The organism is Paenirhodobacter sp. YD-8 (assembly GCF_056590935.1).
On record NZ_CM152649.1, the window covers coordinates 2,874,398 to 2,930,000 of the forward strand.

Below are 55,603 nucleotides of genomic sequence, written 5' to 3' on the forward strand. Positions count from 1 at the left end.
GCGCCCCCCTGCCCCGCACCATGGCCGAGCTTTACGCCGGCACCCCCGAGGAGGGGCAGCGCGACTACCTCAACCTTGCCCATGCGCCGGCGCTGTTCCAGGGCGGCGACACCTTCTATGTGCCGATCTCGGGCGGGGCGGGCTATGGCGACGTGCTGCAGCGCGACCCCGAGGCGGTGGCGCGCGACGTGGCGATGGGGCGCTGTGCCGCCTCCGCGGCGCGGGACATCTACGCCGTCGCGATCAATCCCCGCACCGGACTGGCCGATCCGGCCGAGACCGACGCCCTGCGCGCGACCCGGCGCAAGGCCCGGCTCGCCCGCGCCAAACCCTATGACGCCTTCGTCGCCGAATGGGCGCAGCAATCGCCGCCCGAAGCGGTGCTGCGCTACTACGGCCCCTGGCAGGACGCGGCCGCCTGAGCGGGCGGGGAAAGGAAGACACGCGATGACGACCCCGACCACCATCCACGGCCTGCTGTCCCGGCAGGCCGCCCGATACGGGCAACGCCGGTTCCTGACCTTCGGCGAGACCGAGCTCAGCTTTGCCGGGATGGAGGCTCTCTCCTGCCGAGCGGCGGCGGGCCTTGCCGGCCTCGGCGTCGGCAAGGGCGACGCCGTCGCCCTGATGCTCGACAATTGCGTCGAATACCTGGCGCTGTGGTTCGGCCTGTCGCGTCTCGGCGCGGTGGAAGTGCCGCTGAACACGGCCCATCGCGGCGCGGTTCTCGCGCATATGCTGCGGCTGTCGAAGGCCCGGGTCGTCATCCTCGACCCCGGCTACCTGCCGGCGCTCGACGCGGTGCGGGGGGAAATCCCCTGGCCGCTGACGGTGGTGACGCGCGGCACGGCGCCTGCGGGATGCCTGCCGCTCGAACGGCTGATGGCAAGCGAGACGCCCCCGCCCGAGGTGACGGTCTCGGCCGGCGATCCCTATGCGATCATGTTCACCTCGGGCACCACCGGCCTGTCGAAGGGCGCGCTGATGCCGCAAGGCTATGCGATCGCCGCCGCAAGCCAGGTCTGCGCCGCCACCGGCTATGGCGAGGACGACTGCCTCTACAACGCCCTGCCGCTGTTTCACGGCAATGCGCAGATCCTGTCGGCCCTGCCCGCGCTGATGGCCGGCGCGCGCACCGTGCTGGTGCCGAAATTCTCCGCCAGCCGCTTCTGGGAGGATCTGCGCAGCCAGGGCTGCACCGCCTTCAACTACATCGGCACCATCCTCTCGGTGCTGATGAAGGCCCCCGAAAGCCCCGCGGACCGCGCCCACAGCCTGCGGGTGATGATGGGCGCCGGCGCCGGCAAGGGCCTGTTCGAGGCCTTCGAGGCGCGCTTCGGCGTCACCCTGATCGAGGGCTATGGCATGAGCGAGATCGGCGTGCCGATCATGGCCGATCCCGCCCGCGCCCGTCCCGGCTCCTGCGGCCGGCAGACCCCGCATTACGAGTTGATGCTGATCGACGCGGCGGGCGAACCGATCACCACTCCCGACACCCCCGGCCAGCTTCTGGTGCGGCCGAAGGCGCCGCATGGCATGATGATCGAATATGTCGGCATGCCGGAAAAGACCGTCGAGGCCTTCCGCGACCTGTGGTTCCACACCGGCGATCTGTTGCAGGTGGATGCCGAGGGCTTCTGGTATTTCCTCGACCGCGACAAGGATGCCCTGCGCCGGCGCGGCGAGAACATCTCGTCCTTCGAGGTCGAAAGGATCCTGAACGCCGAGGCGAGCGTGCGCGAATGCGCGGTGATCCCGGTGCCCTCCGAGCTGGGCGAGGACGAGGTGATGGCCTGCGTCGTGGCGGCCGAGGGCGCGCCGCGCGACCCGGCCGCACTGCGCGCCGCCTGTGCGGGCAAGATGGCCGAGTTCATGCTGCCGCGCTTCATCCGCTATGTGCCGGATCTGCCCAAGACCGCCACCGCCCGGGTCGAGAAGCACCGGCTGAAGGCCGAGGGCGTCACCCCCGACACCTGGGATTACGAGGCGGGCGGGAAGGCGGCGCGGGCATGACCGGCGTCCCCGCTCCCGAACTCCCGCCCGAGCTGGCCGCGCAATTCGCGCTGGCCGCGGATGGCACCGTGCTGCTGCGGGCGTCGCGGCCGGCGCAGGGCGACGCGGTGATCTTTCCGCCGCGGCTCTATGCCGGCGACGGTCTCGACACGACGACCGAAGTGCTGATCCCGGGCGACGGCCGGGTGAATTGCCTGACGCGGGTGCGGGTGCGCCCGCCCTATGGGCTGCCGCCGGGCTATGTCATCGGCTTCGTCGACCTCGAGGCCGCGCCGCTGCGCCTGTTCGGCCTGTTCGCGCCCGAGGATGCCGACAGCCTGGTCCCGGGCAGCCGGGTGCGGCTGAGCCTGATGCCGCTTGGCACCGACAATGACGCAACCCCCTGCCTGCGCCCGGTCTTCGTGCCCGCCGCAGAGCCCCTGACGGAGACCCGGCCATGACCCAGCCCTGGATTGCAGGTTGCGGCCTGACCGCCTTCGGCCGGCACGAGGACACCAGCCTCGAGGCCCTGGCCGCGCGCGCCGCGCGCGAGGCGCTGCTGCAGGCCGGGCTGCCCCCGCGCCGCATCGGCATGGCCGTCTTCGCCAATGCGCTGGCGGCACGGCTGTCGGGCAGCCTGACCATGGGGCAGGACGTGCTGGCCCATGTCGGCATCGCTGGCTGCGCGGTGATGAATGTGGAAAACGCCTGCACCTCGGGTTCGACCGCGGTGCATATCGCCGCGCTGGCGATCCGCGCCGGCGAGGTGGATGCCGCGCTGGTGGTCGGGGCGGAGAAGATGTTCCACCCCGCGCTCGGGCTGATCGATTCCGGCAAGACGCTCGCCGACACGCTGCTCGGCCGGGTCACGCCGGCGGGATTTGCGCTGCGGGCAAGCCGCCACATGGCGCGCTTCGGCACCACCGCCGACCAGCTTGCGGCGGTGTCGGTGAAGAACCGGCGCGCGGCGGCGGGCAATCCACTCGCGATGATGCGCACGCCGCTGACGCTGGCCGAGGTGCTGGCCGCGCCGCTGGTCGTCGACCCGCTGACGCGGCTGCAATGCTCGCCCGTCGCCGATGGCGCGGCGGCCCTCGTGCTGGTCAGCGAGCGGCTGGCGCGGCAGTGCGGCGCGCGGGCCCGGCTGCGCGCCACCGTGCTGACCAGCGGGTCCTATGACCCGATGGCGGAGCTGTCGGAATGGGAGACCGACAGCCGCACCGCCCGCCTCGCCTGGGAGCGCGCGGAGGCGGGCGTCGAGGAGATCTCGGTCGTCGAATGCCATGACGCCTTCTCGATCGCGGAGATCCTGCATTACGAGGGGCTCGGCCTGTGCCCCGTCGGCGAGGGCGGACGCTATGCCGAACGGCTGCTCGCGGGCGACAGCGCCTGCGTGCCGGTGAACCCCTCGGGCGGGCTCCTGTCGCGCGGCCATCCGGTCGCCGCGACCGGCATCGCCCAGATCATCGAAGTCACGCGCCATCTGCACCGGCAGGGCGCGCCGGGCCGCCTTGGCCTTGCCCATTGCATGGGCGGCGACAAGGAGGCCGACACCAAATCCTGCACCATCGCGATCGTCGAAAGCGCCTGAGTGCAGGGCAATTTCCAGGGAGGAGACCACGGAAATGACGGACAGACAGAGACTTGACGGCAAGGTCGCGCTGATCACCGGCGCGGGCGGGGCGATCGGCGGCGCGGCGGCGCGGCTGATGGCGGCGCGCGGCGCGCGGATCGTCGGGGTGGACCGCGACCCGGCGGCGCTCGACCGGCTGGCGGAGGCAATCCCCGGCTGCATCACCACCACCGCCGACGTCTCGCGCGAGGAAGATGTCGCCGCCTATGTGAAGACGGCGGTGGAGGCCGCGGGCCGCATCGACATCTTCTTCAACAATGCCGGGATCGAGGGGCAGTTCCACCCGATCGGCGCCTATCCGACCGAGGATTTCCGCCGTGTCATCGACATCAACCTGATCGGCGCCTTCCTTGGCTACAAGCATGTGGTGCCGGTGATGCTGGCGGGGGGCGGCGGCTCGATCATCGTCACCTCCTCGGTGGGCGGGCTGGTCGGCACGCCGCTGATCCCGGCCTATACCGCCAGCAAGCATGCGGTGATCGGGCTGATGCGCACCGTCGCCGCCGAGGTCGGCGCGGCGGGAGTGCGCTCGAACTCGGTGCATCCGGGGCCGATCGAGTCGCGGATGATGGCCGATGTCGAAAAGGGCATGGGCGCCGCGATCCCCGGCGGCGCGGTGCGCGAGATCATGACGCAGATGGTGCCGATGCGCCGCTATGGCACCCCTGAGGAGGTGGCCGAACTGGTGGCCTTCCTCGGCTCCGATGCGGCGAGCTTCATCAACGGCGCCACGATGACGGTGGATGGCGGCTTCACCGCCGTCTGACCCGCCCCCTCCCCCTCGCCACGACCACAGATCCGCCCACCGGACGGGCGGAGAACGGCACGGCCCTGCGCCATGCCGGGCGGGGGGGCATGTCCGGCCCACAGACAGAGGAGGAGACAGAATGGAACGGACCCGCTTGCATCTCGTGGCCGCGATGACGGCAGTTGCGCTTTCCGCCGGGACGGCCCAGGCGATCGACGTGGCCCCCGGCGATTACACCCTGCTGCCCGCAGACACCCGCGTGCTGCTGCAGTATTTCCAGTATTCCACCACCGACAGCCTGCATTTCGACGGCGTCGGCAAGGTCCCCGGCTCCGGCATCGACGCCGTCACCGGCGTGTCGCGCGTGCTCTATTACGGCGATGCGGACGGGCTGCGCTACGGGCTTCAGGCCTATCTGCCCTTCGGCAGCTTCACCGAAGCCAAGATCGGCGGCAGCCCCGTGCCCGAGGCCAATGGCCTTGGCGACCTGACGGTCGGCGCGACGGTCTGGCTGGCCGCGCCCGAAAACCCGGCACAGGGCACCACCTTTGCCCTCACCGCCTTCCTGACCGCGCCCACCGGCACTTACGACCCGGCCGGCGTCAGCATCGGCAGCGGCACCTGGACGCTGACGCCCCAGGTCGCGCTGATCCAGGGCTTTGGCAACGGCTGGTTCTTCGACGGCGTCGCCGATGTCGCGCTCAGCCGCGACCATGACGAGAACGGCGCGAAGATCAGCCATGACCCGAGCTGGCAGCTGCAGGCCTACCTGCGCTACCAGCCGACGCCGACGCGCTCGATCTCCGTCGGCTATTCCGGCAAGTCGGGGGGCGAGACCTATGTGAACGGCGCCTATAGCGGCACCAGGACGCGGGTGGACACGCTGCGACTCTTCGCCAACCAGTTCGTCTCGCCCACGGTGCAGGTGCAGGGCATGATCTCGAAGGATTTCAATGCCAAGGGCGGGGCGGACAATCTGGTGACCCAGATCCGCCTGCTGAAGATGTTCTGAGCCCCCCCGCGCCCCGGAAGACCGCCCGTGTGAGCACGGGCGGTCTTTTCGTCAGGCCCGGTCGCGGGTCTCGAACATCGGACCACCGCGCCAGCGCGGATAGCCGTAGCCGTGGATCTCGACGAGGTCGATATCGCCCGGCGCGCGGGCGATGCCCTCGTTCAGGATCGCGCGGCCCTCCGCGGCCATCTCGCCCACCAGATGCTGCGCGATCGCCTCGGGCGCCATGGCGGTGGCCGGCGCCAGCTGCGACGACAGCAGCTCGGCAACCGCCGGCGAGGGCTGCGGCCGGCGCTCGCCCGGCGCATAGTCATACCAGCCGCCGCCGGTCTTCTGCCCCTTGCGCCCTGCCCGCACCAGCACGTCGCCCAGCGTCTCGGGCACCGCCTGCCCGGCCTGCCGCGCGCCTTCGCGTTGCAGGAAGGCGATGTCGAGCCCGCCCAGATCCTGCGCCTCGAACGGGCCCATGGCAAAGCCGTGGGCGCGCATCGCCGCATCGACGGCCGCGATCGCCACGCCCTGGCGCACCAGCCCCTCCGCCGCGGCGCGATAGCGTTTCAGGATGCGGTTGCCGATGAAGCCCTCGCAGATCCCGGCCTCGACCGGGATCTTGCCCAGCAGCCGCGCCAGCGCAAAGCCGGTGGCCAGCACCGCGGGCGCGGTGTCCGGCACCGGCACGATCTCGAGCAGCTTCATCACATTGGCCGGGCTGAAGAAATGCAGCCCGAGGAAGCGGTGCGGGTTGGGCACGCCGGCGGCGATCAGCCGCGGATCGAGATACGAGGTATTGGTCGCCAGCACCGCATCGGCGCGGCACACCCGGCCAAGCTCGGCAAAGACCGCGCGCTTGACGCCGATCTCCTCGAAGACTGCCTCGATCACCAGATCGACCCCGGCGAGCGCGGCATATTCGGTGGTGCCGGTCACCCCCGCCAGCCGCGCGGCGGCCTGCTCGGGGGTCAGCTTGCCGCGCTTGACCGCGCCGTCGAAGATCGCCTGCAGATTGGCGATGCCGCGCGCGACGGCCTCGGCGTCGCGCTCGATCAGCACGACGGGCAGGCCGGCATCGCGCAGCGCCGCGGCGATCCCCGCTCCCATCGTGCCGCCGCCGACGACCCCGGCACTGCGCAGCGGCAGCGGCTCGTGGCCGGCCAGATGCCGCGGCCGCGGCGCGGTGCGCTCGGCGAAGAACACATGGCGCAGCGCCGCGGCCTGCTCGCTGCCGCGCAGCTCGAGGAAGGTGGCGCGCTCGAAGTCCATCGCCTCGGCGAAGGGCGCCTCGACCGCCCGGCGCAGGCATGATAGCGCGCGCAGCGGCGCGCCCGCCCCCTTCGCCGCTTTCGCGACCTCGGCCTCGCGGGCGGTCCAGAACCCCGCCTCGGGCGCCGCGATGGCGCGCCGCGAGATCGGCGGCGGCAGCGGACGGGTCAGTGCCTGCCGTGCGAAGGCGCACGCGGCCCCGGCCAGATCGCCCGTCACCACGGCATCGACGAGGCCGAGCGCCTGCGCCCGCGCGGCCTTCACCGGCCTGCCGGTGGTGACCAGCTCCACCGCCGCCGCGACGCCCGCCAGCCGCGGGCTGCGCACGGTGCCGCCTGCGCCCGGCACGATGCCGAGCGTCACCTCGGGCAGGCCGACCGAGGCGCTGCCGAGCGCGACGCGGAAACGGCAGCCCATGGCGATCTCGAAGCCGCCGCCAAGGGCCGAGCCGTGGATCGCCGCGATCCAAGGTTTCGCCGCGCCCTCGATCCGCGCCACCAGATCGGGCAGATGCGGCGCCACCGGTGGCGTGCCGAATTCGGCGACATCGGCGCCGGCGATGAAGGTGCGCCCGGCACAGAGCAGCACCACGGCCTGCACCTCGGGATCGGCGTCGCAGGTGGCGACGGCCTCCCACAGCCGCTGGCGCAGCGCCTGTGACAGGGCGTTGACCGGCGGATTGTCGACGGTGACGGTGGCGATCGTGCCCGAACGGGCAATGCTCACGAGACTCATGGTTCAGATTCCCAGATAGGCTTCACGGATGCGCGGATCGGCGATCAGCTCTTCGGCGGCCCCCGACATAGTGATATGGCCGGTTTCCATCACATAGCCGCGGTCGGCGATCTTCAGCGCGCCGAAGGCGTTCTGTTCGACCAGAAGCGTGGTGACGCCGAGGTCGCGGATCCCCTTCACCACCTCGAAGATCTGCGCGACGATGATCGGCGCGAGCCCCATCGAGGGCTCGTCGAGCAGCAGGCAGGACGGCCGGCCCATCAGCGCCCGCGCCATCGCCAGCATCTGCTGCTGCCCGCCCGACAGGCCGCCCGCCGCGAGGTTGCGCTTTTCCTTCAGCACCGGGAACATCCGGAAGGCATCGTCCATGTCCTTCTCGACCCGGTCGTCGGCGAACAGGAAGGCGCCAAGGCGCAGGTTCTCCTCCACCGTCAGATTGGTGAAGATCTGCCGCCCCTCGGGCGATTGCGCAAGGCCCCGCGCCAGTCGCCGATAGGCCGGCACCGGCACCAGCGCCTCGCCGCGGAAGGTGATCGTGCCCGAGCTCACCGGCTGCACCCCCGACAGGCAGCGCAGCAGCGTCGTCTTGCCTGCGCCATTCGCGCCGACGACGGTGACGATCTCGCCCGATTGCACCTCGAGGTCGATGCCATGCAACACCTCGATGCGCCCGTAGCGCGAGCGCAGTCCCTCAACCGTGAGCATGGTCCTGCCCCTCCTCAACGCCCAGATAGGCGGCGATCACCGCCGGGTTGCGGCTGACCGTGGCCGGGTCGCCCTCGGCGATCTTCTCGCCATGGTCGAGCACCACGATGTGGTTAGAGATCCGCATCACCATCTTCATGTCATGCTCGACCAGCAGGATGGCGACGCCCGAGGCGGCCACCTCGGCGATCAGATGGTCGATCTCCTCGGTTTCGACGGCGTTGCAGCCGGCGGCGGGCTCGTCGAGCAGCAGCACCTTCGGCTCCAGCGCCAGCGCGCGGGCGATCTCCAGCCGCTTGAGGCTGCCATAGGAGAGATTGCCCGCCGCCCGTTCGGCGGCGCGTTCAAGCCCGACCCGCGCCAGCAGGGCGCGCGCCCCCTCCTCGGCCCGGCGGGCGCGCGCGCGCGCGCCGGGCAGGCCGAGCAGATCGGCCAGCACCGGGCCGCGCTCCTGCAGGTGATAGCCGGTCACCGCGTTCTCGAGCGCCGTCATCGACGGGAAGATCTGCAGGTTCTGGAAGGTGCGGCTCATGCCGCGACGGGCCAGAAGATGCGGCTCCATCCCGGTGACGTCCTCGCCCTCCAGCACGACGCGGCCGGCGCCGGGGCGATAGACGCCAGAGATCATGTTGAACAGCGTCGTCTTGCCCGCGCCATTGGGCCCGATGACCGACACGATCTCGCCCGGGCGGACCCGGAAGCTGACATCGTGCACCGCCTTCAGCCCGCCGAACGTGATGCCGAGCCCCTCGATCGAAAGCAGGTCGCTCATTCGTCTTTCCCCCGGAATTTCCTGAGGACCGAGGGCAGCAGCCCCTCGCGCAGGAAGATCATCACCAGCACCATGACCAGGCCCAGAACCATCTGTTCGTATTCGGCAAAGACCGTCAGCACCTGCGGCAGCAGCGTCAGGATGCCGGCGCCGAAGATCGCGCCCAGCACCGAGCCGACGCCGCCCAGAACCGCCATCGTCACCATCTCGATCGAGTGCATGAAGCCCGCGACATCGGGGGTGACGAACTTGTTCTGCAGCGCCAGCAGCGAGCCCGAGACCGAGGCATAGACCGCCGAGATCACGAAGGCCTGCAGCTTCAGCCGCGCCACGTCGATGCCGACCGTGCGCGCCGCCACCTCGGAGCCGTGCAGCGCGCGCAGGGCGCGGCCGGTGGGGCTCGCGTAGAGGTTCAGCGCCAGCCAGGCGCCGACCAGCAGAACGAGGCCGCAGAAGAAATACCAGAACTCGCCGTTGCTCAGCGTCAGCCCCCAGCCCTTCAGCAGGGCGCGCAGGCCGAGCTCGGGCACCGCCATGCCGTCCGGGCCGCCGGTCAGCTGGCGCTCGTTGTTCAGCACCATCGCGACGAGGATGCCGAGGCCCAGCGTCGCGACGCCGAGGTAATAGCCCTTCAGCCGCAGGATCGGCCGCCCGACGAGGAAGGCGAGGATCGCGGAGATCGCGGCACCGAGGATCACGGCCAGCGCCGGATGCAGGCCCCAGTGCACCGGTGCAAGCGCACAGGCATAGGCGCCGATCCCGGCGAAGCCGGCGTGGCCGAGACTGATCTGCCCGGCATAGCCGGTCAGGATCACCATGCCCGTCACGGCGATGCCGTTGACGAAGAGCAGCGCGCCGACCCGGTAGTAATAGCCCGAGGGGAAGAAGAACGGCGTCAGCGCGATCAGCGCCGCCAGCACCAGCAGGGTCGCGGTTTTCGGGGTCATCTTCATCGCGTCACACCCGATCCGTCGACGTGCGGCCGAACAGGCCCTGCGGCAGGAAGAACAGCACCGCGAGGATCACCACGAAGGCCGCCGCATCCTTGTATTGCGAGGACAGGTAGCCCGCCGTCAGCGCCTCGATCATGCCGATCGCGAAGCCGCCGACGAGCGCGCCCTTGGGATTGCCCATGCCGCCCAGCATCGCCCCGGCAAAGCCCTTGAGCGCGAAGCCGATGCCGACGCCATAGGAGGTCAGGGTGATCGGGGTCGCCAGCACGCCCGCCAGCGCCCCGATCGCGGCCGAGAGCGCAAAGGACAGCGTCATCACGAAAGTGGTATTGATCCCCACCAGCTGCGCCGCGAGCCGGTTGTTCGAGGTCGCGAGCACCGCGCGTCCGAGCAGGGTGCGGGTGAAGAACAGCCACAGCCCGACGAAGACGGCGATCGCCCCGCCGGTGACCCAGAGGCTTTGCGGCAGGATCGTCGCCCCGCCGACGCGGATCGGGGCATCGCCGGAAAAGGCCGGGAAGCTGTGGATCTGCTTGTCGAAGACCAGCTGCGCCGCGCCCTCGATGAAGATCGAGGCGCCGATGGTGATGATGATCAGCGACACCACCGGGGCGCCGCGCGCGGGCTCGATCATCAGCTTGTTCATCGCCACGCCCAGACAGGCCGTCGCGGCGATCGCGATCAGGGCGGCCAGCGGCAGCGGCAGGCCCGCGGCATGGGCGAACCAGGTGATCATGCCGCCGAGCATGACGAACTCGCCCTGGGCGAAGTTCACCACGTCCGAGGCGTTGTAGATGATCGTGAAACCGAGGGCGACCAGCGCATAGACCGCGCCGATGGTGACCCCCGAAAAGAGGAATTGCAGAAGTTCCGACATGGGCTCCCCCGGCGTCAGGCGGGCATTGAGGACATCGCCCCTGCCCGGTCGGGCGGGGCTGTGGTCGCCCCGGCCCCGTCCGCGCGCTGCGCGGGGGCCAGGGTCGGGCTCGGATGGACGGGGCGGATTACTCCACCAGCGTCCACTTGCCGCCGCGGATCTCCAGCATCCGGAATGCCGACAGGTCGAGGCCGAGGTGGTCGGTGCTCGAGAAGGTGTAGACCCCCGTCGTGCCCGCCAGCCCCGAGGTCGCCTCGATCGCGTCGCGGATCGCGGCGGGCTCGCTCGAGCCGGCGCGGGCGATGGCATCGGTCAGGATCAGGAAGGCGTCATGGGCATAGCCGCCGAAGGTGCCGACCGGCGTGCCGGTCTTCGCCTCGAAGGCGGCCTTGTAGGCGGTGACGACCGGCTTTTGCACGTCGTCCTCGGCCAGCAGATCGGCGACCAGCAGCGCGGTGCCGGGCAGGCGCACGCCCTCGGCCGCCTCGGCCCCGGCGAGCTGGATGAAGCCATCCGAGGCCACGCCATGCGACTGGTAGAACGGCAGACCGATATCGAGCTGCTTGTAGTTGCGCGTCACGATCGAGGGCCCCTGACCGAAGCCCGGGTTCAGCACCGCCTGCACCCCCGGCGCGTTCCTGATCTTGGTCAGCTGCGCCGTCATGTCGGCGTCCTTCGGGTCATAAGTCTCGTCGGCGACGATCTCGATGCCGTAATCGGCCACCACCGACTTGCACTGGGCCTGCATCGAGGCCCCGAAACCGTCGGTGCCCGAGATCATGCCGATCTTCGTGTAGCCCTGCGCCTTCATGTCCTCGAAGATCTTCTGGCAGGCCATGCGGTCGGTGTGCGGGGTCTTGAAGGTATAGGGCTTCACCGGATCGATGATGTCGATCGCACCGGCCAGCGAGATGAAGGGGATCTCGGCATCCTCGGCGATGGCGAGGATCGACATCGAGGTGCCGGTCGAGGTGCCGCCGATGATCGCCACCACCTCGTCGTCCTCGACGAGGCGGGTGGCGAAGGTGCGGGCCTTGTTCGGGTCGCCGCCGTCGTCATACATCACGAGCTTGACGTCTTCGCCGTTGATGCCGCCCGCCGCGTTCAGCGCCTCGACCAGCATTTCGAGCGTCTTCGCCTCGGGATCGCCGAGAAAGGCGGCGGGGCCGGTCGCCGAGATGCTGGCGCCGAGCCGGATCTCGGCCAGCGCGGCCGAGCTCAGGCCCATGGTCAGAAGGGCGGTGGTTGCGAGTATGGTCTTCATCTGGTCTCCTCCCTGAGAACTGGATGACGATGGGTCAGGTCGCGATCTGCCTTCGCCACATCACGCGGTGGAACCGCGGGGCAACGAAGGCGGTGTCGGTCAGGCAGGCATTGCCCGCCGGATTGGCGCCGGTGACGTGGAAGTCACTGAAGGCGGCCGACTGGTTGACGAAGATGTTGCCGGTCAGGTTGATCGAGAGATTGACCCCTGCCCCGGCAAATGCCCGAATGGCGCGGCCGATGCGGGCCTCGTCGGTGTCATAGAGCGCGGCGGTGATCGCGCCCTTGTCGCGGGCAAGCGCCGCGGCGCGGGAAATGCCCTCCTCGGCATCGCCACAGGCCACGACGAAGGCGACGGGGCCGAAGCACTCCTGCTCGGCGGCGGCCTCCCCTGCCGCCACCGCGAGCACCAGCGGCGAGGCCGTCCGGCCCGTGCCGAGCGCGGCGCTGTCGCGGATCACCCGCCCCGCGGTGCGGGCCGCCTGCAGCCGGTCCAGCGTCGCGGGATTGGCGAGCGCGCCCGCCACCCCCGCCGCGCGGGCCGGATCGGCAAGCAGCCGGTCGATGGCCTCGGCCAGCCCCTGCGCCACCGCGTCGAAGCTCTTGTGGCCCTGATCGGTCTCGATCCCGCTGCCGGGCACGAAGATCGTCTGCGGCGCACTGCACATCTGGCCGGAATAGAGCGCCAGCGAGAAGGCGAGGTTGTCGCACATGCCGGCGAAATCGGGGCTTGCGGCGATGGTGACGGTGTTCACCCCGGTTTCCTCGGTGAAGAGCCGGGCCTGGGTCGCATTGCGGCGCAGCCAGTCCCCGAAGGCCGACGAGCCGGTGAAATCGATCAGCCGCACCGCCGGATCGGTGGCCAGCCCCTGCGTCACCGGCGCCTCGGCCGTATCGGCGGCAAGCAGCACCGCATCGGCGGGCAGGCCCGCCTCGGCAAAGACCTCGCGCAGCACCCGCACGGTCAGCGCGAGCGGAAGGATCGCCGCCGGATGCGGCTTGACGATCACCGGATTGCCGGTCGCCAGGCTGGCGAAAAGCCCCGGATAGGCGTTCCAGGTCGGGAAGGTGTTGCAGCCGATCACCAGCGACAGCCCGGCCGGCACCAGCGTCCAGTGCTTTTCCAGCACCAGCGGCGCGGCCTTGCCCTGCGGCTTTTCCCAACGCGCCGCAGCGGCAAAGCGGGTCATCTCGTCCCAGGCCATCGCCACCGCCTCGAGGCCGCGATCCTGCGCATGCGGGCCGCCGGCCTGGAAGGCCATGGCAAAGGCCTGACCGGTGGTGTGCATCGTCGCCGTGCCGATCAGGAAGCTGATCCGGTTCAGCCGCTGCAACGCCTCGATCAGCGCCCCGACCCGCGCCTCGGGGCCGGCCGCCGCGAAAGCCGGCGCCGCAGCCTGCGCCGCCGCGATCAGCGTGGCGGGATCGGCGGCGGGATAGGTGATGCCGAGCGCCGGGCCGAAGGGCGAAAGCTCGGCCCCGACCTGCGCGGTCTCCGGATGCCCCGGCAGCACGAAGGGCTGACCGAGCAGCGCAGCAAAGCCCGCCTCGCCATCGGCGCGCGCGGTCTCGCCATAGATCTTGCCGCTCGGCGTCTCGGGGAACGGCGACCAGAAGCCACGCGACTTGAGCGCCTGCACGGCATCGTTCAGCAAGGCGCTGTGGCGGGCAAACAGATCGGTCATGATTCTCCTCCATCCGGGGGATCGGTCCCGGAACAAGTTTACAATTGACCGACCGGTCGGTTTATGCAACGAGTTTTCACGAGGGCCCGAGTTTTTTTCGGGCAAGGGAGGAAACAGACATGACCAGCACGCCAACCGTGCTGTCGGCCCTGGCCGATGGCGTCCTGACGCTGACACTCAACCGGCCAGACAAGCTGAACGCCTTCAACGAGGAGATGCACCTTGCGCTGCGCGCGGGCATCGAGCGTGCGCGCGATGACAGCGCGGTGCGGGCGGTGCTGCTGACCGGCGCCGGGCGCGGCTTCTGTGCCGGGCAGGATCTTGGCGACCGCGATCCGCGCAAGGGCGGCCCGGCCCCGGATCTGGGGCGGACGCTCGAGACCTTCTACAACCCCAATCTGCGGCTGCTGCGGGCGCTGGAAAAGCCGGTGGTCTGCGCGGTGAACGGGGTGGCGGCGGGGGCCGGTGCCAATATCGCCTTCGCCTGCGACATCGTTCTTGCGGCGAAATCGGCGCGCTTCATCCAGGCCTTCGCGAAGATCGGCCTGATCCCCGATGCCGGCGGCACCTTCAGCCTGACCCGGATCCTCGGCGAGCCGCGCGCCAAGGCGCTGGCCCTGACTGCCGAGCCGCTGGGCGCCGAGACGGCCGCCGACTGGGGGCTGATCTGGAAGGCGGTCGAGGACGACGCGCTGATCGACACGGCGCAGACCCTGGCGCGCAGCCTTGCCGCCGGGCCGACACTGGGCCTCGGGCTGACCAAGCGCCTGATCCAGGCCGCCGCCACCAACAGCCTCGACGCGCAGCTCGACATGGAGCGCGACTGCCAGCAGATCGCCGGCCGCAGCGCCGATTATGCCGAAGGCGTCACCGCCTTCCTCGAGAAGCGCAAACCGGAGTTCACGGGCCAATGAAGACCGTCGCGGAAATGACCCCGCAGGAGCTTGCCGAGGCCGCGGCCGCGGCGATGTGGAACGACGATTCGGCCAGCCAGCGGCTGAACATGACGCTCGAGCAGGTCGCACCGGGCGCCGCCCGGCTGTCGATGACTGTCACCGAGGCGATGTCGAACGGCCACGGCAATTGCCATGGCGGCTATATCTTCACCCTCGCCGACAGCACCTTCGCCTTCGCCTGCAACAGCTACAACCAGCGCGCCGTGGCGCAGCATTGCAGCGTGTCCTACCTGATCCCCGTGCATATCGGCGACCGGCTGACCGCGACCGCGCGCGAAGTCTCGCGCCACGGTCGCTCGGGGATCTACGACGTCCGCATCACCAACCAGGATGGCGCGCAGGTGGCCGAGTTCCGCGGCCATTCCCGCACCGTCAAGGGCACCCATCTGCCGGTCGATCCGTCGATCTGACCCGGCCCCGTCATTTCCAAGGGAGGAAGCCATGGAAGACCTGACCCCGAATCGCAAGGAGCTGGACCCGATCGAGATCGCCTCGCGCGACGAGATCGAGGCGCTGCAGTTCCACCGCATGAAGCGCTCGCTGCGCCATGCCTTCGAGAACTCGCCCTTCTACCGCAAGCGCTTCATCGAGCATGACGTGCATCCGGAAGACCTGAAGTCGCTGTCCGACATCGCGAAATTCCCCTTCACGGTGAAACAGGACCTGCGCGACACCTACCCCTTCGGCATGTTCGCCGTGCCGCAGTCGAAACTGGTGCGCATCCACGGCTCCTCGGGCACCACCGGCAAGCCGACCGTGGTCGGCTATACCGCCGCCGACATCGACCACTGGGCCAATCTGATCGCGCGCTCGATCCGCGCGGCGGGCGGGCGTCCGGGCGACATGCTGCACAATGCCTATGGCTACGGCCTGTTCACCGGCGGCATCGGCGCCCATTACGGGGCCGAACGGCTGGGCTGCACCGTGGTGCCGATCTCGGGCGGGATGACCGAGCGCCAAGTGACGCTGATCAACGACTTCAAGCCCTCGATCATCATGGTGACACCGAGCTACATGCTGTCGATCCTCGACGAGTTCCGCCGTCAGGGCCTCGACCCGCGCGCCTCCTCGCTGAAGGTCGGCATCTTCGGCGCCGAACCCTGGACCGATTCCATGCGCGCCGAGATCGAGCAGGCCTTCGACATGCACGCCGTCGACATCTACGGCCTGTCCGAGGTGATGGGCCCCGGCGTCGCGCAGGAATGCGTGGAAACCAAGGACGGGCTGCATGTCTGGGAAGACCACTTCTACCCCGAGATCATCGACCCGGTGACCGGCGCAGTGCTGCCCGACGGCCAGATGGGCGAGCTGGTCTTCACCACGCTGACCAAGGAAGGCCTGCCGATGGTGCGCTACCGCACCCGCGACCTGACGCGCCTGCTGCCCGGCACCGCGCGCTCGATGCGGCGGATCGAGAAGATCACCGGCCGCTCGGACGACATGATTATCCTGCGCGGCGTCAATGTCTTCCCGACCCAGATCGAGGAGCAGATCCTGAAGTGCCGGGGCCTCGCGCCGCATTTCCAGATCGAGCTGAGCCGCTCGGGCCGGATGGACAACATGACCGTGCACGTCGAATGCGCCACCGACATGACCGACGAGGCCGCCCGCGCCGCCTCGGCCAAGGAGCTGTCGCATCACATCAAGTCGGTCGTCGGCGTCACCACCCGGATCGAGGTGCGCGATCCGAACTCGATGGCCCGGTCGGACGGCAAGGCCAAGCGCGTCGTCGACAACCGCCCGAGCGCCTGACCGGCGGGGGCGCGGATGCCTGCGCCCCTCCCCGGCCAAAGAGTGACTGATCGGTCAATGAACCCGTGACAGGGCTTCTTGCCGGGTCTAAAGCGAAACCGGGGGGCCTTCCCCCGGTGTTTCAGGGGCGCAGACGGCCCCTGTCATGAGGAAAGTGACTGCCATGGCCCGGACCCGAGCCCAGGATTTCGAGGAAAAGCAGCGCAGCATCCTGGACAGTGCTGCGCAGGTCTTTGCCGAGCAGGGAATGGAAAAAGCCTCGATGGCGCAGGTCGCGGCGCATGCCCATGTGTCGAAGGCGCTGCTCTACCACTATTACCCGAGCAAGGATGCGCTGATCTTCGCGATCATCGTCACCCATCTCGAGGAGCTGGACAACGCCGTCGAGGAGGCCGACAATCCCGAACTCGCCCCGAACGCTCGCCTGCGCGAGCTGGTGGGTGCGGTGCTCGAGACCTATCGCGGCGCGGACAATCAGCACAAGGTGCAGCTGAACGCCTCCTCGGCGCTCTCCGAGGAGCAGAAGGCCGAGATCCTCGCCCTCGAACGCCAGATCGTGCGCCGCTTCGCGCTGGTGCTCGACATGATCAATCCCGGCCTCAACGACAAGGACCGCCCGCTGCTGACGCCGGTCACCATGTCGCTCTTCGGCATGATGAACTGGATGTACATGTGGTTCCGAGACGGCGGCCGGATCTCGCGCGAGGATTATGCCGATATCGCGACGACCCTGATCCTCGAAGGGGTCAAGGCCGTCCGCTGACCCCGCGCTCGCCCCCGCCCTCGCCGAACCCCGCACGCGCCAGAACCAGCGGGTCATAGGCCGGGGCCTCGGCGCGGCGGCGATCGGGCTCGGCATGCGCAAGCGGCTCGGCGGGCGCGATCTTCTGCGCCGCCTCGATCGCGAGGCGCTGATAGACCCCGGTGCCGCGCCGCTTCCAGCCGATCTCCTCGGGCGTCAGCTCCCGCACCACCTTGGCCGGCGAGCCGACCAGCAGCACGTTCGCGGGCACCTGCGCACCGGCCTTCACGAAGGCCATGGCGGCGACGATGGTGTTCTCGCCCACCACCGCCTCGTCCATCACCACGGCATTCATCCCCACCATCGCGTTGCGGCCGATGTGGCAGCCATGCAGCACCGCGCCATGGCCGATGTGGCCCTCGGTCTCGATCACCACATCCTTGCCGGGGAAGGAATGCACCACGCAGGTTTCCTGCACGTTGCAGCCCGGCTGCAGCACGATCCGGCCGAAATCGCCGCGCAGCACCGCGCAGGGGCCGACATAGGCCCCCGCCCCCACCAGAACGTCGCCGATCACCACCGCCTCGGGATGCACGAAGGCGCCCGGATCGATGACCGGCACGATCCCGTCATAGCTGTAGACCCGCGCCATCACGCCACCGCCTCCGGCGGCCAGTGCTTGGCCACCATGGTCAGAACGTCATATTGCGCGACGACCGCGCCGTCCTGATTGGTGACCTGGCAATCCCAGCGGACCTCGCCATGCTCGGCATTGGCACGCGGGTTGATCTCCTTGCAGGTCAGCCGCACCTGCAGCGTGTCGCCGAAATAGACCGGCGTCAGGAAGCGCAGGTTGTCCACCCCGTAATTGGCCAGAACCGGGCCCGGGCTGGGCTCGACGAAGAGCCCCGCGGCAAAGCTCGCGATCAGATAGCCATGCGCCACCCGGTCCTCGAAGAACGGGTTCGCCTTCGCCGCCGCGGCATCCATGTGGGCGTAGAAGGTGTCGCCGGTGAAGCGGGCGAAATGCTCGACATCCTCGAGCGTGACCGTGCGCGAAGCGGTGACGAGCTGGTCGCCGATCCGCAGCTCGGCCAGCGACTTGCGGAACGGGTGGACATCGTGCTGCGCCGCCGCCCCCTCGATCCAGCGCCCGGTGACCGCCGACAGCAGACGCGGGCAGCCCTGCACCGCGGTGCGCTGCATGTAGTGCTTGACGCCGCGGATGCCGCCCATCTCCTCGCCGCCGCCGGCGCGCCCGGGCCCGCCATGAACGAGCGGCGCAAGCGGCGAGCCGTGCCCGGTCGAGGTCTTGGCCGAGGCGCGGTTGCCGATCAGCACCCGGCCGTGGAAGGGCGCGGCGCCCAGAACGATCTCCTCGGCCACCGCCGGATCATCGGTGAAGACCGAGGTGACGAGCGAGCCCTTGCCCATCCGGCTCAGCTCCACCGCCTCCTCGGGCGTGTCATAGGGCATGACGGTCGACACCGGCCCGAAGGCCTCGACGTCATGCACCGCGGTCGCGGCGAAGGGCCGGTCGCAATACATCAGCACCGGGTTGAGGAAGGCCCCCCGCTCGGCATCGCCCGAGCTGACGCGGACCTCGTCGAGACTGCCCGCGACGATCTCGGCATCGGTCTGCAGGTCGCGGATGCGGGCCCGCACCTCGGCGCGCTGCTCGAGACTGGCAAGCGCCCCCATGCGGGTGGCGGCATCGCCCGGCAGACCGAGCGCGGTCTTGCCCAGCCGCTCGCCCAGCGCCTCGACCAGCGCCTGAACATGCGCGCGCGGCGCGATGACCCGGCGGATGGCGGTGCATTTCTGCCCCGCCTTCGCCGTCATCTCGCGCGTGACTTCCTTGACGAACAGATCGAATTCCGGCGTGCCCGGCCCGGCGTCCGGACCAAGGATCGAGGCGTTGAGGCTGTCGGCCTCCATGGTGAAGCGCACCGAATTGGCGATGACCGCCGGATGCGCCTTCAGCCGGCGCCCGGTCGAGGCCGACCCGGTGAAGGTGACCGCGTCCTGTCCGGTCACATGGTCGAGCAGATCGCCCACCGACCCCGAGATCAGCTGCAGCGCCCCCTCGGGCAGAAGGCCGGTCTCGATGATGCGGCGCACGCACAGCTCGGTCAGATAGGCGGTCTGGCTGGCCGGCTTCACCACGCAGGGCATCCCCGCAAGCAGGGTCGGCGCGATCTTCTCCAGCATCCCCCAGATCGGGAAGTTGAAGGCGTTGATATGCACCGCCACCCCCTGCAGCGGCGACAGGATGTGCTGGGCGACGAAGCTGCCATCCTTCGACAGCCCCTCGACCGCGCCATCCGTCAGCACGCGGGTGTTCGGCAATTCGCGACGGCCCTTCGAGGCGAAGGTCAGCATCGTGCCGATGCCGCCCTCGATGTCGATCCAGCCATCGGGCCGGGTGGCGCCGGTGTGCAGGCTCTCGGCATAGAATTCTTCCTTGCGCTCCATCAGCGCGAGGCCCAGCGCCTTGAGCATCCCGGCGCGGTCATGGAAGGACATCGCCCGCAGCCGGGGGCCGGCGACGCGGCGGCCGTGTTCGAGCACGGCGGCAAAGTCGATCCCCGAGGAATCGATGCGCGCCACCGGATCGCCGGTCGCGGCATCAAGCAACAGCTGCCCCTCTCCGGTGCCGGGGGTCCAGCTTCCGCAAACATAGCTTTCAAGACGGCGCGGCGCGACGGTCATGGCTTTTCCTTCATTTCCTGGGGTGCGGGGGCCTGTTGCCCCCGCAGATGTCTGTTCCGGCCTTACAGGCCCGAGGCGGCCAGATGCTCGGCCACCAGCGTCTTCCAGCGCGCCAGCAGCTCCTCGTTCGGGGCGTGGCGCAGGCCGAACTTGCGCAGCATCGGATAGCGTTCCGATCCCGCCACGCCGAAGGTCGCGGCAACGCGCGGCTGCCAGTAGGCCAGCGCGGCCTGCACCTGCGCCCTGCCCTCGTCACTCGCCACGAGCCGCTCGAGCCCCTCGAGGCCGAGTTCGGCGTGGCGCTGCTCGCGCGGGGCGATGGCGCGGAAGACCTCGGCGAGCGGGCCATAGGAGACCCGGGTCAGCTCGGTCATCTGCACGCCGGTGGCGAGGCCCTGCAGCACATTCATCACCACCGCATCGGCCCAGCCGGTGATCGGGTAGTGGAACACCGAAAGCCGCATGTCGCCCGCCTGCCGGCTGGTGCCCAGATCGGCATCGCGCGGCACCCGCGCCGACCAGTCATGCTGGCGCTGATAGCGCCCGGCATCGGTGCCGAAATCCGCCATCACCGTCAGCACGCGCTCGGCGTGATCGGCCTTTTCAAGAGTGATCCGGCTCGCGGCGATGCGCTCGCGGATGCCGGGGGCAAAATTGATCGCCCCCGCGAAGCCGGCCGAGGCGGCCAGCTCGCTGTCCACAAAGGACGACATCAGCCGCATCAGCTCGCCGCGATAGCGGGCAGGCACGTTGCCGGGGGCGGTCAGCACGCCGCCCTGCGCGAGATAGTCGTCGAGGTTCATCGTGTCGGACATCTCGGGCCTCATTCGTCATAGGTGACGACGACGCGCGCGCTCAGCGGCATCGCCTGGCAGGACAGGACATAGCCGGCGCGAACCTCGTAATCTTCGAGCGCGTGGTTGACGACCATCTCGACCTCGCCTTCCAGCACCTTGCAGCGACAGGTGGAACAGACCCCGGCCTTGCACGAATAGGGGGCGTCCATCTTCGCCTCGAGCGCCGCCTCGAGGATCGTCTGCCCCTGGCGCGCCATCTCGAAACTGCGGGTGGCGCCATCCAGCGTCACCGTCGCCTCGGTGCCGGTGCCCGGCGCCACCGCGGTTTTCGACACCGCGCGGGTGCGGGCGCGGCCGGGCTGGCCGCTGGCGAAGAGCTCGAAGCGGATCTGGCTGTCGGCAAGGCCGTGGTCGCGCAGCGCCGCGGCAATCGCCAGCATCATCGGTTCGGGACCGCAGATGAAGGCGGTATCCACCGCGCTCGCATCAAGCCAGTGCGCGAACAGCGCCTGCATCTTCGCGGCGTCGATGCGGCCGGTGAACAGGTCGATCTCCTGCCCTTCCTGTTCCAGCACGTGGATGACCGACAGCCGGCCGAGGTGGAGGTTCTTCAGATCCTCCAGCTCCTCGCGGAACATGATCGAGCTGATCTGGCGATTGGCATAGACGAGGGTGAACTTCGACTTCGGCTCGCGCGCCAGCACGGTCTTGATGATCGACAGCAGCGGCGTGATGCCCGAGCCGCCGGCAAAACCCAGATACTGCTTCTCGGCCTCGGGCTCGATCGGGGTGAAGAACTTGCCCATCGGCGGCATCGCGTCGATCTCGTCGCCGGGGGCGAGGTTCTCGTTCGCCCAGGTCGAGAAGGCGCCGCCATCGACGCGCTTGATGCCGACCTTCAGCACCCCCTCGCCCACGCCCGCGCAGATCGAGTAGCTGCGGCGCAGCTCCTCGCCGTCGAAGTCGCGGCGCAGCGTCAGATATTGTCCCTGGGTGAAATCGAACAGGGCGCGGTCCTCGTCCCTGGGGGCGAGGGTGACGACCACGGCGTCGCGGGTTTCGCGGCGCACGTCGGTCACGGTCAGCGGATGGAAGCGTGCCATGCGGGTTCGTTCCTGTGCAGCGGCATCCTCAGATGCACTTGAAATAGTCGAAGGGTTCCAGACAGTCCGTGCAGCGCCAGCTGGCCTTGCAGGGGGTCGAGCCGAACTGGCTGATCTTTTCGGTCCGGGTCGAGCCGCAGCGCGGGCAGGCGATCACCAGGTTCGAGGTGCCCGCCAGCCGCGAGATGCGCCCGGCCAGCCGTCCGTCGGCGGCGGTGCCGTCGACGGGCGGCGCGATGCCATAGGCGCGCAGCTTCTCGCGCGCCGCGGCGGTGATCCAGTCGCTGGTCCAGGGCGGCGACAGCTGCCGCTCCAGCCGCAGCTTGCCGATCCCGTGGCCGCGCAGCGCGGTCTCGATGTCGAGGTTGATGATGCTGGTCGCGGGGCAGCCCGAATAGGTCGGGGTCACCGTGACGACCAGCGTGTCACCCTCCCAGACCAGATCGCGGATGATGCCGAGATCGGTCAGCGAGATCACCGGGATCTCCGGGTCCGGCACCTGGGAAAGCCAGTGCCACACCTCGGAAAGATCGGGCTGAACTGCGGTCATGGCGTTACCAGACGGCGCCCGGATAGGCCCGTTGCAGGAATTGCATCTCGGCCAGGACGAAGCCCAGATGCTCGGTATGCACGCCCCGCTTGCCGCCCTTGTGACTGAACGCCTCGCCCGGATGGGCCAGCGTCGCCTCGGCCAGCACCTCGGACACCGTGCGCTCCCAGGCGGGGCGCAGGCTCGAGGGCAAGGGCGCGATGCCCGCCTGTGCCATCGCCGCGTCGACGGCATCGTCGAGGAACATCTCGCCGGTGTAGGGCCACTGCGATTTCAGCGCCTTTTCCATGCGCGCATGGCTTTCCGCGGTGCCGTCGCCAAGCCGCACCACCAGATCGGCCGAGCGCTCCAGATGATAGGCCACTTCCTTTTCCGCCTTGGCCGCGATCTCGGCCACGCGCGGATCGGCGGAGGATTTCAGCGCCCGCAACAGCTCGATGTGGAAGGCGTCGAACAGGAACTGCCGCATCAGGGTCTGGCCGAAATCGCCGTTCGGGCGCTCGACCAGCAGCAGGTTGCGGAACTCGACCGCATCGCGCAGATAGGCGAGCTGGTCGGCGGTGCGGCCCCGGCCCTCGACCTCGGCGGCAAGGCCCAGCCACAGCTGGCACTGGCCGATCAGGTCCAGCGCCTGGTTGGCCAGCGCGATGTCCTCTTCCAGCACCGGGGCATGGCCGCACCATTCCGAGACGCGGTGCCCGAGGATCAGCGCATTGTCGCCAATCCGTTGCAGCCATTCGACAAAGGCTGCCTGATCGACTGCACCGGCCATCACATGTGCCCCACTTCTTCGGGAATGTCGAAGAAGGTCGGGTGGCGATAGACCTTGGCATTCGACGGCTCGAACAGCGGCCCCTTCTCGGACGGGCTCGAGGCGGTGATCGCATTCGACGGCACCACCCAGATCGACACGCCTTCATTGCGGCGGGTGTAGACGTCGCGCGCGTTGCGGATCGCCATCTCGGCATCCGGCGCGTGCAGCGACCCGACGTGGCGGTGGTTCAGGCCGTGCTGGCCGCGGATGAAGATTTCCCACAGGGGCCATTGGCTGGACATGTCTTGCTTCCTCCCGAAGCTGGATAGGGAAAGAGGCGGGCGTCACCGCCCGCGATCGGTTACTCGGCGGCCACGCGGGCGGCGCGGCGGCGGGCCTCGGCCTTTTCGGCATGGGCCATCAGCCCGTCGCGGAACCAGGCGCCGTCCTCCCAGGCCTTGACCCGGGCGCCAAGCCGCTCCTCGTTGCACGGACCGTTGCCGGCGATCACCGCGAAGAACTCGGACCAGTCGGGTTCGCTGAAATCCCAGCCGCCCTTCTCCTCGTTCCAGGCGAGGTTCTCGTCCGGGATCGACAGGCCGAGGTATTTCGCCTGCGGCACGGTCTGATCGACGAATTTCTGCCGCAGCTCGTCATTGGTGTTGATCTTGATCTTCCAGGCCATCGACTGCGCCGAATGGACGCTGTCCTTGTCCGAGGGGCCGAACATCATCAACGCCGGATACCAGAAGCGGTTGAGCGCATCCTGCGCCATCGCCTTCTGCTCGGGCGTGCCCGCGGCCATCTTCATCATGATGTCGTAGCCCTGCCGCTGGTGGAAGCTCTCCTCCTTGCAGATGCGGATCATCGCGCGGCTGTAGGGGCCATAGGAGGTGCGCTGCAGCGGCACCTGGTTCATGATCGCCGCGCCGTCGACCAGCCAGCCGACCGCGCCGATGTCGGCCCAGTTCAGCGTCGGATAGTTGAAGATCGACGAATATTTCATGTTGCCGCTGTGCAGCTTCTCGAGCAGCTCGTCGCGGCTCACGCCGAGCGTCTCGGCGGCGCTGTAGAGATAGAGGCCGTGGCCCGCCTCGTCCTGCACCTTGGCAAGCAGGATCGCCTTGCGCTCGAGCGTGGGCGCACGGGTGATCCAGTTGCCCTCGGGCAACTGGCCGACGATCTCGCTGTGGGCGTGCTGGCCGATCTGGCGGATCAGCGTCTTGCGATAGCCCTCGGGCATCCATTCCTTCGGCTCGATCTTCTCGCCGCGGTCGATGCGCTCCTGGAAGGCGATCTCTTCCGGGGTCATTTCCTCGCGGGGCTTGGCCCCTTCGGATTTCACAAGCTGTGCATACATGGCTGGCTTCTCCTCCCTCAGACGCGTTCGATGATGATGGCGATGCCCTGGCCGACGCCGATGCACATGGTGCACAGCGCATAGCGCCCGCCGGTGCGGTGGAGCTGATACATCGCGGTGGTGACGAGCCGGGCCCCCGACATGCCGAGCGGATGGCCCAGCGCGATCGCCCCGCCATTGGGGTTCACCTGCGGCGCATCGTCGGGCAGGCCGAGATCGCGCAGCGTGGCCAGCGCCTGGCTGGCAAAGGCCTCGTTCAGCTCGATCACGTCCATCTGCCCGATGCTCAGCCCGGCGCGGGCCAGAACCTTCTTCGCGGCAGGCGCCGGACCGATCCCCATGATCCGGGGTTCGACCCCGGCGGCGGCCATCGCCACGATCCGGGCCCGGGGCGTCAGGCCCTGGGCGCGCGCGGCCTGTTCCGACAGGATCGCCAGCGCCGCCGCCCCGTCATTGACGCCCGAGGCATTGCCGGCCGTCACCGACAGATCCGGCCCGTTCACGCCGCGCAGCTTCGCCAGCATCTCGACCGTGGTGCCCGGGCGCGGATGCTCGTCGGTGTCGAAGACGATCGGCGCGCCCTTCTTTTGCGAGATCGTCACCGGGACGATCTCCTCGGCGAAGATCCCGGCCGCCTGCGCCGCCGCCCAGCGTTCCTGCGAGCGCGCCGCGAAAGCGTCCTGATCTTCGCGCGAGATGCCGAAATCGGCGGCGACGTTGTCGGCGGTCTGCGGCATGCTGTCGACGCCGAACCGCGCCTGCATCTTCGGGTTCACGAAGCGCCAGCCGATGGTGGTGTCATAGACCGCATTCGTGCGCGAGAAGGCGCTTTCGGCCTTGGGCATCACGAAGGGGGCGCGCGACATGCTCTCGACCCCGCCCGCGATGACGAAGTCGCAGTCGCCCGCCTTGATCGCGCGGGCCGCCATGCCGACCGCATCCATCCCCGAGCCGCACAGACGGTTCACCGTGGTGCCCGGCACGCCGACCGGCATGCCCGCGAGCAGCACCGCCATGCGGCCGACGTTGCGGTTGTCCTCGCCCGCCTGATTGGCGCAGCCATAGATCAGGTCGTCGACCGCCAACCAGTCCACCTGCGGGTTGCGCGCCATCAGCGCAGCCAGCGGCAGCGCCGCAAGATCATCGGCGCGAACCTGCGCCAGCGCCCCGCCATAACGACCGATCGGCGTGCGCACAGCATCGCAGATGAAGGCGTCCAACATGCCTCGCTCCTTCGCATTTCCCGGAAAGGCCGACGATTCTCCCAAATTCGCCGACCGCACGGTCAATGAATACCATCGAAACAATACATGTCAAAGCAATTTTGCCGACATCATGTAATGTTTAAGGCCAGCCCCCTGCCGGCGCGGGGATCGGCCGCCGCGCACGGTGGTTATCTCAGGCTGTCGAGCCGGGCCGCGCTTGTCGGCGTGGCGGCGGGCAAGGCGCCGTCCTGATCCTCGAGCACCGCGGCAATCTCCGCCTCGGCGGCCGGGGTCAGATCCAGATAGAGCTGCCGGAACAGCACCTGCGCCACCGCCCCGCTCCAGCCCGGCGGCAGCGCCGCCTCGGGCAACAGCGGGTCGCGCAGCAGCGCCCCGCGATAGAGATGCACCAGCAGCAGCCGCGCGGTCAGCGCCTCGGCCGGCGCCAGCCGTCGGCCGGCGCGCAGATCTGCGGCCAGAGGCCCGAACCGGGCGATCATCGCGTCATAGCGCGCGGCAAGCCCGGTCAGATCCCAGAACCGGGCAAGGCCCGGACAATGCGCCGGATCATTGCCGGGGCTGCGCAGCACCAGCGCCGCGCCCGGGGGCAGCTCGCCCCAATCGGGACAGATCCACAGATCGCCGCCCATGCGCGCCAGATGGAACCGCCGCAGGGTCTCCTCGGGGACGTCCTCGGCCGCCAGAACCAGCCAGCCCGCAGGCCGCAACCGGGGCGCATAGAGCAGCCGCGCCGCCTCGGAAAACTCGGCGCGCGCCGCGGGGGCAAGGCGGTAGAAGCTGCGCCGCCCGGCCCGCTCCCCCTCCAGCCGCCCGGCCGCGACAAGGCGCGAGGTCGCGGTGCGCACGAGGTTCTCGCTGATGCCGATCCGGGCGCAGATGCCGATCAGGCTGCCCATCCACAGAACCTCGCCGCGCGGCACCACCACGTCGCCATAGACCGTGACGATGAAGGAGGCCGCCGTCACCGTCAGCCCCGCGGTCAGTTCTGCAACAGCTTCGCCCTGCGTCATGGCCCCCTCTGCGCGGATGATTGCGACCGTTTCGCATAGGCGGCGCGGCCCGCCAAGTCAAACCGCCGACTCAGTCCGGCGCCTTCAGCCCGGCGCGGGAGATGAAGGCCATGCCCTGCGCGATGTCGTCGTGAACCGCCTGCACGAAAGCCGCGCCGTCGCGCCGTTCCAGCGCGGCGACCACGCTCTTGTGGTGATCGACGGTGCCCGGATCGGTGCCGTATTGCGCCGCGATGTAGCGCATCGACGGCCCGTATTGCAGCCACAGCGCCTCGACCAGGCGCAGCAGCGTGGGCGAGCCGGCCTTGCGATAGATGCGGAAATGAAAATCGAAATTCGTCTGCATGTAGCGCGGGATGTCCTGCGCCGCGATCGCCGCGTCCATGGCCGCATCGGTCGCCACGAGGAACTCCAGATCGGTCTGGTCGAGCGTGGCGAAGGCCATCCGCGCGAGTTCCGGTTCCAGCTGCGAGCGCGCGAAGAGCACGTCGCGGTGATTGGCCAGGTTCAGCTGCGGCACCTCGATGGTGCGGCTGTCGACGAAGCACAGCGCGCCCTCGGCCACCAGCCGGCGCACCGCATCGCGCACCGGGATCACGCTCAGCCCGCGTTCGAGCGCCAGCGCCCGGATCGACACCCGGTCGCCCGGCAGGAAGGCCCCGCCCCAGATCTGCTGCCGCAGCTCGCCATGGACCATGTCGGCGACGGTATCCGGCTGGTAGTTGCTCATTTTTTCATCACCCGTGCATCTGGGAGACCGCGAAAGGCCGGAAGGTATTTGTTATATCACTAGTCTATGTATTATAACATGTGGCAGACCAACACCGAAACATGCCATGACCCAGATCCGATTCCGCGCCGAAGCCCCCCGCTTCCGACGCCCGAAAGATACATGCCCCGCGGCGGGCGCGACAGACCATCCCCTGACGCAGGGGGGGCACTGCCTTGGCTGAACCGCATGCAGGCTCCTATTACGCGGCAACCGCCCTGCCCGGCCCGAATTTTGCGCGCCTCGAGGACGAGATCGACACCGATGTCGTGGTGATGGGCGGCGGCTTCACCGGGATCAACGCGGCGATCGAGCTGGCCGAGCGCGGGCTGCGGGTGGTGGTCCTCGAGGCGAACCGGATCGGCTGGGGCGCCTCGGGGCGCAACGGCGGGCAGATCACCGGCTCGCTCTCGGGCGACACCGCGATGCGCAAGGAATTCCGCCGCAGCCTGGGCGACGGGGCTGACGACTACATCTGGTCGCTGCGCTGGCGCGGGCACGACATCATCCGCAGCCGCGTCGCGCGTTTCGGCATCGCCTGCGACCTGAAGCCCGGCCATCTGCAGGCCGCGATGCGCCCCGCCCATGTCACCGAGCTGCGCGCGATGGCCGAGGAGGCCGCGGCCCGCGGCATGGGCGACGAGGTCTCCTGGGTCGAGGGACAGGCGCTGCGCGATCTGGTCGAGAGCCCGATCTATCTCGGCGGCGTCTACAACCGGCGCAACATGCATGTGCATTCGCTCAACCTCGTGCGCGGCGAGGCGCAGGCGGCGGCCACGCTCGGGGTGCGGATCTTCGAGGACAGCAAGGTCGAGGGCATCGTGCACGGCCCCCGGCCGCTGGTGCGCACCCGGCTTGGCCGGGTCCGCTGCGACATGGTGCTGATGGCGGGCAACGCCTATCACCGGCTGGCGCAGGGGCGGATGCGCGGCGCGCTGTTTCCGGCCTCGCTCGGCATCGTCGCGACCGAGCCCCTGCCCGAGGCCACCGCCCGCGCGATCAACCCGCGCGACATCGCGATCTACGACAACCGCTTCATCCTCGACTATCACCGGCTGACCGCCGATCGGCGGCTGCTGTTCGGGGGCGGCACCAATTACACCGGCCGTGACAGCCGCGACCTTGCCGCCGAGCTGCGCCCGGCGATCGAGCGCACCTATCCGCGGCTGAAGGGCGTGCGGATCGACTATCAGTGGTCGGGACAGGCCGGAATCATCCCGAACCGGATCCCGCATCTGGGCCGGATCGCGCCCAATGTCTTCTATGCCGAAGGCTATTCCGGCCACGGCATCGCCACCTCGCATATCGTCGCCGAGATCATGGCCAAGGCGATGACCGGCACGATGGCGGAATTCGACGTTTTCGACGCCGTGCGCCGCCTGCGCCTGCCGATGGGGGCCCGGCTTGCCCATCAGGCGCTTGCGCTCGGCATGGCCTGGTTCGCGCTGAAGGAGCGCCTGCGGTGAGAGAGACCATGAACGACCTGATCGACACGCTGAACGCCCATGACGCGAAAATCGTCCATGTCGGGCAATTCGACTATGCCTCCATCTTCCGGATGCGCCGCTTCTCGCGCCCCGCCTTCGAGGAATGGGCGACCGAGCCGCGCTTCTCGAACGTGCTGCCCTATTGGGACCAGACCGACGATCTGTGGACCGGCGAGCGCTTCTTTCCGCAGCGGGTGCGCATCGACCCGGGCTCGATCCGCCGCAACCCGTCGGAGCCCGGCGCGGTGACGCTGATCGCCGAATACGAGGGCACCGAGGCGCCGCTGATGCCGCGCGCCGTGCTGCGCCGTCAGCTCGACCGCGCCGCCGCCATGGGCTTCGAGGTCGAGGCCGCCTTCGAATACGAGGCGCTGATCCTCGAGGAAACCGACGTCACGCTGCGCGACAAGGGCTTTCGCGACCTGCAGAGCTTCAACCCCGGGCACAAGTGCTGGTCAGGCGTCACCCATTCCGTCCATGCCGATTTCTTCGCCGGGCTGCAGGCCGAGGTCGAGGGCCATGACATCGCCCTTTATTCCGTCGGCACCGAACTCGGGCCGGGCTGCTTCGAGATCACGCTCGGCCGCGCCGCCGGCATGAAGGCGGCCGACGACGCCTCCTTCTTCCGCATGGCGACCCGCGCCTTTGCCCGCAAGATGGGCAAGACGGCAAGCTTCATGGCCTATCTCGGCGAGGGCCTGCCCGGCACCGGCGGCCATTGCACGATGAGCCTGCGCGACAGGGCGACGGGGCGGAACCTCTTTGCCGCGGCGGACGGGCGCACCACCGAACTCGCCGGGCAGTTCATCGCCGGCATGATGCAGGTCGTGCCGCAGGCCTTTGCGCTCTGCACCTCGAGCGTCAACGCCTTCCGCCGGCTGGCGCCGGGCAGCTGGGCGCCGAAGGCGCTGACCTGGGCCGAGCAGCCGCACACCGTGGCGGTGCGCTCGGCGCCGAACGCGAATGACCGCGCGCGGCTCGAATTCCGGGTGCCGCCCTCGGATGCCAATGCCTATCTGGTGATGGCGCTGATGCTCGGCGCCGGGCTCGACGGGATCGAGCGGCGGCTGCCGGTGCCGCCGCAATCCGAAAACGCCCATCCCGATTTCATCCCCGAGGGCGCCGAGCGTTTCCCGCGCGACCTGATCGAGGCCGCCGACCGGCTGGCGGTGTCGGAAGATGCGAAGCGCCTGTTCGGCGCCGAATTCGTCGGGAATTTCGCCGCGACCTGCCGGCACGAATATGCCGCGCTCGCCCGCGCCGTCAGCGCCGAGGAACGCGCGCGCTACCTCGAGGGCTGAGCCCGCCGGCAACCCTCGATCTCGGTGCCCGCCCCCAGCGCGTTGCGGGCTCTGCCGGGTCGCCCCCCCGCCGGGGGTGACCCGGATGCCGGGCACGCCGCGCTTCCGCGCGCGGCACGTCCGACGGTTTGCGCTCATCCACGGGCGGCGCCGGACCCGTGGCCCCGGCAGATCGATCCGCCATTGCGGGCGGACCGTCATGGAGGCGCCGCTCAGCCCAGATGCCGCTTGCGTTCGGCCGCATAGCGCACCAGCGCGAGGCCGCGGAAGATGCCGTGCATGAACTTGCCATAGGGCATGGTCAGGAAGAAGCCGAGCACGAAGCCCAGATGCAGCGCCAGCGTCACCCCCATCAGCGGCGTCGCACGCAGCACGAGAAGTGCAAGCCCCGTCACCCCGGTCAGCAGCAGCATCACGATGAAGGCCACATCCATGCCCTTGCGCGACACGTCGCCAAGCTCCGGATCGCGGCGCAGCTTCGCCGCCAGCAGGCCGAGCGGCCCGAGGGTGATGCCGATGCCGCCGAGCGTGCCGAGAACCACCGGCAGGTCCCACCACGGATAGGGCGCATCGCGGCCGAGCAGATAGTGCCACAGCGTGCCGACCGCCGTCGCCGCGAAGCACAGCGCGAAGCCGTAGAAGGTCAGGTGATGATACATCCGCCGGGTGTCGTCAGGCACCTCGGCATCGTTCGCACAGCCCATGCCGCCGCCGTCGAGATAGCGCAGCGTGGCGATGTCCTGCGCCCCGCCCGCCAGCGCCTGCGGATCGCGCAGCGTCGATCCCGGCTCGCCGATGTCGCGCCAGAAGCGGATGCAGGACATGACGACCGCCAGCACCGACCACAGGAAGGCGGTGCCGAAGATCGCCACCATCGCGTTGTGCGGCAGGATCCGGTAGAAGGCGCCGGGCCCCGACTGCGCGCCGAACAGCACCGCCGGATCGGTCAGCGCGGCAAAGCCCACCAGGAAGGCCGCGACCGACAGCGTGGCGACCAGCGTCACCACCAGTCCGTTGCGGGCAAACAGCGGCGCCATGACCCCCGGCCAGACATAGCGCGCATAGCTGTCGTTGCGGACCTCGGCCAGCACCTTCGGCACGTTCACCGCGAATTCATGCGGCGGGGCGAACTGGCAATCGGAATTGCACGCGCCGCAGTTGTGGCACAGGTTCGCCAGATAGGTCAGATCGCCCGCCCCGAAGGCGCGGCGCATCTCCATCGCCGGGAAGACGGCGCACAGCCCCTCGCAATAGCGGCACGAGTTGCACACCGTCATCAGCCGGCCCGCCTCGTCGAGATGGGACTGCCGGGCCTCGGCGGCGCTCATCGCCCCTGCGGGCATCTTGAATTCATCGCTTTGCATGGCTGCCCGCTCCTTCTCCGGCGATGCGCCCGAAGACGCTGCCGATGGTCATTCCGATCCCGGCCGCATAGCCGCGGCCAAGCACGTTGCCGGCCATGATCTCGCCGGCGGCCCAGATGTTCTCGGCGCGCCCGCCCCCGGCAAGCTGCACCCGGGCGTCTTCGTCGACCTCGACGCCGAGATAGGTGAAGGTGATGCCGGGGCGGACGGGATAGGCGTAGAACGGCGCCGCCTCGATCGCCCGCGCCCAGTTCGTCTTCGGCGGGCTCAGCCCCTCGGTGTGGCAGCCGTCGAGGATCTTGTCGTCGAAGGTTCCCGGCTGCACCGCGGCGTTGAAACCCTCGACCGTGGCCCGCAGCGCGGCCGGATCGAGGCCGAGCTTGCCCGCGAGCTCCTCGATCGTGGCGCCGGTCACCGGCGGGAACAGCGAGGGCATGAAGAGTTGCAGCGAGCGCGCATCGAACACGATATAGGCGATCTGGTCGGGCTGCGCCGCCACCAGCCGGCCCCAGATCGCATAGCGCTTGGGCCAGATGTCCTCGCCCTCGTCATAGAACCGCTCGCAGCGGTTGTTGACGACGATGCCGAAGACCACGCAGTCGAGCCGGGTGATGATGCCGCCGTCGTATTTCGGCGCGCGAGCGTCGATGGCGACGGCATGGCATTGCGTCGGGTCGCCGATCTGCTTCATCCCCTTGTCGATCAGCCGGCGCAGCAGCGAGCCGCGGTTGTAGGGCGTGCCGCGGATCAGGAAGTTCCCGGCGATCTCGCCCCAGCCTTCCTTCAGCCAGTCGATGTTCGCCTCGAACCCGCCCGATGCCGCGACCAGCCCCTTGCCGGCAAGTCGGCGCCGCCCGGCGGGGGTGGTGACCTCGGCCGCGACGAAGCGGGGGCCGTCCATCTCGAGATCGGTGACCTCGGCCTCGTAGGCGATGTGAACGCCAAGCCCCGCCGCGGTGCGGTAAAGCGCGTTCAGCATCGAGCGCCCGCCACCGAGGAAGAACGAGTTGGTGCGCCCGAGGCTGAGCGTGCCGCCGAGCGAGGGCTGAAAACGCACCCCCTGCTCGGTGATCCAGGTCAGCATGTCCTTCGACTTGCGGATCATCATCTTGGCGAGCACAGGGTTGGTGTTGCCCTGGGTGACGCGCAGCAGGTCGTCGAAGAATTCCTCTTCCGTGTAGGGCCCCGAAAGGGTCTCTGTCGCGCTGTCATGGGCGCAGCGCATGTTGCGGGTGTGGCGGGTGTTGCCGCCGCGGTAGAAGCGCGGCGCCTTTTCGAGGACGGCAACGCTCGCCCCGGCGCGGCGTGCCGCGATGGCGGCGCAGAGCGCGGCGTTCCCACCCCCGGCGACGATGACGTCGTAGGTTCGGCCGAAATCCACAGTCTGTTCCATGTCAGAACACCCAGACGCTTTCCCGCGGGATGCGGATCGGCGAGGTTTCCTGCGCCACGGGGCCGTCGGTCAGCACCCGCAGGCTGTGCCCGCCAAGGCGGTAGACATGTTCCCATTTCTCGCCGAGGAACATCGAGGTGGCGCGGTGCATCTCGACCGCGTCGGGCTCGCCCGCGGCGGCCAGCGCCAGCCGGTCCATGCGGCACACCGCGGTGCCGTCCTCGCCCACCGTCTTCGGCTGCCCCATCCGCCCGGTGACGCGCAGCCCGTCGCAATCGAGCGTGGCGACCCCGTCGCCCGCTGCCACCACCTTGCCCGAGAGCCGGATGTTGTTGCCGATGAAATCGGCGGTGAACAGCGTCTTCGGCCGGTTGTAGAGGTCTTCGGGGCTGCCCTCCTGCGCGATCACCCCGCCGTTGAGCAAGATGATCGTGTCGGCGATCGCCAGCGCCTCGATCTGGTCATGGGTGACGATGACCGCGGCGCGCTCCTCGCGGGTGATGAGCTCCTTGAGGAAGGCGCGGGCCTCGTCGCGCAGCTTGGCGTCAAGGTTCGACAACGGCTCGTCGAGCAGCAGCACCGCCGGATCATAGGCGAGCGAACGGGCGATGGCGACGCGCTGTTGCTGACCGCCCGAGAGCTGCGCGGGGAAGCGCTGTTGCAGATGGCCAAGGCCCAGCACCTCGCAGACCGTGCCGACCTTGCGCCGGATCTCGGCCTCGGCGACCTTGCGCAGCCGAAGACCGTAGGCGACGTTGTCGAAGACCGTCCGGTTCGGCCACAGCGCGTAGGACTGGAAGACGAAGCCGAGCCCGCGCTTCTCGGCCGGCAGGTCGAGCGAGGCGGCACAGTTCAGCACTTCCTGCCCCGAGACCCGGATCCGGCCCTCGCAGGCGCGCTCGAGCCCGGCCACGGTGCGCAGCAGCGTGGTCTTGCCCGAGCCCGACGGGCCCAGCAGCGCGGCGATCTTGCCCTTCTCGACCGAGAAGGAGGCGCCCTTGAGAACCTCGACGGCCCCGTATTTCAGATGAATGTTCTCTACGATCAGCTCAGGCATCGAGACGTACTCCAAGGCGAAGGGCAAGCGCGATGCCGCTTCCGATGACGAGGGTGTTGACGACGGCCAGCGAGGAGGCCACGTCGATGTTGCCGCCGTTCCAGAGGCTGACGAGCATGGTGCCCATCACCTCGTTGCCCTGCCCCATCAGGAAGATCCCGGTCGAGTATTCGCGGGAGTAGAGCAGGAAGGCCAGGAGCCAGGCGGCGATCAGACCGTGCCGGGCGAGCGGCAGGGTCACGTTGCGCGCGACGCGGAAGGCACCGGCGCCGGTGACATGGGCCGCCTCTTCCAGCTCGCGCCCGACCTGCGCGAAGGAGGTCGACACCAGCCGCAGCCCGAAGGGCAGCCAGACCAGCGTATAAGCCACCCACATCGCCGCCAGCGAGGCGACGAAGGGCTTCAGCACCGGCACGAAGAGGAAGATCCAGAACACCACGAGACCCGCGACGATCCCCGGCATGGCGCGCGGCAGCAGCACGAGGAAGTCGAGCCCGCGGGTGGTCTTCAACGGCGAGCGGTGGCTGGCGAGCCCGATCAGCGCATAGACGCAGAGCGAGGCGAAGCCGCCCACGAAGGCGAGGATCAGCGTGTTGACGATCGAGCGCCGGATCAGCGGCATCTCGGCGAGCTTGGCGTAATTGTCCAAGGTCAGCACGTCGCGGATCGCGACGAGCGGCCCCCAGGTGGTGACGACCGAGCGCAGCACGACGCCCGAGAGCGGCAGCAGAACGACGGCGTAAAGCCAGACGATCACCGCCGCGAAGGCGACCCATTTCCACGGCCCGAGCGGCACCAGATGCGACCGCGTCGCCTTGCCGCCGATGGTGGAATAGCGCTGCGCCGTGCGCAGCATCCGCCGCTGCAGCACCACGAGCGGCAGGGTGATGAGCATGATGAAGATCACCACCACCGCCATCAGCTGATAGGCGGGCCGGCCAAGCAGGGTGTTGAACTTGTAAAGATAGGTCGCCAGCACCAGCCGCCCGTCCTGGTCGCCGAGGACATAGGGCAGACCGAAGAGCTCGAAGCCGAGGAAGGCCACCAGCACGGCGCTGACCGCGATCGAGGGCCAGACCAGCGGCAGGGTGATCTTCGTCGCGACCGTCAGCGGCGAGCCGCCGGCAACGCGCGCCGCCTCCTCGAGGTCGGAGGGCACGGTGCGCAGCGCGGTCGCGACATAGATGTAGACATGCGTGACATGGCTGAGGCCGACGACGAGGATCAGCATCGGCATCGAATAGACGTTCCAGAACGGAGCGCCGAAGAGGCGCTCCCACCAGACCGACCAGAACCCCGAGGGCCCGATCGAGACGATGTAGCCGAAGGCGAGAACCATCGGCGACATGAACAGCGGCAGGAAGATCGCCGGCTCGATCCACTTGCGGCCCGGCAGGTCGGTCCGCACCATCAGGAAGGCAAGCAACGACCCCAGCGGAACGGCGATGACGACCATGCCCACCGACAGCACCACGGTGTTGCGCAGCGCGTCCCAGAAGCCGGGATCGCCCAGCACGAAGCCATAGGTGTCGGCGGTGATCTTGGCCCGCGGGCTGAAGAAGGCGTCAGTCAGGAAGCTCTGCCAGACGATCAGCCCGACGGGGGCGAGGATGAACAGCGCCGTCAGAAGCGCGACGCCGTTGCGCCAGGATTCGTTGCGCATGACCTTACTTGCCCGCCTTCAGCGCGTCGTTCCACTTGCGGAAGAAGGCCAGCCGCTGCATCGGCTGGATCGCGTCCAGCAGCTCGGGCCCGATCGTCACCGGCTTCAGGATGTCGCCGTAGTCCGCGCTCAGCCCGGCGATCGTCGCCGTGCCCTCGACATCGGGGCGGATGGCGAAGAGATGCGCCTGGTTGCCGACCACCGTCTGGCCGCGATGCGACAGCAGATAGTCGAGGAAGACCCGCGCCGAGGCCGGGTGCGCGGCCTGCTCGGTGATGATCGCGAGACGGGACAGCACGACGGTGTAGTCCTTCGGCACCACCACCTTGACGTTCGGATCGCGCTCGGCCCGCAGGTAGGCATAGGGGCCGATGATGTTGTAGCCGATGGCGTGTTCGCCGGCGCTGATCTTTTCCAGCATGGTGCCGGTCGAGGTGTAGAACTTGGTGTCGACGGCCCCGAAGGCGGTGACCAGCGGCCAGAGCGCATCGCCGTTGGCCGCATCGGCCGAGACCGCGAAGAAGCCGAGGCCCGAGCGTTCCGGATCATAGGTCGCGACCTTGCCGGCCATGCGCGCCTTGTTCGCGGTGAGCCAGGACGCCAGCCCGGCGCGGGTGTCGGGCATCTCCTCGGCGCTGACCAGCTTGCTGTTGTAGACCATCACCACCGGCTCGTAGGTGATGCCATAGATCTTGTCGCCCGAGGTCGACCAGGCCGGAACCGCGCCCTTTTCCGGCGAGGCGTATTCGGCGGCGATCCCGTCCTCGACCATCTGGTATTGCAGGTCCATCGCCGAGGACCAGACCATGTCCGCCTTCAGCGCACCGGCAGCGGCTTCGCTGCTGACCCGGCTGAACAGGTCGGCAGCCTTGATCTCGATGTAGTCGACATGGATCTTCGGAAAGGCCTTCTGGAAGTCCTCGACGATCGGTTCGACCGCGGTATGCTCGGTGTTGGCATAGATCACCACCGAGCCCTCGGTCTCGGCCTTGGCCACCAGCGCAGCGTAATCTGCCGGGTACCCGTCGGGGATTTCAGCGGCGGCAATGGCGGGTGCCGCGGCGAGGCAGGCACAGGCAAACAACCGGCCGACGGCCGATGTCCCGAAATTTCTCATGTTTTCCTCCCTGGCGAAAGCGGGGTCGAATCAGAACGATGGCTTTCGTATTTTTATGTTTATTATTGTATACAGTAAAAAGCAATTGCATTCCGCCATATGGCGCTTCCCCGCGTTCGGCGCTATGCAGGAGGCAGAGGCAATCGGGGGGCGTGCATGAGTATCCAGTCTGAATCCGTGACCTCCCGGCTCGCCCGGCTCAGCCTGGACACCACACCCGGCATGCGCGGGGCGGGCCTGTCCGACGCGGTCTTTGCCGCGCTGCGCCATGGCCTGCGCAGCGGCATCTTCCAGCCCGGCGACCGGCTGCGCGAAGAGGAGATTGCCGAGCATTTCCACGTCAGCCGCACCCCGGTCCGCGACGCGCTGCGCCGGCTGCTGGAACGGCGGCTGCTCGAGGTCTCGGGCGGGCGCGGGCTGATGGTGCGCCGGCTCGACCAGAGCGAGATCTTCGAGCTTTACCAGATGCGCGAGATCCTCGAAGGCACCGCCTCGCGCTTTGCCGCGCAGAACGCGACCCCGGCCGAGATCGCCCATCTGCGCGACCTGCAAGCCGCCTTCGAGACGGCACAGACGGCCGCGGAATGGCGCAGCCTGAACAAGCAGTTCCACGAGACCATCGCCGGCGCGGTGCGCAACCGATATTTCCATAACCCGTTGGAAGAGTTACAGGACTTCCTGGCACTTCTGGGGCCGACGACGTTCTCGGTGCCGGGGCGGGCCAATCCGGCCGCGGCCGAACACCGCCGCATTCTGGACGCCATCGCCGCCCACGACCCTGACGCCGCAGAAGCCGCCACGCGCGACCATATCCGCAGCGCCTTTGCGGCGCGGCTGAAGATGCAGCAGACCGAGGCCTGAGGAGAAAGGGGGCGCGGCGCCCCTCGGCGGCAAGCGGCCTGCCCCCTTGCGGTTCGGGGCCGGACCGGCCCGTGCCGGGCTATTCCACGCCGCGATCATCGAACGCGGTGCCGACGCGGTCATCCCCATTCGCCGCGACGGGTGCGCCTGGGAAGAAGACGGCCCGGCGGCGATCGCCCGGGACGCGATCCTGTGTGCCACGCGCCATCCGTGCCAGGGACTGAGGAAGCGATGGGCCGGGGATCACATCCGACGTCGGATCGAGACCCGGATGAACGGCCGCATGGCCTTCGGGGAGCGGATCATCTCCCGAGACCCCGACGCCCGGACCGCCGAGATGTGGCCATTGCCGCAAGCCGGCAGCGACAGGGCAATGCCCCCCTCTGCCGGACATCGGGCGACAACGCTCTTTCGCAGCGAACGCCGGCATCCGATGTCCGGCGACGGCTGATGCCGCGACCTTTCCGGCCGCGGCAGAGGTGTCATGCGTTGCGCACTGCCGTCCGCATTCCGAGAAGCGGATGAAGGATGAGGTAGGCCACGGCCGCGACGAGGAAGGTCGCCGGCGCGGAGACTGCCGCCCAGGCGCCGCCAAGGACGTGCAGGACAAGGCCGGTCCCGGCGCTCAGGAGCCATGCGGTCATCCCGGCATAATTGACGTTCGGCGTTTCGGCGAGGCTCGAATGCAGCCGGTCCTCGTTGGCGCCGCCGCGGCCCTCGGTCAGGATATGGGTCATCGCCACCGCCACCCAGGCGACGACGAAGATCCCCTGCCAGGCCAGCGCCTGCAGGATGTAGGCGAAGACATCCGCCATCATCAGCACATAGACCACGACCCCGGTCACGCAGGCCCAGACCACGCGCGGCAGGTGCAGCCGGAAGGCGGTCTCGGCAAAGCTCTCCATGTTCACCGCAGCGAGGTAATAGTTCGCGGTGTTGATCCGGGTCTGCGAGATCCAGACGAAGCCAAGCCCGGCAAAGCCCATCAGCTTGATCAGCGCGAGCACCACCGAGACCTCGCTCACCGCACCGCCGGTGGGCAGGCTGGCGGCGAGGAAGATGCCGGCCAGGCCGTTGAGCAGGAAGGCCACGGTGTAGAAGGGCGCGCCGAAGGTGAAGCCCGCGTGAAAGCCCGCGTCCTCGGTCTTGCCGAAGCGGGCGTAATCGTAGGTGTACATCATCAGCACCCACACGCCCATGTAGGCGACGAAGCAGTCCCACCAGCCGCCGGCGGGCGCGCCGCCCTCGGGACCAAGCGCCAGCCAGGCGTCGGAATAGCCGTATTCGGCAATCGCCAGTCCGATCGCGGCCAGGAGCCCCAGCAGGTAGAAGGGCAGCAGCACGCCATTGAGCTTGTCGAGCCAGTTCTGGATCGAGCCGAAGATCAGCGCGACGGAATAGACGACGACGATGCCCGCGGCGAGCGGATAGGCGAGTCCGGCATAATCCTGCAGCGCGAGCGCCATCACCGAGCCCTCGAAGACCGCGTAATAGATCGCCGTGGCAAAGAAGATCAGCGTCGCCACCGCGGCGCCGGTGCGCCCGAGCAGGATGCGCGAGAACAGCGACACGCTCAGCCCGGTGCGGATCGCGTGGCGGGCAAGCACCGCGTTCACAACCGCATAGGCGATCACCGACAGCACCAGCCCGATGATCGCGTTGCGCGCGCCATAGGCGAGCGCGAGCGAGGCCGCCACCACCAGATAGAACATCGCCGAGCAGACCGACCACCAGGCCATCGTCAGCGGCAGCCGCCCCATCCGCGCATCGCGCGGCACCGGGCGGTCGGAGAATTCGAGCTCTTCCGAGCCCTCCAGTTTTCCGGCCATTGCGGAAACTCCCTGTTGTTGTGTGTTTTGTCGTTGGGGTGCGTAGGGGCCGGCGCGCGGCCCCTACGCGGGGGCGCTTATGCGTCCTCGGCCAGCGCCACGGCGGTCTCGGCGAGCGCCGGCTCCGCCTCGGCGAGGGTCAGGACATAGACGCCGGTCGGGTCGAGCTCGGCGGTCCAGCCCGGCTCGATCACGATCGTCGTCGTCACCTCCTGGATCACCGCCGGCCCGAGGATGCGGTCGCCCGCACCCAGCTTCGCGCCCTCGTAGACGGGGGTGTCCTGCTGCATGCCATCGGCGGCGAAGATCATCTCGCGGGTGCCGGCAAGGGCGGCATGCGCCCCCTGCCCCGCCGCGATCGTCATCCGCGCGGGCTTGTCGACGGCGCCGGTCAGCGCGCTTTCGACGTTCACCACCTCGACCACGCTGCCCGGTTCCGAATAGGTGTAAAGCTCTTCGTGGCGGGCGTGGAAGGCGGCCTTGAGACGCTCGAGCGCGGCCTCGGTCACCTCGAAGGGCTCGACCGAGACGGTGCATTCATGCACCTGCCCGACATAGCGCATGTCGAGCGAGCGCAGCACAGAGACGCGCTCGGCGCCGAAGCCGTCGCCGGCCAGATCGGCGCGGCCCTTCGCCTCGAGCTCCTTGAAGAGCGCATCGAGCTTCGCCGCGGCCTCGGCCCCTTCAAGCCGCACCGGCGCCGGCGCCATGTAGTTGTATTTCACGTCCGAGATGATCTGGCCGAAGGCGCACAGCCCCGAGGCGAGCTTGGAGATCAGCACCTTGCGGATGCCCATCTCGCGGGCAAGCGCGGTGATATGGGCGGCCGTCGCCCCGCCGGCGCAGTTCAGCACGAAGTCGCGCGGGTCATAGCCGCGCTCGACCGAGACCCGCCGGATCGCGTTCACCATGTTGTTGTTGACGATGGTGAACATCCCGTGCGCCGCCTTCTCGACGCTGATGCCGAGCGGCTTGGCCAGATGCGTCTCGATCGCGCGGCGGGCTTTTTCGACGTTCAGCGGCAGCCGCCCGCCGACGAGCCCATCGGGGTTCAGATAGCCCAGGACCAGGTTCGCGTCGGTGGTCGTCGGCTGCTCGCCGCCCTGATCGTAGCAGGCCGGGCCCGGTTCCGAGCCCGCCGATTGCGGCCCCATCTGCAACAGCCCCATCTCGTCGATCCAGCCGATCGAGCCGCCGCCCGCGCCCAGGGTCTCGACCTGGATCATCGGGATGCCGATGCGATAGCGCAGGAAGTCGATGTCCTTCGAGACATTGGCGCGGCCGTTGCGGGTCAGGGTGATGTCAAACGAGGTGCCGCCCATGTCGACGGTGATGATGTCCTCCATCCCCCAGGGCTCGCCGAGGTAGAGCGCCGCCTGCGGCGCCGAGGCCGGGCCCGAGTTGATCGCATAGACCGACTGGTCCGACACCACCCGGCCAAGCGCCAGCCCGCCGTTCGACTGGAAGTAGCGCACCGGGGCGCGCGCGCCGAGCGACTGGAAATAGCCGTCGACCTTCTCGACATAGCCCGCCAGAATCGGCGCCAGATAGGCGTTCACGATCGCGGTCGAGGTGCGGGTGTATTCGCGCACCTGCGGATAGAGCGCACTGCCCAGCGTGAGGCGCACGCCCGGCATCATCTCGCGCACGATCTCGCCGGCGCGGCGCTCGTGGGCGGGGTGCAGCACCGACCAGACGAAGGAGATCGCGACCGATTCGACGCCCTCGGCCAGGAAATGGCGGCAGGCCTCGCGCACGTCCTCCTCGTTCAGCGCGCTATGCACGGCGCCGGTCGACAGCACCCGTTCGCGCACGCCGCGGCGCAGATAGCGCGGCACCAGCATCCGCGCCGGCGGATAGTCGGGATCATAGCGATAGCCGTCTTCCTTGTGGCCGAGGCGGATCTCGATGCTGTCCTGATGGCCGGCCGTGGCGATCAGCCCGGTGCGCGCGCCCTTGTGCTGGATCAGCGCGTTCAGCCCGACGGTGGTGCCGTTGATGCACAGATCGGCGTTCGAGACGATCTCGCGCGGGGTGATGCCGGTCTCTTCCTCGATCAGGGCGAGGCCGTTCTCGATCGCGCGGGTCGGGTCCTGCGGCGTCGAGAGCGCCTTGAAGATCCGCACGCCGCCGCTGCGGTCGGCCAGGATGAAGTCGGTGAAGGTGCCGCCGGCGTCGATGCCGAGGCGGTATTGGTTCTGCATGGGATGGGTCCTTGACTGTGGCCGGGGTCGCGCGGGGGGCTGCCTGCCCCCCGGTCCCCCCGGAGGTATTTCGGGCAAGATGAAGGGATCAGGCCGAGCGCAGGGCGCGGGTCGCCTCGGCATCGACGGCAAGCGTCGCGCGGTCGGTGATGACGACGCCGTAATCGAGCCGCGCCCCCTCAAGGCTGACGAGGCCGTTCTTCACGTCCTCGACCACGCGGGCGATGTCGCGCTCGAACGGGTTGCCATAGCCGCCGCCGCCGGGGTTCATGTTGGCGGCGCGCTCGCCCGGGCGGATCGTCTCGATCACGTTCTCGGTGATCACGGTGGTCTCGCCGCCGCGTGTCACCTCGAGCCGGCCGACCTTCGGCGGCACCAGTGCCGAGCGCGCCCCCGAGGCGCCCATGGCCGGGATCCGCCGGCCCTCGCCGAAGGTGACGAGGGTCATCGGCGCGTCGAGCGGCTCGACCTCCCAGCGGGTGCCGGAGCCGCCGCGGTTGCGCCCGGCCCCGCCCGAATCCTCCATCAGCCCGTATTCGTGGATGATGATCGGATAGGAGTGTTCGAGCATCTCGATGTCGCCCGAATGCAGCGCGCCGAAGCAGCATTCCGGCCCGCAGGCGTGCCAGCCGTCCTGCGTCGCGGTGGCGCCCGCGCCCGAGATGATCGAGGCCAGCACCATCGTCACGTATTCCTCGTCGTGGCGCTTGTCCCAGCCGGCGATGTTGCAGCCGTTGGCATGGCCCCAGCTTGCCGCGACCTTGGCGGGCGCCGCCTGCTCGAAGGCCAGACGCACGGCGTCGGTCAGGGTCTCCATCGGCGTCGTGGTGCAGTTCATGTGCGGCGCGGGGGATTGCGCGTTGCACAGCGTGCCCTTCGGCCCCATGTCGGTCGAGACGCAGCGATAGAGCCCCTCGTTGTAGGGCGGCGGCAGCTGCGCGAACATCATCAGCCCGAGATAGACGCCCGAGTGGCTGTTGCCCTCGTAGGAGTTGATGAAGTAGGGCACCTGCGGCGGCGAGCTGACGGCGATGTGGCAATTGTCGCCACTGATGGTGACGGTCGCGGTGATCTCGAAATCGCCCAGACCGTGGCCCGCATCCTCGAGGATCGCGGTGCCCGAATAGGTGCCGTCGGGCACCGCCGCGATCAGCTTGCGCATATGAGCCTCGGCCATGTCGAGCAGCTCGGCGATGCAGTCCTGCACCACCTGCTTGCCGTATTTGTCCATCATCCCCTTGAGGTTGCGCGCCCCCACCTGACAGGCGCCGATCAGCGCGTTGAAATCGCCCTCCTGATCGCGGCGGGCGCGCATGTTGGTCAGGATCATGTTCATCACGTCGTGGCGCGGCACGCCGCGGTCCCAGATCTTGACCGGCGGAATCCGCAGCCCCTCGGCGAAGATCTCGGTGGCGTTCGGGTTGTAGCCCGCCGGCACCGGCCCGCCGACATCGGTCAGATGGCCCTTGCACACCGTCCAGAACACCAGCTCGCCCTCGTAGAAGACGGGCATGTACATGCAGGTGTCGATGATGTGGCTGCCGCCATAGGCGGGGTCGTTGTGCAAGATCAGGTCGCCCTCGTGGATCTCGCCATCGAAGAAGCGCGCCACCGATTTCATCGCCGGGATCAGCGAGCCGAGGTGGATCGGGATGTCCTGGCCCTGCAAGATCATCTCGGGCGCGCCGTTGAATAGCGCGGTCGAATAGTCATGCGCCAGGTTGAAGACGGAACTGCGCGCCGTCTGCTCGAGCGCGAGCGTCATCTCGCGCTGTGTCGTTTCCAGAACGCCCCGCACCACGGAAAGCGTGATCGGGTCCACCTTGCGTCTTGTCATGCCCTGTCGGTCCTTGTGTTCAGGGACAGCGGGCATGCGAAAACCGGGCCGCCGGGGCGGGTCATGTCAGTTCTCCCTGTTCGCACGGGCCGCTGTCCGGCCTCGCATTGTCCCTTCAGGCTGCGCGACTCGGGGGGGTGCGATCTTGCACGCGGATGCGCAAAAACTTGTCACTCAGCGCGCCGGGCCGCCGGTTTTGTTCCTCCGCGCACCGGGATTTGTCGCCGGGTGCACGCGCCGGCCGGTTGTCGCGAAAACGTCTTGATCGACAGGGCGCGGCGCGGTTACCGATTCGAAAAGCGCAACGGGAGACTGCGCATGGAGGTCGTTGCCCGCCACACCGACGAGGTTGCCCCGCCGCTGCGCGCGCGGTTCTGGTCCGGCACCATCGCCGAGGCCTATTTCCCGCTCGACCTCACCTTCCGCGACGCCGCCCGCTTCTCGGGCCGGATCGAGCGGCGCTCGATGGGGCCGGTGTCGCTGTCGCGGCTGATGACCGAGCCCGCGCAATACGAACGCCTGCCCAGCCACATCCGCGCCGGCGCCGAGGAGGAGTTCCTGATCACCATCCCGCGGCTGAGCCCGGTGGCCTTCCGCCAGCTCGGCCGAGAGGTGGTCTGCGACCCGGGCGGCTTCCTGATCGAGCGCGGCGACGCGCCCTATCGCTTCTCCTACGGCGCGACGAACGAGCTGTGCGTGCTGAAGATCTCGAAACGCGCGCTGTCGGAGAAATTGCGCGGCCCGGACCGGTTCTGCGCCCGCGTCTTCGACGGGCGCGACGGGGTGGCGGGGCTCTTCACCCAGACGGTGCGGGCGCTGCAGGGGCTGCCGCGGGCCGACGAATACGCGGCCGAGGTGCTGGGCCGGCAGGTGGTCGAGCTGCTGGCGCTGGCGCTCGACGGCCAGTCCGAGGCGGTTGAAGGCGCGACCAGCGCCGTTCGCGCCGCGCATCTGCGCCGGGCAGAGCAGGTGATCCGCGCCCGCCTCTCCGATCCCGATCTGACGCCCGAGACCGTGGCGCAGGCCTGCGCGATCTCGAAACGCTACCTGCACGAGCTCTTTGGCGAGACAAATGCGACGGTGGCGCAGTTCATCCGCGAAAGCCGGCTGATCGCGGCGCGCGACGCGCTGCGCACCACGCCGGGCGCCTCGATCGCCGACATCGCCTATCGCTTCGGCTTTTCCGATCAGGCGCAGTTCTCGCGCCTGTTCCGCGCGATGTTCGGGCTCACCCCCTCGGCCTGCCGGCGCGGCGAGGGGTAGACTGCTGATGAGCTGGCCCCCGTCGCCCGGGCGGTTTCCGGTGCCGTGATCCCCGATAGTTCCTCGATTTGATGCGGGTGTCCGACGCAACAGAAGGTTCGGACCACGAATCCATCGAGGTTTGAGGAGGCAAGAGATCTGAACAGCCGGGAGATGAGGATTTCCCCGGCGACAGCGGCAGGCTTCAGGCCTGCTCGGCCTGGCGCCTGTATTGCTGATCGAAAATCATCTCCTCCATCGCGTCGCAGAGAGGATTCTTCGCCGCGGCGCCCCGGATCAGGACCAGATCCAGCGCCTCCGGCGTGCGCAGACCCCCGGCGCCTTCCGGCAGGATCAGGTGCGGCGGCGCCGAAAGGCGGGTCACCGCGGCAACGGCCAGCCCCGCCTCGACGATCGTCAGAAGCCCCGCGAGGCTCGAGCTTTCATAGGTCGCGCGGAAGGTGACGTTGCTTTGCTCCAGCGCGGCCAGAACCACCTTGCGCGCGTGGCTCCCGGGCTCGAAGAGCGCCACCGGCAGCGGCCGCCGTTCCAGCGCCAGGCGGTCGCGCGCGGAGATCCAGACCATCGGTTCGCGGCGCACCAGCTTGCCTGTGACGCCGTCTGACCGCGTGACGATGGCCAGGTCCACCTGCCCCCCGTTCACCAGCGGCGCAAGCGCCGTGGTCTGGGCGCAGACGACCTTGATGTCTGCCAAAGGATACTGCACCCCGAATTGCTCGAGCACGGGCGGCAGAAACTGCGAGATGAAATCGTCCGGCGCCCCGATGGTGATCGCGCCGCGGATGTCGGGCTTGCGAAAGGACTCCGCCGCTTCGTCATGCAGACGCAGGATGCGCCGGGCATAGGCCTCGAGCCGCTCGCCCTCGCGCGTCAGGGCCAGGTTTCGGGTGTCGCGCAGGAACAGCACCACGCCGGTTTCCGCCTCGAGCCGCGCGATATGGGTCGAGATCGTCGCCGGAGACCGATGCACCCTTTGCGCGGCGCGGCCGAAGCCCTTCGCGTCGATACAGGCGATGAAGGTGCGCAGCAGCACATGATCGAGCTGAATCATTCTTCGGAAAACCCTGATAATCCATTCAAACCATATTGATTGTTTGTTGAAAGGCCACGGCTATCTTGCCCCTCGACGCGAACACGGGAGCAGAGGGATGACGCCACAGAGACAGGGAATTGCAGGGGTTGTCGTGGCGCAGACCACGCTCGGCACCCTGGGGCTTTGCGTGATCGAGGCCGGGACCGATCCGCTGTCGACCGCCTTCTATCGCTGTGTCCTCGCAGCCCTGGCGCTTGCGGCCTATGCCGCCTTGCGCGGCGATCTGCGCGCGCTGTTCCGCCTGCCGGTTCGCGTGTTGCTGCTCGCGCTCTCGAGCGGGGTGCTGATGGTCGGGAACTGGGTCTTGTTCTTCGAGGCGATCCGCCGCTCGGGCATCGCGGTTGCGACGATCGTCTTCCATGTTCAGCCCTTCGTCATGGTGCTGATCGGGGCGCTGGTCTTTCGCGAGCGGCTGCGCCTTCGCACCCTTGGCTGGATCGCGCTGGCCCTGTTCGGGCTGACGCTCGCCACCGGGATCCTCGACGCCCCCGCGGGCCATGGGCCGGACTGGATCGGCGTGCTCTGTGCCGTCGGCGCCGCGATCCTCTATGCGTTCGTCACGATCATCGCCAAGGGGTTGCCGCGCTCGAACGGCGCGCAACTGACCCTGGTGCAGTGCCTGTGCGGGGTTCTGGTTCTGGCGCCCTGGTTGCCCGTGCCGCCGCAGGCCCTGGGGGCCGAGCAATGGAGCTGGCTTGCGATGATCGGGGGCGTGCACACCTGCGCGGTCTATGTCCTGCTCTACAACGCCTTGCCGAAGCTCCCCATCGCCACGGCCGCCGTTCTGCTGTTCCTGTATCCGATCAGCGCAATCGCCGTTGATGCGCTCTGGTATGGCCATGCCATCACCGGGGTGCAGATCGTCGGGTTTCTCTGCGTCCTGCTGGCGAGCCTGGCGATCACGCTCAAATGGGGTGCTCCCGCGGGAAACCGGCCCGAGCAGGTTGCCCGGGCCGAAAATCCGCGGGTCGCCTCCGAGGGTCGATAGCCCTCCGCCCCGTCGCGGGGCCGAGGGGCAGCGATGGGGCCCCAACGCTCACGCGGCGGCCAGCGCCACGGCATCCGGCCCGGCCGGATAGCGCAGCCGGTCGGCCCCGTCCGTCGCGGCCAGGAACACCGCCTCGGCCACATCGCTTTCCGTCGTGGTCAGCGGCGGATTGGCAAAGGCGGCAAAGATCGGCCCGGCGAAATCCGCATAGGCCGCAGGGATCATGTCCTCAATCGCAAAGTCGATATTCTGCGAAAAGCGCGTGGTCGGCGCATAGCCCGGCTCGACCAGTTTCGCCCGCACACCGAAGGCCGCCAGCTCATGCGCCAGCGATCCGGTGAAGCCCTCGATCGCCTGCTTGCTCGCGGTATAGGCGGCGGCGAGCGGCATCGGCGCCAGCGTCACGCTGGAGGTGACGTTCACGATCACGCCCGAGCGCCGCGCCCGCATCTGCGGGATCACCGCCTGCACCATCGCCATGGTGCCGAAGGTGTTGGTCTCGAACAGCTTGCGGACATAGGCCATCGGCGCGGCCTCGAAGGCACCGACAAGGCCGATGCCGGCATTGTTCACCAGGACGTCGACGGGGCCGGCGGCCGTGAGCGCGGCGGCGATGCTGGCGGAATCGGTGACGTCGAGCGGCAGGATGCGCACGCCTTCGGGCATCAGGCCCGCGCGCGGGCTGCGCATGGTGGCGATGACGATCCAGCCCCGGGCGTGGAAATGGCGGGCGGTCTCAAGACCGTAGCCCGACGAGGTGCCGGTGATGAGGACAGTGCTCATGAGGATCTCCTGTGTTCGCGGTTGACAGGAGGGATATAACCCGGAGCATCAGGACGATCTTCAACCAGAAGTCCTGAATGAATTTGTGAAAGTCCTGAATGTCCGACCCCCTCGCCCAGGTCATCGAGCTCTTGCGCCCGCAGGCAGTGTTCTCGAAGGGGATCACCGCGGCCGGAGCCTGGGCGGTGGATTATGCCGAATTCGGCCGCCCGGCCTTTGCCGCGATGACGCTTGGCAGGTGCCGGCTGAGCGTTGCGGGCGAGGCGCCGCTCGTTCTCGAGGAAGGGGATTTCGTCCTCCTGCCCGCCACGCCGCGCTTCGGCATGTCGAGCCTCGAGCCCGGACCGCTGCAGCGCATCACCCCAGGAACCGAGCCGCCGAGCCACGAGATCCGCCATGGCCGGCAGGACGGCCCGCCCGAGATGCGCCAGTTCGGCGGCTGGTTCAGCTTCGGCGCGCCGGACGTGGGTCTGCTGATCTCGCTCCTGCCGCGGATGATCCATGTCCGCGGCGTGCCGCGTCTGACGCAGCTGGTGCATCTCCTGGGCGAGGAGGCCGCGCGCGAGGACCCCGGCCGCGATCTGATCCTGACCCGGCTGGTCGAGATCCTGTTGATCGAGGCGCTGCGCGCCGCGCCGGCCGCAACCGCCGCGCCGGGCCTGCTGCGGGGCCTCTCCGATCCGCGCATCGCCAGCGCCCTGCGCAGCCTGCATGGCGACATCACCCGCGCCTGGACCGTTCCCGATCTTGCGGATGCGGCGGGCCTGTCACGCTCGGCCTTCTTCGCGCGCTTCACCCGGATGGTCGGGGCGCGGCCGATGGAATACCTGACCACATGGCGCATGGCGGTGGCCCGAGACCTGCTGCGCCGGGGCGGGGCTGCGCTGGACGATGTGGCCGCGCGGGTCGGCTATGGCTCGGCCAGCACCTTCAGCACCGCCTTCAGCCGACACAGCGGCCTGCCTCCCGGGCGTTTCGCGAAAGCGGCGCTGACGGAGGGAGAGACAAGTTCGGCCCTTAGATGACGGTTGAACATGCGCCAAGCCGCTCGCGGCCCCCCAAAAGCGGCCGGTCGGGCCTGACAAGGGGATCTACACGGTCGGTTCCGGGGCGCGCGCATCAAGGCCCAGTCACCGCAGTGGCAACCGGTCGCTCCCGCAGCCGTTCACTCTTGGATCGTCAAAGCCGGCGAGTGGCGGCGGTCACATCATCAACGGCCAGAGCGGTCCGCATCTTCATCAAGTCCAAACTCTGCCGAGTATTCATCATATTTTCGGGCTTCGTCCTGCGGGGTAATCAGCGCGCGGATGGCCGCAACCCAAGCCTCTGTCTCGCGGTCATCGTAAAAGCATTCCATACGCAGCTTGCGGCCATCTGGAAACGCGAGCAGGACATGTGGCTCGTCATAGACGGGATGGTCCGCCTCGAGCGCCACATAGGCGATTTTCACCTCTTGGAGCGGATAGGTTTCCGCAATCTTGCGCAGCGGCGCGCGGCTGGTGAACTCTGCGCTCTGGCGGTCAGGATCAAGGCACAGGCGGGTGCTGCCAAGAAACAGCGTCAGATAGACCGCGGCGACAAACAGAGCGACCGGAAGAAGCTGAAAAAACAGCGTCAACAGGATTTCAGGGGCAGATGAGGTGAACGCATAGGATGCGGGCACCTCCCGAATATAGCTGGGCAGAAGTGCAAAGAAGGGAATTGCGAAACTCGCTGTGAGCAGGCGTATGGCGGGCGTCATGACGCTTGTGAAGACGATGGCGTTGCCCTCGAACCTCAGGCTGTCGTGCATACGGTTACTGGGGCTGATCGTCATGAGGGTAATCCCCCCGTTTTTGCAGGGGCTTCTTCGTAGAATTTACGCGGCCATCTTCAGTTTCTGGGCGGGGGTCATCCCGCCGTTGCCCATGTCGGGGCACTCGTTGTTGTAGGACCACAGCCACTCGATGGCAATCTGCTGCACCTTGTCGATCGTTCCGAAGATGTGGAGGCCCAGCCATTCATGCCGGACCGTCCGGTTGTAGCGTTCGACGTAGGCATTCTGCTGCGGTTTGCCGGGCTGGATATGGGCCAGAGCGATGCCCTTGTGCTCGGCCAAGACCATCAGGGTGCCGCTGATGTATTCAGGGCCACTGTCGACACGAATGGTTCGAGGCGCGCCTCGCCACTCGATGATCCGGTTCAACGCCCAGACGACTCGTTCGGCGGGCTGCGAGAAATCGATCTCGATGCCCAGGCCTTCGCGATTGAAAGCGTCCAGTACGTTCAGCAGCCGGAACTGGCGACCGTCCCCAAGGCGATCTGCCATGAAATCCATCGACCAAACCTCATTCGCAGCCTCTGGAAGAGCGTTGTTGCGCAACTCATGCCTGAGGCATGATGGCCCCTTGCCCCTTCGACGTCAGGCTACGCGGACGATCTCAGCGATGCCGAGCGCATTGAAACGGTTGACGAGGGCGCAGCGGATCCGGATTTCGGCGGTTTGTCGGTCCGGGTCTCTTGCGGCGATGCGCTCGCCGAAAGCCTTGAGCCGGGCCGATGAGTGCCACCGGTTCGAGCGAACCGGCGAGGGCATTTTCGCCTCGATCCGGCTTCGGACATGGTATCCGGTCCATCGCGTCCAGAGCGCCCTGCCATAGTGCCGGGTGGCGCGAAGGGTTTCGTTTCGGGTGATTGCCGCCGGGCAGTCCTCTTTCCACGGCCGCCCGCTTTTGCGGATAGGGATGATCGGCGAGGCCTGACGGTCGATGATGGCGGCGTGGCAACGGCGCGTGTCATACGCGCCATCGGCGGTCACGGTGCCGATCTCTTCGCACTCGGGGATCTGGTTGAGCAGTTCCGGCAATGAGGAGGACAAGAAAACAGTCCGGGGGACTGTTTTCCCGACGAATGGACTGTCACCATCGCTGCTGGGAGTGAATTCCACGGCGCGGATGTCAGACGTGGCGGCATCCATGGCCAGATGCACCTTGCGCCATTGACGACGGCCCTGAACACCGTGCTTGCGCGCCTGCCATTCGCCGTCGCCGAGAAACTTGATCCCGGTGCTGTCAACCAGCAGGTTCAGGGGCCATCGGCGCGCCGATACGGGATCTGAACGGCGAGCGTCTTCTGCCCACGGCACAGGGTCGTGTAGTCCGGCACCGCCCAGTCCAGGCCCGCCAACTTCAGCAGGCAGGCAACCATCCCGGTCGTTTTGTATTGACCCAGTGAAAATCTGCTCATGCTACAAGGGAGAACGTGGCAATGAGTATGACGATGGACGACAGCATCAAACGTTGGACGGCGAAGCGCAAAACAGCACTCGTCGTCGAGATCATCCAAGGCAAGACAACGGTGGCCGAAGCCAGCCGCTCGTTTGATCTGACGCCTTCCGAGATCGAGGGCTGGATCGAGGATGCCAAGCGCGGCATGGAGAATTCCCTGCGCGCCAACCCGCTCGACATCCGCGAGCAATACGAGAAGCAGCTGAAGGACCTGCAAGAAGCCTACGGTGAGGCGATGCTGGAGCTGCGTGCGCGAAAAAAGCTGCAGGCCCTCATGGAGCGGGAGGACGGGCAATGATCCGGACGCTCCATGAGGGCCTGCTGGCCGAGGCGTCACAGTGTCGATCGCCAAGCTCTGCACCTGGTTCGGCGTGCCGCGGCGGACAGTCTATTACAAGTGACCTGCCCCCCGGTCGTCCCTCGTTCATAACGAGAGTCCTTGGGTTTGATAGTGGTCGGTTTCGGGTTGGGCAAGCGCGTCGGGCGCGGAGCCCTCAGATTGCTCAAGCGCCCGGCGCGCGTCGGACGGGGTCTTGTTGCCCAGCGAGGAATGCGGCCTGACGTTGTTGTAGTCGTAGCGCCAGAGGGCCAGTTTGCGGCGGGCATCGGCCAGGCTGTCGAAGATCTCCTCGTTCAAGCATTCGTCCCGCAGGCTGCCGTTGAAGCTTTCGATGTAGCCGTTCTGCTGCGGCTTACCCGGGTCGATGTAGTGCCATTCGACGCCGTTCTCGTTGGCCCATTTCAGAATGGCCTTGCTGGTGAACTCGGTTCCGTTGTCGCTGACGATGCAAGCGGGCTTGCCGTAAATCCTGACCAGCGCATCGAGTTCCCGCGCCACCCGAGCCCCCGAGATGCTGGTGTCGGCGATCAGCGCCAGGTTCTCGCGGCAGCAATCGTCGTTCACGGCCAGGATGCGGAACTTGCGGCAGGCCCCGAACGTGTCGGACAGAAAGTCCAGAGACCAGCGCTGGTTCGGCCGCAGCGGCACCGGCATCGGGGTTCGACTGCCGCGCGCCCGTTTACGGCCACGTCTGCGTCGCACTGACAGCCCCTCTTCGCGGTAAATCCGGTAGAGTTTCTTCTCGTTCATGATCATGCCCTTGCGCTCCAGCATAATGCCGACACGCCGGTAGCCGAAGCGACGGCGCTTCTCGGCGATCTTGTGCATCTCTTCACGGATTTCCGGGTTGTCGGGCGGCCGTTCATGCCGCACCGTCTTCGGATCGACACCGATCAGGACACAGGCCCGGCGTTGAGAGATCGGATGATCCTTCATCGCCCGCAGCACCGCGTCCCGCCGCGCCATCGGTGTCGTCAGGGTTTTCCCAGCAGATCCTTCAGGACCACATTGTCCAGCATCGTATCCGCCAGCAGGCGTTTCAGCTTCGCGTTCTCGTCCTCGAGCTGCTTCAGCCGTTTGGCGTCCGACAGGTCCATCCCGCCATACTTGCCCTTCAGCTTGTAGAAGGTCGCGGGGCTCAACCCGTGCTTCCGGCAAAGCTCGGAGGTCGGCAACCCAGCCTCCTGCTCCTTGATCATCCCGATGATTTGCGCATCGGTGAAACGGCTTTTCCTCATGTCGTCTGCTCCTTCTCAGGTTGGGCAGACTCTACATCACAGCGAGGGAACTTCCGGGCGGCAGGTCACAAGCCGGTCAAGGCGGCGCCGAAGGCCGATCCGCGCTTCGCCGAGCCGATCAAGGCCATGATCGAGCAGGAGCCATCGTTCGGCTACAGGACTGTGGCCTGGCTGCTCGGCTTCAACAAGAATACCGTGCAGCGGATCTTCCAGCTCAAGGGCTGGCAGGTGCGCAAGCGGGCCGTGGGGATGCGGCCGCGTATCGAGGCTGTTCCTTCCGTCGCCACCGCGCCGAACGAGCGCTGGTCGACGGATCTGGCGCGGGTCTGGACCGGCAAGGACAGTTGGGCCTCCCTGGCGCTGGTGATCGACTGCCACACGCGCGAATTGCTGGGCTGGCACCTGTCGCGCTCGGGCAAGGCACCACGGCCAGCGCCGCGCTCGAGCACGCCTTGATTGCCAGGTTCGGCACGCTGGGCAAAGTCGATCAGGAATTCCTGCTGAGGTCGGATAATGGCCTGGTCTTCACAAGCCGGCACTTCACGGCACTGGTGCGCAGCTATGGCCTGAAGCAGGAGTTTATCACTCCGCACTGCTCGCAGCAGAACGGCATGGTCGAGCGGGTCATCCGCACGCTCAAGGAGCAGTGCGTTCATCGCCATCGCTTCGAGAGCATCCAGCACGCGACCCGCGTCATCGCCGACTGGATCAGCTTCTACAATCACCGCCGCCCTCATCAGGCTCTTGCCATGCGCACGCCAGCCGAGGCATTCAGATTAGCGGCTTAACCCGAGCAGATTCCGCTGGGGCGATACATGCCCGCCTACTATCCCCCTGATCTTGCACGCAGTTTTGGCCCGTTTGTTGACCTATTGTTGCCCCAACCGGAAGACAGCAAAAAGCCGCCCGGTGGGGCGGCCGCTAACCTGTTACTCTGTAACACAAAATTGGTTGCGGGGGCAGGATTTGAACCTGCGACCTTCAGGTTATGAGCCTGACGAGCTACCGGGCTGCTCCACCCCGCGACGTTTGACCATGTGTTTCATGGTCTGCTTGCCCCTCGGGCTTTTTGAGCTTTTGGGGTTTTGGATCGTTATGAGAGAACGTTGGCTTCTTGCTAGGTTTGGCGGTGACCTACTCTCCCACGTCTTAAGACGCAGTACCATTGGCGTGTTGGCCCTTAACGGCCGAGTTCGGGATGGGATCGGGTGTTTAGCCAGCGCTATGACCACCAAACCGAGGAAGAAGCCATCATGTCCAAGTCAGGTATAACCTTTTGTGTATACTTGCTTTTGATCTTGAGCCTTGCTGCTACTGGATCAAATCAAGCCAATCGGGCAATTAGTACCGGTCAACTGAACGCGTTACCGCGCTTACATCTCCGGCCTATCGACGTGGTGGTCTTCCACGGCCCTCAAGGGATACCTAGTTTCTGGGGGGGCTTCACGCTTAGATGCCTTCAGCGTTTATCCTGTCCGATCATAGCTACCCAGCACTGCCGTTGGCACGACAACTGGTCCACCAGTGGATCGTTCACCCCGGTCCTCTCGTACTAGGGGCAACTCCCATCAAGTATCCTACACCCACGGCAGATAGGGACCGAACTGTCTCACGACGTTCTAAACCCAGCTCACGTACCTCTTTAAATGGCGAACAGCCATACCCTTGGGACCTGCTCCAGCCCCAGGATGAGATGAGCCGACATCGAGGTGCCAAACGATGCCGTCGATATGGACTCTTGGGCATCATCAGCCTGTTATCCCCAGAGTACCTTTTATCCGTTGAGCGATGGCCCTCCCACTTGGGACCACCGGATCACTATGGCCGACTTTCGTCTCTGCTCGACTTGTCAGTCTTGCAGTCAGGCTGGCTTCTGCCATTGCACTCAACGACCGATTTCCGACCGGTCTGAGCCAACCTTCGCGCGCCTCCGTTACGATTTGGGAGGCGACCGCCCCAGTCAAACTCCCCACCATGCAGGGTCCCGGACCCGGATAACGGGCCGCGGTTAGACATCAAGAGTGCGAAGGGTGGTATCTCAAGGGAGGCTCCACGGTGACTGGCGTCGCCGCTTCAAAGCCTACCACCTATCCTGCACATCACAATCCTGATGCCAGTGCAAAGCTAGAGTAAAGGTTCATGGGGTCTTTCCGTCTAACCGCGGGTAGTGTGCATCTTGACACACAGTTCAATTTCGCTGAGTCCACGTTTGAGACAGCGGGGAGATCGTTACGCCATTCGTGCAGGTCGGAACTTACCCGACAAGGAATTTCGCTACCTTAGGACCGTTATAGTTACGGCCGCCGTTTACTGGGGCTTCAATTCGGAGCTTGCACCCCTCCTTTTAACCTTCCAGCACCGGGCAGGCGTCAGACTGTATACGTCGCCTTACGGCTTCGCACAGCCCTGTGTTTTAAGTAAACAGTCGCCACCCCCTAGTTTGTGCCCCCCACCGATACTTGCGTACCAATGGGGCCTCCTTCTCGCGAACTTACGGAGGCATTTTGCCGAGTTCCTTAAACGTGGTTCTCTCAAGCGCCTTGGTATTCTCTACCAGTCCACCTGTGTCGGTTTCGGGTACGATCTTAAAGTGGGGCTATTTCCAGGAACCTCTAAGCAGCCCGATCAATCCGATAAGATCGAACTACCCTCGAGATCCGTCACCACCACATGGCCCAGGAATATTAACCTGGTTCCCATCGACTACGCCTTTCGGCCTCGCCTTAGGGGTCGGCTTACCCTGCTCAGATTAGCTTTAAGCAGGAACCCTTGGACTTTCGGCGAGAGGGTCTCTCACCCTCTTTGTCGCTACTCATGTCAACATTCTCACTTCTGATCACTCCACCGGATCCCTCACAGGCCGGCTTCACAGTCAGAACATTGCCTCCAATAGACCCGCCAAGATTACTTGGGGAGGTCGTAAGGAGGCAGCGTTCTATATCACAGAACGCTCCGCTACCACGCACATCACTGTGCATCCAAAGCTTCGGCTCGTGGCTTGAGCCCCGTTACATCTTCGCCGCAGGACCTCTTGACTAGACCAGTGAGCTGTTACGCTATCTTTAAAGGATGGCTGCTTCTAAGCCAACCTCCTGGTTGTTATGGAAGTCCCACATGCTTTCCCACTTAGCCACGAATTGGGGGCCTTAGCTG

At 67.6% G+C, this 55,603-nt stretch carries 49 protein-coding genes, 1 tRNA gene, 2 rRNA genes and 3 pseudogenes (2 of these 55 cut by a window edge); 20 read left to right on the top strand and 35 right to left on the bottom strand.

The window, feature by feature from the left end:
* The 6 genes from AC0QTQ_RS13925 to AC0QTQ_RS13950 form a co-directional block, all read left to right on the top strand.
* Nucleotides 1–422 carry the 3' portion of a hydantoinase B/oxoprolinase family protein gene (locus AC0QTQ_RS13925; protein ID WP_121534469.1) on the top strand. It extends 1,627 nt beyond the left edge of the window, so the window shows 422 of its 2,049 coding nt (coding positions 1,628–2,049); the start codon falls outside the window, past its left edge; it ends in the stop codon at nt 420–422.
* A gap of 25 nt (nt 423–447) precedes the next feature.
* Nucleotides 448–2,013, top strand: a complete 1,566-nt coding sequence (locus AC0QTQ_RS13930; RefSeq protein ID WP_480257074.1) for an AMP-binding protein — start codon at nt 448–450, stop codon at nt 2,011–2,013.
* Complete coding sequence (locus AC0QTQ_RS13935; RefSeq protein ID WP_480257075.1) at nt 2,010–2,453, top strand: Zn-ribbon domain-containing OB-fold protein; 444 nt, start codon at nt 2,010–2,012, stop codon at nt 2,451–2,453. The genes AC0QTQ_RS13930 and AC0QTQ_RS13935 overlap by 4 nt, the downstream gene beginning before the upstream one ends.
* Nucleotides 2,450–3,583, top strand: a complete 1,134-nt coding sequence (locus tag AC0QTQ_RS13940; RefSeq protein ID WP_121534471.1) for a thiolase family protein — start codon at nt 2,450–2,452, stop codon at nt 3,581–3,583. The genes AC0QTQ_RS13935 and AC0QTQ_RS13940 overlap by 4 nt, the downstream gene beginning before the upstream one ends.
* 34 nt (nt 3,584–3,617) lie before the next feature.
* Entirely contained in the window at nt 3,618–4,391 is a 774-nt protein-coding gene (locus tag AC0QTQ_RS13945; protein ID WP_480257076.1) for an SDR family NAD(P)-dependent oxidoreductase, read from the top strand.
* A 121-nt stretch (nt 4,392–4,512) separates the two neighbouring features.
* Nucleotides 4,513–5,385, top strand: a complete 873-nt coding sequence (locus tag AC0QTQ_RS13950; RefSeq protein ID WP_480257077.1) for a transporter — start codon at nt 4,513–4,515, stop codon at nt 5,383–5,385.
* Between the two features lie 51 nt (nt 5,386–5,436).
* Here the strand turns inward: AC0QTQ_RS13950 and AC0QTQ_RS13955 are convergent, their stop codons facing one another.
* From AC0QTQ_RS13955 to paaN, 7 genes are all read right to left on the bottom strand, one after another.
* Nucleotides 5,437–7,380 carry a 3-hydroxyacyl-CoA dehydrogenase NAD-binding domain-containing protein gene (locus tag AC0QTQ_RS13955; RefSeq protein ID WP_480257078.1) on the bottom strand — a complete coding sequence of 648 codons (1,944 nt, stop codon included), beginning with the start codon at nt 7,378–7,380 and terminating at the stop codon, nt 5,437–5,439.
* A 3-nt stretch (nt 7,381–7,383) separates the two neighbouring features.
* Nucleotides 7,384–8,085 carry an ABC transporter ATP-binding protein gene (locus AC0QTQ_RS13960; protein ID WP_480257079.1) on the bottom strand — a complete coding sequence of 234 codons (702 nt, stop codon included), beginning with the start codon at nt 8,083–8,085 and terminating at the stop codon, nt 7,384–7,386.
* Complete coding sequence (locus AC0QTQ_RS13965) at nt 8,072–8,857, bottom strand: ABC transporter ATP-binding protein (RefSeq protein ID WP_480257080.1); 786 nt, start codon at nt 8,855–8,857, stop codon at nt 8,072–8,074. Before AC0QTQ_RS13965 ends, AC0QTQ_RS13960 begins: the two co-directional genes overlap by 14 nt.
* Nucleotides 8,854–9,810: a branched-chain amino acid ABC transporter permease gene (locus AC0QTQ_RS13970; RefSeq protein WP_121534476.1), complete on the bottom strand. Its 957-nt coding sequence runs from the start codon at nt 9,808–9,810 to the stop codon at nt 8,854–8,856. Before AC0QTQ_RS13970 ends, AC0QTQ_RS13965 begins: the two co-directional genes overlap by 4 nt.
* A gap of 4 nt (nt 9,811–9,814) precedes the next feature.
* On the bottom strand, nt 9,815–10,687 hold the full coding sequence (locus AC0QTQ_RS13975) for a branched-chain amino acid ABC transporter permease (RefSeq protein ID WP_121534477.1): 873 nt from the start codon (nt 10,685–10,687) through the stop codon (nt 9,815–9,817).
* Nucleotides 10,688–10,814: 127 nt separating this feature from the next.
* Nucleotides 10,815–11,951, bottom strand: coding sequence for an ABC transporter substrate-binding protein (locus AC0QTQ_RS13980; RefSeq protein ID WP_121534478.1), 1,137 nt, complete (start codon nt 11,949–11,951; stop codon nt 10,815–10,817).
* A 34-nt stretch (nt 11,952–11,985) separates the two neighbouring features.
* A complete protein-coding gene (gene paaN, locus AC0QTQ_RS13985) occupies nt 11,986–13,635 on the bottom strand; it encodes a phenylacetic acid degradation protein PaaN (RefSeq protein WP_121534479.1) in 1,650 nt (549 codons plus the stop codon).
* 119 nt (nt 13,636–13,754) lie between these two features.
* Here paaN and paaG point away from each other — a divergent pair, with 119 nt between their 5' ends.
* The 4 genes from paaG (at nt 13,755) to AC0QTQ_RS14005 (ending at nt 17,106) form a co-directional block, all read left to right on the top strand.
* Nucleotides 13,755–14,549, top strand: a complete 795-nt coding sequence (paaG, locus tag AC0QTQ_RS13990) for a 2-(1,2-epoxy-1,2-dihydrophenyl)acetyl-CoA isomerase PaaG (RefSeq protein ID WP_121534480.1) — start codon at nt 13,755–13,757, stop codon at nt 14,547–14,549.
* A 14-nt stretch (nt 14,550–14,563) separates the two neighbouring features.
* Complete coding sequence (paaI, locus tag AC0QTQ_RS13995) at nt 14,564–15,001, top strand: hydroxyphenylacetyl-CoA thioesterase PaaI (protein WP_480259237.1); 438 nt, start codon at nt 14,564–14,566, stop codon at nt 14,999–15,001.
* 31 nt (nt 15,002–15,032) lie between these two features.
* Nucleotides 15,033–16,343: a phenylacetate--CoA ligase PaaK gene (gene paaK / locus AC0QTQ_RS14000; RefSeq protein ID WP_480257081.1), complete on the top strand. Its 1,311-nt coding sequence runs from the start codon at nt 15,033–15,035 to the stop codon at nt 16,341–16,343.
* 163 nt (nt 16,344–16,506) lie between these two features.
* Nucleotides 16,507–17,106 carry a TetR/AcrR family transcriptional regulator gene (locus AC0QTQ_RS14005; RefSeq protein WP_480257082.1) on the top strand — a complete coding sequence of 200 codons (600 nt, stop codon included), beginning with the start codon at nt 16,507–16,509 and terminating at the stop codon, nt 17,104–17,106.
* Here the strand turns inward: AC0QTQ_RS14005 and AC0QTQ_RS14010 are convergent.
* The 11 genes from AC0QTQ_RS14010 to AC0QTQ_RS14060 form a co-directional block, all read right to left on the bottom strand.
* Complete coding sequence (locus AC0QTQ_RS14010) at nt 17,090–17,737, bottom strand: phenylacetic acid degradation protein PaaY (RefSeq protein ID WP_480257083.1); 648 nt, start codon at nt 17,735–17,737, stop codon at nt 17,090–17,092. The two genes, AC0QTQ_RS14005 and AC0QTQ_RS14010, sit on opposite strands and share 17 nt — an antisense overlap.
* Nucleotides 17,737–19,797 (bottom strand): phenylacetic acid degradation bifunctional protein PaaZ, encoded by a 2,061-nt coding sequence (gene paaZ / locus AC0QTQ_RS14015; protein WP_480257084.1) that lies wholly within the window; start codon nt 19,795–19,797, stop codon nt 17,737–17,739. The genes AC0QTQ_RS14010 and paaZ overlap by 1 nt, the downstream gene beginning before the upstream one ends.
* A 62-nt stretch (nt 19,798–19,859) precedes the next feature.
* The gene (locus AC0QTQ_RS14020; protein ID WP_480257085.1) at nt 19,860–20,612 is read right to left on the bottom strand and encodes a Phenylacetic acid catabolic protein; all 753 of its coding nucleotides are present in this window, start codon (nt 20,610–20,612) and stop codon (nt 19,860–19,862) included.
* A gap of 8 nt (nt 20,613–20,620) precedes the next feature.
* Entirely contained in the window at nt 20,621–21,697 is a 1,077-nt protein-coding gene (gene paaE / locus AC0QTQ_RS14025; protein WP_121534487.1) for a 1,2-phenylacetyl-CoA epoxidase subunit PaaE, read from the bottom strand.
* A 28-nt stretch (nt 21,698–21,725) separates the two neighbouring features.
* Entirely contained in the window at nt 21,726–22,247 is a 522-nt protein-coding gene (gene paaD / locus AC0QTQ_RS14030) for a 1,2-phenylacetyl-CoA epoxidase subunit PaaD (protein ID WP_121534488.1), read from the bottom strand.
* A 4-nt stretch (nt 22,248–22,251) separates the two neighbouring features.
* Nucleotides 22,252–23,019, bottom strand: a complete 768-nt coding sequence (gene paaC, locus AC0QTQ_RS14035; protein WP_121534489.1) for a 1,2-phenylacetyl-CoA epoxidase subunit PaaC — start codon at nt 23,017–23,019, stop codon at nt 22,252–22,254.
* On the bottom strand, nt 23,019–23,303 hold the full coding sequence (gene paaB / locus AC0QTQ_RS14040) for a 1,2-phenylacetyl-CoA epoxidase subunit PaaB (RefSeq protein ID WP_121534490.1): 285 nt from the start codon (nt 23,301–23,303) through the stop codon (nt 23,019–23,021). The genes paaC and paaB overlap by 1 nt, the downstream gene beginning before the upstream one ends.
* A gap of 59 nt (nt 23,304–23,362) precedes the next feature.
* Nucleotides 23,363–24,361: a 1,2-phenylacetyl-CoA epoxidase subunit PaaA gene (paaA, locus tag AC0QTQ_RS14045; RefSeq protein WP_480257086.1), complete on the bottom strand. Its 999-nt coding sequence runs from the start codon at nt 24,359–24,361 to the stop codon at nt 23,363–23,365.
* A 17-nt stretch (nt 24,362–24,378) separates the two neighbouring features.
* Nucleotides 24,379–25,581 (bottom strand): 3-oxoadipyl-CoA thiolase, encoded by a 1,203-nt coding sequence (gene pcaF / locus AC0QTQ_RS14050; RefSeq protein WP_480259238.1) that lies wholly within the window; start codon nt 25,579–25,581, stop codon nt 24,379–24,381.
* Nucleotides 25,582–25,754: 173 nt separating this feature from the next.
* Nucleotides 25,755–26,597, bottom strand: a complete 843-nt coding sequence (locus AC0QTQ_RS14055) for a PaaX family transcriptional regulator C-terminal domain-containing protein (protein WP_480257087.1) — start codon at nt 26,595–26,597, stop codon at nt 25,755–25,757.
* A 70-nt stretch (nt 26,598–26,667) separates the two neighbouring features.
* Nucleotides 26,668–27,327 carry a GntR family transcriptional regulator gene (locus tag AC0QTQ_RS14060; RefSeq protein ID WP_480257088.1) on the bottom strand — a complete coding sequence of 220 codons (660 nt, stop codon included), beginning with the start codon at nt 27,325–27,327 and terminating at the stop codon, nt 26,668–26,670.
* 215 nt (nt 27,328–27,542) lie between these two features.
* On the opposite strand from AC0QTQ_RS14060, the gene AC0QTQ_RS14065 reads away from it, so the two are divergent.
* Entirely contained in the window at nt 27,543–28,832 is a 1,290-nt protein-coding gene (locus AC0QTQ_RS14065) for an NAD(P)/FAD-dependent oxidoreductase (protein WP_480257089.1), read from the top strand.
* An 8-nt stretch (nt 28,833–28,840) separates the two neighbouring features.
* The gene (locus tag AC0QTQ_RS14070) at nt 28,841–30,154 is read left to right on the top strand and encodes a type I glutamate--ammonia ligase (RefSeq protein WP_480257090.1); all 1,314 of its coding nucleotides are present in this window, start codon (nt 28,841–28,843) and stop codon (nt 30,152–30,154) included.
* Between the two features lie 212 nt (nt 30,155–30,366).
* Here AC0QTQ_RS14070 and tcuB read toward each other — a convergent pair whose 3' ends face one another.
* Genes tcuB through AC0QTQ_RS14095 form a run of 5 tightly spaced genes read right to left on the bottom strand, consistent with a single transcriptional unit; the run spans nt 30,367 to nt 36,748 of the window.
* Nucleotides 30,367–31,518 (bottom strand): tricarballylate utilization 4Fe-4S protein TcuB, encoded by a 1,152-nt coding sequence (tcuB, locus tag AC0QTQ_RS14075; protein WP_480257091.1) that lies wholly within the window; start codon nt 31,516–31,518, stop codon nt 30,367–30,369.
* On the bottom strand, nt 31,505–32,911 hold the full coding sequence (gene tcuA, locus AC0QTQ_RS14080) for an FAD-dependent tricarballylate dehydrogenase TcuA (RefSeq protein ID WP_480257092.1): 1,407 nt from the start codon (nt 32,909–32,911) through the stop codon (nt 31,505–31,507). The genes tcuB and tcuA overlap by 14 nt, the downstream gene beginning before the upstream one ends.
* Before the next feature lies 1 nt (nt 32,912).
* Nucleotides 32,913–33,968, bottom strand: a complete 1,056-nt coding sequence (locus AC0QTQ_RS14085; RefSeq protein ID WP_480257093.1) for an ABC transporter ATP-binding protein — start codon at nt 33,966–33,968, stop codon at nt 32,913–32,915.
* The gene (locus tag AC0QTQ_RS14090) at nt 33,961–35,631 is read right to left on the bottom strand and encodes an ABC transporter permease (RefSeq protein WP_480257094.1); all 1,671 of its coding nucleotides are present in this window, start codon (nt 35,629–35,631) and stop codon (nt 33,961–33,963) included. The genes AC0QTQ_RS14085 and AC0QTQ_RS14090 overlap by 8 nt, the downstream gene beginning before the upstream one ends.
* A gap of 4 nt (nt 35,632–35,635) precedes the next feature.
* Complete coding sequence (locus tag AC0QTQ_RS14095; RefSeq protein ID WP_480257095.1) at nt 35,636–36,748, bottom strand: ABC transporter substrate-binding protein; 1,113 nt, start codon at nt 36,746–36,748, stop codon at nt 35,636–35,638.
* Between the two features lie 156 nt (nt 36,749–36,904).
* On the opposite strand from AC0QTQ_RS14095, the gene AC0QTQ_RS14100 reads away from it, so the two are divergent.
* Nucleotides 36,905–37,609 (top strand): GntR family transcriptional regulator, encoded by a 705-nt coding sequence (locus AC0QTQ_RS14100; RefSeq protein WP_480257096.1) that lies wholly within the window; start codon nt 36,905–36,907, stop codon nt 37,607–37,609.
* A gap of 85 nt (nt 37,610–37,694) precedes the next feature.
* Nucleotides 37,695–37,949 (top strand): annotated as a pseudogene (locus AC0QTQ_RS14105) (IS5/IS1182 family transposase); the annotation flags it as partial.
* A gap of 142 nt (nt 37,950–38,091) precedes the next feature.
* Here AC0QTQ_RS14105 and AC0QTQ_RS14110 read toward each other — a convergent pair.
* The 3 genes from AC0QTQ_RS14110 to capB all read right to left on the bottom strand — a co-directional run bounded on the left by AC0QTQ_RS14110 (nt 38,092) and on the right by capB (nt 43,479).
* Nucleotides 38,092–39,438, bottom strand: coding sequence for a purine-cytosine permease family protein (locus AC0QTQ_RS14110; protein WP_480257097.1), 1,347 nt, complete (start codon nt 39,436–39,438; stop codon nt 38,092–38,094).
* Nucleotides 39,439–39,515: 77 nt separating this feature from the next.
* Nucleotides 39,516–41,642, bottom strand: coding sequence for a caprolactamase subunit alpha (gene capA, locus AC0QTQ_RS14115; protein WP_480257098.1), 2,127 nt, complete (start codon nt 41,640–41,642; stop codon nt 39,516–39,518).
* 88 nt (nt 41,643–41,730) lie between these two features.
* Nucleotides 41,731–43,479: a caprolactamase subunit beta gene (capB, locus tag AC0QTQ_RS14120; protein ID WP_480257099.1), complete on the bottom strand. Its 1,749-nt coding sequence runs from the start codon at nt 43,477–43,479 to the stop codon at nt 41,731–41,733.
* 318 nt (nt 43,480–43,797) lie between these two features.
* On the opposite strand from capB, the gene AC0QTQ_RS14125 reads away from it, so the two are divergent.
* Nucleotides 43,798–44,742: an AraC-like ligand-binding domain-containing protein gene (locus AC0QTQ_RS14125; RefSeq protein ID WP_121534548.1), complete on the top strand. Its 945-nt coding sequence runs from the start codon at nt 43,798–43,800 to the stop codon at nt 44,740–44,742.
* A gap of 184 nt (nt 44,743–44,926) precedes the next feature.
* On the opposite strand, the gene AC0QTQ_RS14130 is transcribed toward AC0QTQ_RS14125, so the two are convergent.
* A complete protein-coding gene (locus AC0QTQ_RS14130; protein WP_480257100.1) occupies nt 44,927–45,793 on the bottom strand; it encodes a LysR substrate-binding domain-containing protein in 867 nt (288 codons plus the stop codon).
* A gap of 97 nt (nt 45,794–45,890) precedes the next feature.
* Here AC0QTQ_RS14130 and AC0QTQ_RS14135 point away from each other — a divergent pair, with 97 nt between their 5' ends.
* Entirely contained in the window at nt 45,891–46,823 is a 933-nt protein-coding gene (locus AC0QTQ_RS14135) for a DMT family transporter (RefSeq protein WP_480257101.1), read from the top strand.
* A gap of 48 nt (nt 46,824–46,871) precedes the next feature.
* On the opposite strand, the gene AC0QTQ_RS14140 is transcribed toward AC0QTQ_RS14135, so the two are convergent.
* Nucleotides 46,872–47,606: an SDR family oxidoreductase gene (locus AC0QTQ_RS14140; RefSeq protein ID WP_480257102.1), complete on the bottom strand. Its 735-nt coding sequence runs from the start codon at nt 47,604–47,606 to the stop codon at nt 46,872–46,874.
* A 98-nt stretch (nt 47,607–47,704) separates the two neighbouring features.
* On the opposite strand from AC0QTQ_RS14140, the gene AC0QTQ_RS14145 reads away from it, so the two are divergent.
* Nucleotides 47,705–48,631: an AraC family transcriptional regulator gene (locus AC0QTQ_RS14145; protein ID WP_480257103.1), complete on the top strand. Its 927-nt coding sequence runs from the start codon at nt 47,705–47,707 to the stop codon at nt 48,629–48,631.
* 185 nt (nt 48,632–48,816) lie between these two features.
* On the opposite strand, the gene AC0QTQ_RS14150 is transcribed toward AC0QTQ_RS14145, so the two are convergent.
* The 3 genes and pseudogenes from AC0QTQ_RS14150 to AC0QTQ_RS14160 form a co-directional block, all read right to left on the bottom strand.
* Nucleotides 48,817–49,422 carry a hypothetical protein gene (locus tag AC0QTQ_RS14150; protein ID WP_480257104.1) on the bottom strand — a complete coding sequence of 202 codons (606 nt, stop codon included), beginning with the start codon at nt 49,420–49,422 and terminating at the stop codon, nt 48,817–48,819.
* 42 nt (nt 49,423–49,464) lie between these two features.
* A pseudogene (locus AC0QTQ_RS14155) lies at nt 49,465–49,956 on the bottom strand (DDE-type integrase/transposase/recombinase); the annotation flags it as partial.
* A 51-nt stretch (nt 49,957–50,007) separates the two neighbouring features.
* A pseudogene (locus AC0QTQ_RS14160) lies at nt 50,008–50,807 on the bottom strand (IS5 family transposase); the annotation flags it as partial.
* 57 nt (nt 50,808–50,864) lie between these two features.
* Here AC0QTQ_RS14160 and AC0QTQ_RS14165 point away from each other — a divergent pair.
* Entirely contained in the window at nt 50,865–51,170 is a 306-nt protein-coding gene (locus tag AC0QTQ_RS14165) for a transposase (protein ID WP_480257105.1), read from the top strand.
* A 126-nt stretch (nt 51,171–51,296) separates the two neighbouring features.
* Here the strand turns inward: AC0QTQ_RS14165 and AC0QTQ_RS14170 are convergent.
* A protein-coding gene (locus AC0QTQ_RS14170) for an IS3 family transposase (protein WP_113902225.1) occupies nt 51,297–52,450 on the bottom strand; the annotation gives its coding sequence in 2 pieces (ribosomal slippage) (nt 51,297–52,192 and nt 52,192–52,450; 1,155 coding nt in all).
* A 126-nt stretch (nt 52,451–52,576) separates the two neighbouring features.
* On the opposite strand from AC0QTQ_RS14170, the gene AC0QTQ_RS14175 reads away from it, so the two are divergent.
* Complete coding sequence (locus AC0QTQ_RS14175) at nt 52,577–52,906, top strand: hypothetical protein (protein WP_480257106.1); 330 nt, start codon at nt 52,577–52,579, stop codon at nt 52,904–52,906.
* Nucleotides 52,903–53,238, top strand: coding sequence for a transposase (locus tag AC0QTQ_RS14180; protein ID WP_480257107.1), 336 nt, complete (start codon nt 52,903–52,905; stop codon nt 53,236–53,238). Before AC0QTQ_RS14175 ends, AC0QTQ_RS14180 begins: the two co-directional genes overlap by 4 nt.
* 160 nt (nt 53,239–53,398) lie before the next feature.
* Here AC0QTQ_RS14180 and AC0QTQ_RS14185 read toward each other — a convergent pair.
* From AC0QTQ_RS14185 to AC0QTQ_RS14195, 3 genes are all read right to left on the bottom strand, one after another.
* A tRNA-Met gene (locus AC0QTQ_RS14185) sits at nt 53,399–53,475 on the bottom strand.
* Nucleotides 53,476–53,571: 96 nt separating this feature from the next.
* Nucleotides 53,572–53,686, bottom strand: a 5S ribosomal RNA gene (gene rrf, locus AC0QTQ_RS14190).
* An 84-nt stretch (nt 53,687–53,770) separates the two neighbouring features.
* Nucleotides 53,771–55,603 (bottom strand): 23S ribosomal RNA (locus tag AC0QTQ_RS14195) (it continues 1,012 nt past the right edge of the window).

Coding starts and splice junctions, on each gene's coding strand:
- paaZ (WP_480257084.1), bottom strand. CDS start 19,797: ATGACCGTCGCGCCGCGCCGTCTTGAAAGCTATGTTTGCGGAAGCTGG.
- AC0QTQ_RS13945 (WP_480257076.1), top strand. CDS start 3,618: ATGACGGACAGACAGAGACTTGACGGCAAGGTCGCGCTGATCACCGGC.
- AC0QTQ_RS13950 (WP_480257077.1), top strand. CDS start 4,513: ATGGAACGGACCCGCTTGCATCTCGTGGCCGCGATGACGGCAGTTGCG.
- AC0QTQ_RS13975 (WP_121534477.1), bottom strand. CDS start 10,687: ATGTCGGAACTTCTGCAATTCCTCTTTTCGGGGGTCACCATCGGCGCG.
- AC0QTQ_RS14090 (WP_480257094.1), bottom strand. CDS start 35,631: ATGCGCAACGAATCCTGGCGCAACGGCGTCGCGCTTCTGACGGCGCTG.
- AC0QTQ_RS14020 (WP_480257085.1), bottom strand. CDS start 20,612: ATGTCCGACACGATGAACCTCGACGACTATCTCGCGCAGGGCGGCGTG.
- AC0QTQ_RS14125 (WP_121534548.1), top strand. CDS start 43,798: ATGGAGGTCGTTGCCCGCCACACCGACGAGGTTGCCCCGCCGCTGCGC.
- AC0QTQ_RS14055 (WP_480257087.1), bottom strand. CDS start 26,597: ATGACGCAGGGCGAAGCTGTTGCAGAACTGACCGCGGGGCTGACGGTG.
- capB (WP_480257099.1), bottom strand. CDS start 43,479: ATGACAAGACGCAAGGTGGACCCGATCACGCTTTCCGTGGTGCGGGGC.
- paaI (WP_480259237.1), top strand. CDS start 14,564: ATGACCCCGCAGGAGCTTGCCGAGGCCGCGGCCGCGGCGATGTGGAAC.
- AC0QTQ_RS13935 (WP_480257075.1), top strand. CDS start 2,010: ATGACCGGCGTCCCCGCTCCCGAACTCCCGCCCGAGCTGGCCGCGCAA.
- AC0QTQ_RS14085 (WP_480257093.1), bottom strand. CDS start 33,968: ATGCCTGAGCTGATCGTAGAGAACATTCATCTGAAATACGGGGCCGTC.
- paaB (WP_121534490.1), bottom strand. CDS start 23,303: ATGTCCAGCCAATGGCCCCTGTGGGAAATCTTCATCCGCGGCCAGCAC.
- AC0QTQ_RS14005 (WP_480257082.1), top strand. CDS start 16,507: ATGGCCCGGACCCGAGCCCAGGATTTCGAGGAAAAGCAGCGCAGCATC.
- AC0QTQ_RS14175 (WP_480257106.1), top strand. CDS start 52,577: ATGATCGAGCAGGAGCCATCGTTCGGCTACAGGACTGTGGCCTGGCTG.
- AC0QTQ_RS14140 (WP_480257102.1), bottom strand. CDS start 47,606: ATGAGCACTGTCCTCATCACCGGCACCTCGTCGGGCTACGGTCTTGAG.
- AC0QTQ_RS13930 (WP_480257074.1), top strand. CDS start 448: ATGACGACCCCGACCACCATCCACGGCCTGCTGTCCCGGCAGGCCGCC.
- paaE (WP_121534487.1), bottom strand. CDS start 21,697: ATGGCACGCTTCCATCCGCTGACCGTGACCGACGTGCGCCGCGAAACC.
- AC0QTQ_RS13960 (WP_480257079.1), bottom strand. CDS start 8,085: ATGCTCACGGTTGAGGGACTGCGCTCGCGCTACGGGCGCATCGAGGTG.
- AC0QTQ_RS14145 (WP_480257103.1), top strand. CDS start 47,705: ATGTCCGACCCCCTCGCCCAGGTCATCGAGCTCTTGCGCCCGCAGGCA.
- AC0QTQ_RS14070 (WP_480257090.1), top strand. CDS start 28,841: ATGAACGACCTGATCGACACGCTGAACGCCCATGACGCGAAAATCGTC.
- AC0QTQ_RS14135 (WP_480257101.1), top strand. CDS start 45,891: ATGACGCCACAGAGACAGGGAATTGCAGGGGTTGTCGTGGCGCAGACC.
- AC0QTQ_RS13970 (WP_121534476.1), bottom strand. CDS start 9,810: ATGAAGATGACCCCGAAAACCGCGACCCTGCTGGTGCTGGCGGCGCTG.
- tcuA (WP_480257092.1), bottom strand. CDS start 32,911: ATGGAACAGACTGTGGATTTCGGCCGAACCTACGACGTCATCGTCGCC.
- AC0QTQ_RS14100 (WP_480257096.1), top strand. CDS start 36,905: ATGAGTATCCAGTCTGAATCCGTGACCTCCCGGCTCGCCCGGCTCAGC.
- AC0QTQ_RS14110 (WP_480257097.1), bottom strand. CDS start 39,438: ATGGCCGGAAAACTGGAGGGCTCGGAAGAGCTCGAATTCTCCGACCGC.
- AC0QTQ_RS14010 (WP_480257083.1), bottom strand. CDS start 17,737: ATGGCGCGGGTCTACAGCTATGACGGGATCGTGCCGGTCATCGATCCG.
- AC0QTQ_RS14095 (WP_480257095.1), bottom strand. CDS start 36,748: ATGAGAAATTTCGGGACATCGGCCGTCGGCCGGTTGTTTGCCTGTGCC.
- paaN (WP_121534479.1), bottom strand. CDS start 13,635: ATGACCGATCTGTTTGCCCGCCACAGCGCCTTGCTGAACGATGCCGTG.
- paaA (WP_480257086.1), bottom strand. CDS start 24,361: ATGTATGCACAGCTTGTGAAATCCGAAGGGGCCAAGCCCCGCGAGGAA.
- AC0QTQ_RS13965 (WP_480257080.1), bottom strand. CDS start 8,857: ATGAGCGACCTGCTTTCGATCGAGGGGCTCGGCATCACGTTCGGCGGG.
- AC0QTQ_RS13940 (WP_121534471.1), top strand. CDS start 2,450: ATGACCCAGCCCTGGATTGCAGGTTGCGGCCTGACCGCCTTCGGCCGG.
- paaC (WP_121534489.1), bottom strand. CDS start 23,019: ATGGCCGGTGCAGTCGATCAGGCAGCCTTTGTCGAATGGCTGCAACGG.
- AC0QTQ_RS14165 (WP_480257105.1), top strand. CDS start 50,865: ATGGACGACAGCATCAAACGTTGGACGGCGAAGCGCAAAACAGCACTC.
- AC0QTQ_RS14060 (WP_480257088.1), bottom strand. CDS start 27,327: ATGAGCAACTACCAGCCGGATACCGTCGCCGACATGGTCCATGGCGAG.
- AC0QTQ_RS13980 (WP_121534478.1), bottom strand. CDS start 11,951: ATGAAGACCATACTCGCAACCACCGCCCTTCTGACCATGGGCCTGAGC.
- paaD (WP_121534488.1), bottom strand. CDS start 22,247: ATGACCGCAGTTCAGCCCGATCTTTCCGAGGTGTGGCACTGGCTTTCC.
- capA (WP_480257098.1), bottom strand. CDS start 41,642: ATGCAGAACCAATACCGCCTCGGCATCGACGCCGGCGGCACCTTCACC.
- paaK (WP_480257081.1), top strand. CDS start 15,033: ATGGAAGACCTGACCCCGAATCGCAAGGAGCTGGACCCGATCGAGATC.
- AC0QTQ_RS14150 (WP_480257104.1), bottom strand. CDS start 49,422: ATGACGATCAGCCCCAGTAACCGTATGCACGACAGCCTGAGGTTCGAG.
- AC0QTQ_RS14130 (WP_480257100.1), bottom strand. CDS start 45,793: ATGATTCAGCTCGATCATGTGCTGCTGCGCACCTTCATCGCCTGTATC.
- paaG (WP_121534480.1), top strand. CDS start 13,755: ATGACCAGCACGCCAACCGTGCTGTCGGCCCTGGCCGATGGCGTCCTG.
- tcuB (WP_480257091.1), bottom strand. CDS start 31,518: ATGCAAAGCGATGAATTCAAGATGCCCGCAGGGGCGATGAGCGCCGCC.
- AC0QTQ_RS13955 (WP_480257078.1), bottom strand. CDS start 7,380: ATGAGTCTCGTGAGCATTGCCCGTTCGGGCACGATCGCCACCGTCACC.